The organism is Thiocapsa sp., from assembly GCF_011390875.1.
Classification (GTDB): domain Bacteria; phylum Pseudomonadota; class Gammaproteobacteria; order Chromatiales; family Chromatiaceae; genus Thiocapsa.
Window position 1 is genome coordinate 1 of record NZ_JAABRP010000019.1, and the last position, 46,611, is coordinate 46,611.

Genomic DNA, 46,611 nt, shown 5'->3' on the forward strand with positions numbered 1-46,611 from the left:
ACCTCGGCGGTCGGGATCAGATAGAGATCGCGCTCGCCCGGGACTTTGAAGAGATCCTGCTCGAACTTGGGGAGCTGGCCGGTCCCGTAGAGACTCTCGGCGTTCACCAGGTAGGGGACATAGACCTCGGTATAGCCGTGCTCGCCGGTGTGGGTGTCGAGCATGAACTGGATCAGCGCCCGATGCAGACGCGCCAGCGGACCGGACAGGACCACGAAGCGCGAACCCGTGAGCTTGGCGGCAAGATCGAAGTCCATCCAGCCGTTGAAGGCGCCGAGGTCGACATGATCGCGCGGCTGGAAGCCGAAGCTCGGCGGCTCGCCCCAACGACGCTCCTCGCGATTCTCGCGCTCGTCGCGCCCGTCCGGCACACTCGCATCCGGCAGGTTGGGCAGCCCCAGGGCGATCTCGTCCACCGCTGCCTGGATCTCCTCGAGCCTCACCTCGGATGCCTTGAGACGCTCGCCCAGGTCGGAGACCTCGGCCAGCAGGGGCGCGATGTCGGCGCCGGACGCCTTGGCCTTCCCGATCGCCTTCGAGCGGGTGTTGCGCTCGTTCTGCAACGACTGGACCTCGACCTGCAAACCCTTGCGCTCGGTCTCCAGCGACTCGATGCGCGCGGTATCCAGGACCAGACCGCGACGTGACAGGTGCGCGGCAACCTCATCCAACTGGGTCCGCAGCAGGCGTGGATCTAACATTCGGATTCCTCGAATTCAACAGTAACGGGCCAGGATACGATATGACCCGGCCGCACAAAGTGCTCGACGCGTGTGATGGCAGACGCGGCTTTCTCGGGCCGATCGAAAAACTCCACCACCAAGGGTAGATCGAGCGAGAGATCGATCAGGGATGCACCGTGCCGTTTCCCGGACACCCCGTACCCTTCGATCCCGCGCATGACGGTCACGCCTCGAACACCGAGATCGTCGTGCAGACAGGCAAGCAATGCCTTAAGGGCATGATCCGATTCGGACAGATAGATCCGAACCATGAGCGCCTCGACCCGACTCATAGCGACCTCCCGAGCATAATTCCCGCCCAACAGAGCAGAACACAGAGCCAAACACTGCCGACCATGTTGAGAAAGGCCGCCAGCACGGCCCCGTCCTCCAACAGATTCAGCGTCTCGATCGAGAAGGTGGAGAATGTGGTGAAAGCGCCGAGAAAGCCGATCAGGATCGCGCCGCGCCATTCCGGCGCCCAACTCAAGCGCTCGATCAAAAGCACGAACAGGAGCCCCATCAGAAAGGAGCCGAGCAGGTTGACCGCCAAGGTCCCCCAGGGAAAGCCCCGGCCGAGCCACGCATAAACGGCGCTCGACATCCCGTAGCGGGCCAACGAGCCGAGCGCGCCGCCGGCCGCGATCGCGATGAGATGAAGCATCCGACGCCTACTTCAGAAAGCCCATGGTGAAATCACCGCTCAGATAGCCTTCCTCCAAATGCGGCTCCGCGCCCAACTCCAGGGCCAACGCAATAAGGTCGCGCGGCTGCTGATAATTATAGTTTCCCGGACCGTCCGTTCCCTTCAACAAATTGAAGATGAATCCGTGTCGGGACGCCGCGAAGCAATGGCGTATAAACGCCCAGGTCTCCTCGCGGGTTAGGTTGTTCATTGCGCCGCTGCAGAGATAGTAGTCGGCATTCGGGAGCCGATCCTCCAGCACATTGCAGATTCGGATCTCGCACCCCGTGCGACGCCGCGCGACTTCGACCATAGGCTCCATCACGTCCAATCCGATGTAGCGCCCGGGCAGGCTGTTGCATCGATCGAGATAGCGATAGAGATCACCGAATCCGCAACCCGCGTCGACCAAGGTGATATCGGAAAGACGCTCGGGCAGGAGCTTGCGCAGCACCTTGAAGCGCAGCTCTTGGCTTTGAGTCGACTGCCACTGCACGCCTTTGGCGGTCTCGCCGTGCGAGGTGAGTGAGTCTAGATAGAAGCTGGTGTTGTCGAGTCTCGGCATTGGTGAAAGCGATTGGGGTGTCGATCGAGAGGGTGAACCGCGAAGGCATAAAGTACGCACGGATTCGAATCTACGCCGGCTGCGACCATGTACGAGCCGCATCGTTTGCTCGGATGCGCCCGCCCGACGCATGGCATTCTATGGGTGCGGCCCGGGATCGGCGCGGCGTCAAACCCTCGAAAGGTTGTGGATGGCGGCGACGGCCGCTTTCCCGGCGGCATCGATATCGGCCTCACGTCCGGCTAAGGTGAGACGCCCGAAAGCGCCGACCGCACGCACGTCGATGAGCGTCACGTTCGACGCCTTCTCCGCCTCGTTCGCGGCATACACGACATAGCCGGCAGGTTCGGTCTCCAAGAAGAACATGCTTTGTCCCGGCAAGATCATGGATCCGCGTCGATCCTGCCGATTGATCAGGACCGCGTGGTCCGGCGTGATCGAGCGGATCGTCTCCTTCCAGGCGATCCGACAGGCCTTGCGGGCGCCCTCGGTCGTGTCGAGTGCGTTCAGGACCGCACGACCGGCGTCCATGACGTCGCTCTGATCGCGGTGGTGGATGACCATGGACCCGAAGGCGCGCTCCACGACCTGCTGCCCCAGGTGGACCCGCGTCGCCTTCAGCGCGATGTCCGTCAGACGGTGCACCGCCATCCCGGGCGCGACCTCGATCCAGAGACAGGCATCGCCCGGCACCGGCAGGAAGCCTTGCGAGACGGTGCCTAAATACTCGGCGAGCTGCGGCTGAAGCGAATCGATGAAGACGTAGGTCCGAAGCTCGATCATTGGGTCTCTTCTGATGCTGTTGTCCCGCGCCGACGCCGCTGCGACGTGCGCGATGGAGTGGATGAATCCGAGGGACTCGCCGCTGCCGCGGCGCAGGTCCGGCGCAGCGTGCAACGATCACATGCTGGACGCGTCCGACAGACCTCTTTGCCCTGCGAAACGATGAGCGCATGGTACTCCTTGAGCATCGGCACGTCAGGGCCGAGTGCCTGCTCGAAGGCGCGACGAATGCCCTCGTAGGTCTCGCCGACGGCAAGCAGACCCAGCCGCTCGAAGATCCGGCGCGTATAGGCATCGACGACGAAGACGGGGCGGTCGAATGCGTAGAGGAGGATATCGTCCGCGGTCTCGGGGCCGATCCCTTTGATCGCCAGGAGCCGAGCGCGCAGCTCGGGTGTCGTCAGCGCTTCCAGCCCCTGATGCCCGCCGGCCTGCAGATACGCCTCGCAGAACACCCGGACCCGCTGCGACTTGACGTTGAAATACCCGGAGGGTCGCAGCGCATCGGCGAGCTCGAGCGGATCCAGGGCGAGGATCGACTCTGCATCGAGCGGAATGCGCGAGCACAGACGCTCCAGTGCGCGCTCGACATTCGTCCAGGCGGTATTCTGCGTCAGGATCGCCCCGATCATCACCTCGAAGGCGCTCTGCGCAGGCCACCAGTCCTGCGCGCCGAAGGCATCGAGCAGCCTCCCGTAGACACCTCGCAACGCCTCGGCGTCCACTCAGGGAATCTTGGTGACCACCACCACACCCTTCTCGGAGACGGTGAAACGCTCGCGGTCGGCCTTCAGGTCGTGGCCGATCTGCATTCGCGGCGGAATCTCTACGTCTTTCTCGACGATGCAGTTGCGCAGGTGCGCCCCCTCCCCGACCGTCACGCCGTTGAAGAGGATGGATGCCTCGACGATGGCACCGTCCTGGACTCGCACCTTCGGAAAAAGCACCGAATGGTTGACCCCGCCGCCGCTGATCACGGTGCCCGCAGCCAACATGGAGTTGACGAAGATTCCCTCGTTCCCGCTCGTCGCACCCGGGACCGTGCGGGCCGGCGGATACTGGCCTTGGTAGGTATGGATGTTCCAGTCGGCCTGATAGAGATCCAGCGGCGGCTCGGCCCGCAAAAGGGCCATATTGGCTTGGTAATAAGCGTCGATCGAGGCGAGGTCGCACCAGTAGCGATCCGGGGTCACGCGCCCGCGGTCCTGGCCGAAACGATAGGCGACGACGCTGTGATCGGCGACGATGGGGGCGACGATATCCAGGGCCAGATCCGTGTCGGCGACGGCGCCCTCATCACGGCGCGCCTGATCCAGACGCGCCATCTCTTCGAGGAGAAAACCACGGTCGAAGACATAGACACCCATGGTCTCCAGGCGCTCGATCTCGTCCGGAATCGGCGCGGCGAGCGAATTATCCACCGGAGCCGGCGCCGGTGGACTGAACCCGGCGATACGCTCGGCGTCGCCCAGCTCGACACGCGCCTGTGTACCGGAACCGCACCCGTTGACAGCGCGCACCGCGACCGTGATCTCGGCGTTCGACTCCGCGTGCGCGCGCACCAGCTCGGCATAATCCATGCGGTAGACGGCACCTCCGTCCAAGACGAGGATCTGCCGGGCACGGCTGCGCTCGATCAGATAGCGATTTTGACGGATGGCATCGAAAGGACCGGCGTACCACTCCTGACTCTCGCGCATCTGCGGCGGGACCGGGGTGATGAACTCGCGCAGCTCGGGATTGAAGATCGACCAACCGTCGCGCAGATGTTTGTGCAGCGAGTGACTCTTGTATTGGGTCAGCACCAGGACCTGTCGCAATCCCGAATGCAGACAGTTGGCCAAGGTGAAATCGATGACACGGAACTTACCCCCGAAGGGCACCGCCGCCTTCGTGCGGTGCTCCGTCAGCGGAGCGGGACCAGCACCGCGATCAATGGCAAGGACAAGAATAAGCGTCTCGGTAGGCATAGCGCAGCGGAATCACCGACGGGACCCCTCGTCCCGCCGCACAGTCTAAACCGCGCCGAGTGCGGTATGCGATGTTTTTGGATGGGATCGGCCCCGGTAGACTTGACGGCCGCTGGAGCTGGCGCGGTTTAAGAGATTAAAAATGATAAAATTTTAAACCACGCCACTGCTAATCGAGACGGTCGAGACACGCGTATCAGGGCCCTGCAGCCACCGCCGCATCGATCACGCCCTTCATGTCCCGAACCGCTTGATCAAGGCCCGAGAAGATGGCGCGGGCGATAATGGCATGTCCGATATTGAGCTCGCGTACGCCCGCTATGGCCGCGATCGCCTTGACGTTGTGGTAGTCGAGACCATGTCCGGCGTTGACCTGCAAGCCGAGCGAGATCCCGAGGTTCACCGCGCGTCGGATGCGAGCAAGCTCGTCGGCACGTGCCGCAGCGGTTTGGGCGTCGGCATAATGACCGGTGTGGATCTCGATCACGGGTGCGCCGACATCGTGCGCTGCCTCGATCTGGTCCGGATCAGCGTCGATGAACAGCGAGACACGGATCCCGGAGTCGGCCAGACGTGCGCAAAAATCCTGCAGGTGCGGCCGATTCCCGTGCACGTCCAAACCGCCTTCCGTGGTGAGCTCCTCGCGCCGTTCCGGTACCAGGCAACAATCGGCCGGTTTGAGACGACAGGCGATGTCTCCCATGTTGGCCGTCGCTGCCATCTCGAGATTCATGCGGGTTTGCAGGATCCCGCAGAGCAGCTCGACATCGCGCTCCTGGATGTGGCGACGATCCTCGCGCAGGTGGAGCGTGATTGAGTCGGCGCCCGCTTGCTCGGCCACCAAGGCGGCCTGAATCGGCTCCGGATAGCGCGTCCCGCGCGCACGGCGAATGGTCGCGACATGGTCGATGTTGACGCCGAGCAAGACGCCGGCAGCGGTGTGACTGGTCAAGATTCGTAACTCCGATTCGTGATTTCGACATGGGTCGAGTCGCGAGACGCGCACGGCGCCGATCCCGTTCCCGAGATTGGGGGGGACGCGACGGCAAAGCGCCGAAAGAGCTCGCGGCTTTTCAACGGACGCCCACCGAGATGGGGCTCCAGAAGGCGCCGCAGAAGTGCCCGCGCCTCGCGCAGCTGATGCGGGGCCAACCGATCGCCCTGCGCCAATGCGAGTAAGGTCGTGCCGGATATGCGCTCGGCGCGATCATCCGCCTGCGCCTGCAGCATGCCCTGTCCGGGGACGAGCACATAGGCCCCGTCGGGTACCACCGGCCGATCGCAGTCGGCCTCGACATCCAAAGCGATCGCGTAGCCCAGCTCGTCGAGCAGTCGAATCTCGAACTGCCGGAGCAGGCTTTCAAGGTCTTCGTCGCTCGCCAAGCCCGTCAGCGCGGCATGATAGAAGGCGAACAGCGGGTCATGAGGATCATCGCGACCAAGCAGCCGAACCAACAGCTCGTTGAGATAAAAGCCGCACAGCAGCGGGCGTCCGAGCAGACCGATTGCCGGCCCGGCAGCCTCGACCCGGGTCAGGGTCAAGATCTCGCCGCGTCCGATCGCATCCAACCACAGGGGTTGAAACGGCTGGAGCAAAGCACTGGTCGGATGGCGCGCTCGGCGGGCGCCTTTGGCAATCGCGGGGAATCGCCCTCGCCCGGCGGCGAAGACCTCGACCAGGAGACTGGTGTTGCCGTAATCGCGCCGATGCAGCACGAAGGCCTGAAACAAAGACCCGCGAGCGTTCACGGCACGGGCTCAACTGCCCCCGCGCCCGTCCAAGGGCCCGTCTCCGTAGCCGAGACGCCCCAAGGCGGCCTCGTCGCTCGACCAGCTCTTCTTCACCTTCACCCAGACCTCCAGGTGCACGGGGCAGCCAAACACCTTCTGCATCTCCAGGCGTGCCTGCGTGGCGGCGGCCTTCAGGGCCTCGCCCTGCCGACCGATGATGATGGCCTTCTGGCTCTGGCGCTCGACCCAGATCAGGGCATTGATCTTATAACGCCCGCCGGCCTCCTCGAAGCGCTCGATCTCCACCGTCGTGCGATACGGCAGCTCCTCGCCGTAACGCTGCACCAGTTGCTCGCGCACCAGCTCGGCGGCAAAGAAGCGCTCGGAACGATCGGTGATTTGATCCTCGGGAAAGACCGGCTCGCCCTCGGGCAGGCCGCGCAGCAGGGCAAGCTCGAGCACCTCGACCTGATCCCCGTTCGCCGCGGAGACCGGGATCAGGTCCAAGAAGGCGTGACGCTGCCCGAGATCCTGCAGATAGGGCAGCAGATCCTCTTTGTTCGAGATGCGGTCGACCTTGTTGACGGCGGCGACGACCGGCACGCCCGCGGTTGCGATGGCTTCGAGTGCGGCTGCGTCCTCTTCGGTCCAGCGCAGCGCCTCGACCACGAAGAGCGCCAAGTCGGTATCGCTGATCGCCGTGCGGGCCGCGCGATTGAGATAGCGGTTGAGTGCGTTCGCCCCGCGCTGATGGATGCCCGGTGTATCGACGAAGAGGATCTGGCCCTCGGGGCGTGTCTTGATGCCCAGGATGGAGTGGCGCGTGGTCTGCGCCTTGTGCGAGGTGATGGCGAGCTTTTGCCCCATCAGCCGATTGAGCAAGGTCGACTTGCCGACGTTCGGCCGCCCGATGATGGCCACGGTCCCGCAACGACCGGCGATGTTTTCAGACATTCTTGAGCTGCTCCAGCATGGCGTGTGCCGCCGCTTGTTCCGCACCGCGTCGGGTGCCGCCCTCGGCGCGGGTACTGAGATCCGCGTCGGCGAGCGCGCAACTGACGACAAAGGTTTGAGCATGTTGATCGCCGCCGGTAGCCACGACCGCATATTCGGGGAGCGGCCGGCGCTGGGCCTGGAGCCATTCCTGCAGTTGGGTTTTGGGGTCCTTCCCGGCATGGGTCGCGCTGGTCTGCGCCAAGCGAGTGGCGAACAGTTGCAGGACCAGCTCGCGGGCGGACGTGAATCCCGCGTCGAGATAAACGGCCCCCCAGAGGGCCTCGAATGCATCGGCGAGGATCGAGTCACGGGCATAGCCGCCGGTGCGAAGCTCCCCGGCACCGAGATGCAGGTAATCCCCGAGATCGAGCCCGCGGGCCAGCGCGGCCAAGGTCTCGCGCTTGACCAGAGACGCACGCATACGACTCAAGGTCCCCTCGTCCGCCTCGGGAAAGCGCTGCCAAAGCGCCTCGGCGATCACGAAACCGATCAAGGCATCGCCGAGAAACTCCAATCGCTCGTTGTTCGCGGATCCTGCGCTGCGGTGGGTCAACGCCTGGAGTAGGAGCTCCTCACGCGCGAACTTGTGTCCGATGAGCCGAGCAAGCCTGAGGGGATCCGCGTTCACGGACCGACCTTCGCAAGATCGTCCGTCATTGTCCCTTCACCTCCACCTGATAGGCGAAAGTCAAGACCGTGTCGATATTGAAAAAGACATGCTGACGCTGCTCGTAATCGAGGGTCACCTCGTAGCGGCTCTCGCCGATACGCTGAATCTTGAAATCCTTGGCATTGACCTGGTCCACATTGTTGATGTCGAGCCGCTTGCCGATCTGATTGGCGATCTCGCGCGCGCCGCCGGTGATCGGTGTCGATTGCTCGGCGACGTTGTCCATCACGGACTTGATTGTCCAAAATCCCAGGTATGCAGGACCGAGCTTGAACGCAAGGGTCACGAAGAAAATGATCAGCGAAAGGATGACGAGGATCGACAACATCCCCGCTCCGCTTTGACGGCCGTGCAGACGCGAGCTCACAAGCACCTCCTCGGGAATCGGATCCCATGATCCGGCCCATTGCGATCCGATCAATCGATCCCGTTGCCGAGGCGTCCCCAGGCGATCGGGGAACCGTCGCGACGCCCGTCCCAATGCATCCAGATACCGAATGCCTTGCCGACCAGGTTGTCCTCTGGCACGAACCCCCAGCAGCGACTGTCGTTGCTGTTGTCGCGGTTGTCGCCCATCACGAAATACTGGCCTTCCGGAACCTTGATCGGACCATAGGCCAACACCCGACATCCCGGAGGCAAGTCGGGTGCGTTCTGTCGGGTCAGGATCCGGTGCTCGACCTCGTCGAGCTGCTCGAGCGCCTCGCGCGCGCCGGACATCTCCGCCCCCGAGCCGACACCCGTATAGCGCCCGATCGGCAACTGCGCGATCGCCTCGCCGTTGCGATACAGGGTCTTGTTTCGGTAAGCGATCTCGTCGCCCGGAACACCGATCACACGCTTGATGTAGTCCACCGAGGCGTCCTGTGGAAACTTGAACACCACCACGTCGCCGACCTGCGGGTCGCCGATCGCGAGGAATCGGGAATTGAGCACCGGCCAGCGCAACCCGTAGGCGAACTTGTTGACCAGGATGAAATCCCCGGTCAGAAGCGTCGGCATCATCGAGTTCGACGGGATCCGAAACGGCTCGACTAAAAAGGAGCGCAACACCAAAACGGCGAAGATGACCGGAAAGAAGGAGCGCGCATACTCGACCAGTACGGGCTCCTTGTATGCCGGCTTCGTCCGATCGGAGACCGCGCCGCTGCCGACAGCAGCCGCAGCCAGCCGACGCCGACGCGGCGCGAACATCACCGCATCGACCAGCCAGATCCCGCCGGTCACGGCGGACGCCAACACCAAAAAGGCAGGGAAATCGAAATTCATGGGTAGGTTTACAAAGTCTCTCGGTGATCCATAGATGACGCTGCGATCGGTTCTCGGTTCTTCGTTCTCAGAGCCGTAGGGTGGACAAGCGCAGCGCAGTCCACCAGCGCCGGTACAGGGTTCGGTGGGCTTCGCTCTCGCTCGTCCACACTACCGGCTACAGGCCTCCCGGATTCGAGACTACCGACCGCCTCCGATCCGACGCCTAAAAAAACCATTATCACTTGAACCGCGTCGACTCAAACGTTCATTCGCCCCCGCAAGGCCGATCCAACGCGAAACAACGCCTATCGCTCCAGACGCGGTTCAATCTTTGCCGACCTGAAGCACCGCAAGAAACGCCTCCTGCGGGATCTCGACACGCCCGACCTGCTTCATGCGCTTCTTGCCGGCCTTTTGCTTTTCCAACAGTTTGCGCTTACGGCTCACGTCGCCGCCGTAGCACTTGGCCGTGACGTTCTTGCGCAGGGGCTTGACCGTGGTGCGCGCGATGACCTTGGTGCCGATCGCGGCCTGAATCGCCACCTCGAACATCTGGCGCGGGATCAGATCCTTCATCCGCACGGTGATATCGTGACCGCGGTTCTGCGAGAGTGCGCGATGCACGATCGAGGACAGCGAGTCCACCTTGTCGCCGTTGATCAAGACGTCGAGCTTGACGAGGTCGGCGGCCTGGAAGCGCTTGAACTCGTATTCGAACGAGGCGTAGCCGCGACTGACCGATTTCAGTCGATCGAAGAAATCCAGCACTACCTCGCTCAACGGCAGCTCATAGCTCACCTGCACCTGACCGCCGAGATACTGGAGCTGCTTTTGAACGCCGCGCTTTTCGATACAGAGGTTGATCACCGAGCCCAGATAATCTTGCGGCACCAGGATGTGCGCCTCGATGATGGGCTCGCGGACCTCGCGGATCTGACCGGGGTCCGGCAGGTTGGCCGGATTGTCGATCTTGATGAGCTCCCCGTCCGAGCGCAGCACCTCGTAGACCACCGTCGGCGCGGTCGTGATGAGGTCCAGGTTATATTCGCGCTCGAGCCGCTCCTGGATGATCTCCATGTGCAGCATGCCGAGGAAGCCGCAGCGAAAGCCGAAACCGAGTGCTTGCGACACCTCGGGCTCATAGTTCAGCGCGGCGTCGTTGAGCCGCAGCTTGCCCAACGCCTCGCGTAGGTCTTCGTAGTCGTCCGAGATGACGGTGTAGAGCCCGGCGAAGACCCGCGGGCGCACCTCCTTGAAGCCGGGCAGCTTGGGGGCCGGGGAATCGGGACGGGTGATGGTGTCGCCGACCGGAGCGCCGTCGATCTCCTTGATACCCGCGATCATGTACCCGACCTCGCCCGCGCCGAGGCGATCGCGCTCGGTCTTCTTCGGTGTGAAAACACCCACCGAATCAACCTGTTGCGTGCGTCCTGTCGACATGATCAGGATCTTGTCGCGACGGCGCATCTCGCCGTTGACCACGCGCACCAGCGAGACCACCCCGACATAGGGGTCGAACCAAGAATCGATGATCAGCGCCTGCAGGGGCGCGCTTACGTCGCCGCGCGGCGGCGGGATGCGCTGGACCAGGGCTTCGAGCAGCTCCGGAATCCCCTCGCCCGTCTTGGCACTGACCCGCAATGCATCTTCCGCATCGAGACCGATGATCTCCTCGATCTCCTTGATGACACGCTCGGGCTCGGCCGAGGGCAGATCGATCTTGTTGAGCACCGGCAGGACTTCGAGCCCCTGCTCGATGGCGGTATAGCAATTGGCGACGCTCTGCGCCTCCACACCTTGGGCGGCATCCACGACCAGCAGCGCGCCCTCGCAGGCAGCCAGCGAGCGGGAGACCTCGTAGGAAAAGTCGACATGCCCGGGCGTATCGATGAAGTTCAGCTGATAGATCTCGCCGTTGCGCGCCTTGAAGTCGAGCGTGACGCTCTGCGCCTTGATCGTGATCCCGCGCTCGCGCTCCAGATCCATCGAATCGAGCACCTGGCTCGACATCTCGCGATCGGTCAGGGCGCCGCTGAATTGGATGAAGCGGTCGGCGATGGTCGACTTGCCGTGATCGATATGGGCGATGATCGAAAAATTTCGGATATGACTGAGGTCTGTCATGAAGCTGAAGGTCGCCCGGGGATAGGGTGAAGAGCGCGCGGCAGGCGTACACGCAAGCCGTTTCGGTCGGCGGGGCGCGCGAGCGGGTGTCTGAAATGAGCGCGAATCATAGCAGACACGGGCGCGCTCGGCATGTGCTGCAAAGCACCGACCCGGGGATCGTCGACTTGCAGTCGACCTCTTTCGCTGGCCTCCGGACCACAGGATCGACTGCAATTCGACGATCCCGGGGACTGGCGAGCGAAGCTGAGCCGCGCCCGGGCCGGTCTGCAATGTCGTCGGATGAGGTCGGCCCCGGCAGACTTGACGGCCGCTGGAGCCGGCGCGGTTTAAGATGCTAAAAAATAGATCATTCTAAACCGCGTCCCCGCTAAGGGCCGTGGATGCACCAAACGTCGAGCTCACTCGCAAGTGAGCATCTCGCTCTGGACGCGGTTTAGAGCGCCAGCTCCAGCACCTGTCGCGAGCGTGCGAGATCGACATCCTGCCGCTCGCCGAGCGAGGTCATGCCGTGACGCTCGAGCTGATCGACCAGCGGCGCGATCGCATCGGCGCCGATCCCGTAGCCCGAAAGGCGTGTCGGGACCTGGAGCGACTCGAAGAAGTCGCGGGTGCGCTCGATGGCCGCATCGATGCGCGCGTCTTCATCGCCGTCACGCAGACCCCAGACCCGTTCGGCGTATTGCAGAAGCTTCCCGCGCTTGTCGAACCGTCTGACCTGCAACATCGCCGGCAGGACGACGGCAAGTGTCTGAGCGTGATCCAACCCATGCAGCGCGGTGATCTCGTGGCCGACCATGTGGGTCGCCCAGTCCTGCGGCACGCCGGCGCCGATGAGTCCGTTCAGCGCGAGGGTCGCGGTCCACATGAGGTTGGCGCGCACCGCATAGTTCTCGGGCTCGGACAGTGCTTTGGGGCCTTCCTCGATCAGGGTCAGCAGCAGCCCTTCGGCGAAGCGGTCCTGCACCTTGGCATCGGCCGGATAAGTCAGATACTGCTCGGCGATGTGCACGAAGGCATCGACGACGCCGTTGGCGACCTGACGCGGCGGCAGCGTATAGGTCTTGGTCGGGTCCAGCACCGAGAAGCGCGGGAAGACCAACGGATGGATAAAGGCGAGCTTGTCGTGCGTGGCACGCCGCGTGACGACCGAGCCCGCGTTCATCTCCGAGCCGGTCGCCGGCAACGTCAGTACGCTGCCGAAGGGAACCGCGGAGTTGATCGGCGCCTGCTTGGCGAGGATGTCCCACGGATCGCCCTCGAAGGGGATGGCCGCAGCGATGAACTTGGTCCCGTCGATCACGGAGCCGCCGCCGACGGCGAGCAGGAAGTCGACCTTCTCGCGGCGTGCGAGCTCGACCGCCTGCATCAGGGTCTCGTAGGTCGGGTTCGGCTCGATGCCGCCGAATTCCAGATAGTCCGTCTCGCCCAGCGCCGCCTTGACCTCGGCCAAGGTGCCCGTCTTCACGACGCTGCCACCGCCGTAGGTGATCAGCACCCGGGCGCCGCTCGGGATCTCCGGACCGATCGCCGCGATTTGACCTTCACCGAAAAGGATTCGGGTGGGATTGTGGAAGACAAAGTTCTGCATTCGTAGGCTCCGGTGTGGTGCGGACTCGTCCCTCAGGCAAGACGCCCGGCACTATAGTCACGCACCGCTTGTTGAATCTCTTGCATGGTGTTCATGACGAAAGGGCCATGCTGGGCAATCGGCTCGCGTAGAGGCTGCCCCGCGATCAGCAGGACCCGCGCCTCGTCGACTGCCTCGATGGCCACGCCGTCGGCGTCCGCAGCGTTGGCGAGGATCGCCATGCGCTGCGACGGGACCGACTGCCCGTCGATACCGACCAACCCTCGATAGACATAGATGAAGGCATTCTGCTCGATCGGAAGCAGCTGCTTGAATCGCGTCCCCGCCGGCAGATGCAGATCCAGAAACAGCGGCGCCGTCGCCTCCCGCGTTACCGCGCCGGTCACACCGTGGGTAACGCCCGCGATCACCGTCACCGCCACACCCGCCTCGGTCTGAAAGCGCGGCAACTCGCTCGCGGTGAAGTTGCGATACCAGGGCGGAATCATCTTCTCGCGCGCCGGCAGGTTGAGCCAAAGCTGAAAGCCTTCCATCCGCCCTTCCGCCTGTTGCGGAATCTCGGAATGGACCAGACCGCTGCCCGCCGTCATCCACTGAACGCCGCCGGTCTCGATCAATCCTTCGTGCCCCGCGCTGTCGCGATGCAGCATGCGCCCGGCAATCATGTAGGTCACGGTCTCGAAGCCGCGGTGCGGATGATCCGGAAAGCCGGCAATATAGTCGTCCGGATCATCGCTCCCGAAGGCATCGAGCATCAGGAAGGGGTCGAGCCGTTGCTGCAACGGATGGGTCAGCACTCGGATCAGGTTCACGCCGGCACCGTCGGTGGTCGCCTGACCGACGACCAACCGCTCGATGGTGCGGGACCGCCGCACGGACTCGGTTTGGAAAAGAGTTGTCGTCATCTGGATCACTCCCGGGTTGAAGCGTCGCGGCGCATCGTGTCGATTAGGCAAACGCGGCCTCGAGATCGGCATCGGCCTCGGCGAAACCCCGTTCGGCCGACTCGGGACCCATATTGAGTCCTTCCGCGTAGATGAACCGCACGTCGGTCATGCCGAGAAAGCCCAGCATCGTCTTTAGATAGGGCACTTGGCTGTCGGCCGGGGTATCGCGATAGCGACCGCCGCGCGCCAGCGCCACATACACACGCCGACCCGCGAGCAGACCGACCGGCCCCTGCTCCGTGTAGCGGAAGGTCACGCCGACCCGGGCGATGGCGTCGATCCAGTGCTTCAACTGCGCCGGTACCCCGAAGTTGTACATGGGCACGCCGAACACGATCACGTCGGCCGCCTGCACCTCGGCGATCAGGGCATCGTCGAGCGCCACGCGGGCGGACTGCTCGGGCGTGCGCTGCTCGGGCGGCGTCGAGAGTGCGACGAGTCCGGCCTCGTCCAGAACCGGATGGGGTTGGCTGGCCAGATCGCGGATCTGCACGCGCGCCGTCGGGTGCTCGGCGCGCAGGCGCTCGACGACGGCGTCGGCGATGCGCGTGGAGTTGGCGCCCTCGCGGCGCGCACTGGAATTGATCTGAAGGATGTTCATGGTGTCTGTCTCGGCGTCGGGTTTGATCTGATACCCGATATATTGATGCCGAGACGGTGAGAGTATGCGTCGAATCGGATAACATTGTTCCGTCTATGGAACAATTCGAGCCCAACGACCTCCTGATCTTCGCCCATGTCGCCGAGGCGGGCAGCTTCAGCCGTGCCGCCGAGCGGATCGGTCTGCCTAAATCGACGGTGTCACGCCGGATCTCCGTGTTGGAAGACCGGCTGGGCGAACGCCTGATGCTGCGCACCACGCGGCGCCTCACCTTGACCGAGCTCGGCGAGCATCTGCTCACACACGCCCGCCAGGTCGCCGACGAGGTCGAGGCGGTGCGAGTACTCGCCGAGCATCGCCAAACCCGACCCACCGGACGTCTGCGCGTCTCGATGCCGGGCGATTTCGCGACCCTGCTATTGAGCGAAATGCTGGCGGATTACATCGCACGCCACCCTGCGGTAACGCTGCAGTTGGATCTCTCGCCCCGCCGGGTCGATTTGCTGGGCGAGGGATTCGACATTGCGGTACGCACCGGCGCACTGCCGAACGATGCACTGCTGGCCGCGCGCCGTCTCGCGCTCTTCCCGATCGGTCTCTATGCGGCTCCGCGCTATCTGGCCGAGCAGGGCGATCCGGCGATCCCGGAGGATCTGCTCCGACATCGAGCCCTCGGCCTCGTCGGGCGCGACGGCGAAACCGCGCCTTGGACCCTGACCGCCGGGACGGCACACTGGGAGGGTCTGCCCGAGGGCCGCACCGCCGCGAACTCGCCCGACATCCTGACCCGCTTGGCCGGTGCGGGGGCCGGCATCGCCGCCGTCCCGGACTGTTACGCCGCGCACGACCTCGCGCAGGGACGCTTGCGCCGCGTGCTTCCGGCGTGGTCCCTCCCGGCGCAGACGGCATGGGCGGTGTTCCCCGGTCGCCGCCTGATGCCGGCGAAGACGCGCACCTTTATCGACATGCTCGAAGCTGCGCTGGGAGGTGCGCCCGGGAATCTTCCGCCTGGCAATCTTCGGCCCGAATGACCGGTGTCGCTTGATCGCTCGGGTTTGACCCGCCGAATCGGGGTCCGGATACTTCGGCGAAGTCTCTTCCAGGGATCGCTGCAGGGCGGTCCGATCACCCGCTCGCATGACCCGCAACCATGGCCGCTCGAAAAAAACGCTCTCGTAAACCGCTGTTGCGTCGGATCGCGCTCGTCCTGGCGGGCATGATGGTGTTGTCGGTGGTGCTGGTCATGATCTTGCGCTGGGTCGACCCGCCGACCTCCGCCTTCATGGTTCAACGTTGGATCGCCGCCCATTCCGAGCCCGGCGAGCCGCCCTATGTCTATCAGGAGTGGGTCGACTGGGACGCCATTCCGGGGGCCGTGAAGCTCGCCGTCATCGCCGCGGAGGACCAGCGCTTCCCGGGGCACCGCGGCTTCGACACCATCGAGATCGAACGCGCTTGGCAGCGCTATCGTGCCGGAGAGCGGTTGCGCGGGGCGAGCACCATCAGCCAGCAGACGGCGAAAAACCTCTTTCTCTGGTCCGGCCGGGACCCGATTCGCAAGGGACTGGAGGTCTGGTTCACCGTCCTGATCGAGTTGCTTTGGCCCAAGGAGCGAATCCTGGAGGTCTATCTCAACATCGCCCAGCTCAGCCCGAACACCTTCGGCGTCGGGGCCGCGAGCTGGCGCTATTTCGAACGCCCGGTGATGGCGCTGAGCACCTCGGATGCCGCCCTGATCGCCGCCGTCCTGCCGAATCCCAACATCTATCGACTCGAAACGCCCTCGGCGACCGTGCAACGACGCGCCAGCTGGATCCGGCGTCAGATGGCGCAGCTCGGCGGCGTCTCCTATCTCAACAAGCTCTGATGGCGCCCAGCGCGGAGGTTGTGCCGACGGTAGGAAGCACAACGCTCGACGGTTCGCTTGGAGGCAAACGTTGTGCCTCGCGCTCGCTCGGCACAACCGACGCGTGATCGCGCCGACCTACCGATTCAAATACCCCAATCGATCCACGCCGAAGGGTATCGGGGTCAACCCAAGCCGGGCGAAACTGTCGTTCTCGAAGCAGACGTTTCCCTCCATCAACATCCGGATCTGATCGCGCGAGATGGGAAACCAGGGATAGCGATCCAGCAGACTTGCGGTCGCCTTGATGGCCATGGCCGGGGCCGGCAGCATCAGCTTGGTCTTGCCGGATGCTGCGGCGATGGTGGTCAGGATCGCCTTCCAGCTCAGGCGTTGAGGTCCGCAGAGGCTGTAGGTCTGGGACTCCGTTCTCGCCTCGCTCAGGGCCAGCACAAAGGCGGCGGCAACGTCGTCGATGTGCACGGGCGCCAGCTCGAAACCACCTGCATTCTTGGGGATCAGCCCGCTGTAGAAGAGCGGCGCCGGCATCGGGCTGTCGATGATGTCCTTCTTGAGCTGGGAGCAAAACTCCATGCGGCCGTCCGGGTCACCGAAGATGACCGAGGGGCGGAAGATGGTCCAGCGCAGCCCGGATGCCTTGAGCGCCGCCTCGGCAAGCGCTTTGCTTCGCTGATAGGGCGTGCCGTCGACGTGAACCCCGTTGGCGCTCATCAGGACGAACCGATCGACTCCTTGCCGTTTCGCCGCCGCGATGGTGTCCTCGACACCGACACGCTGAAGCGCATCGAAGGTGATGCCTCGGCTCGGATACTCACGCAGGATGCCGATCAGATAGATCACCGCATCGGAACCCTCCAGACAGCGATCGAGCGCGACCGGATCGGCCACGTCGCCGAGGACGATGTCGCAATGCTCAGGTTGAGCGACCTTCCGCTCGCTGCCCGGACGGACCAGAAGCCGGGGACGATGACCGGCATCGATCAGGTGCCGGGAGATGTTGGTGCCGACAAAACCGGTACCGCCGATGATGGCAACCTTCATATGAGCCTCCTTTCGCGTTGATGGGGTGTGGCGGACGACGGACCGCCGACCGGCCTAAACTGCGCCGGGTGCGGTATGCGTCTTTTGTTGGATTGACTTGGCGGTACAAGCCCCGACAACCGTCGGAGCTTGCACAGCTTAAGGTATTCAAAAATATTAAATTTTTAAACCGCGTCTCCACAAAGGTCGGAACAATCCTCGAGCCCGACACACAACGAAGACTACGCATGTCACTCTGGACGCGGTTTAAGTCGAGAATATCGGGGCGATCCGAACCGAGACGAATCCCTTGCAAAGGTGCGTATCTTGTCCAGGATCGCAAGGCGATCTGTCCAGGTCTTGCAAAACTTTCACCCCGCCTGAACCTGCCCTGGTACACATCAACCCGTTTCATAGGGGCTCGAAATGTCAAAAACCTATTTGATCGTCGGCGCCACGTCCGGCATCGGCGCCGCGCTGCTCGGGAAGCTTCTCGAGCGCGGTCATCGTGTGATTCAACTGTCGCGTCACCCGGAAGCGGCGCCGGATCACCCGGCGGTCACCAGTCTGCATTGGGACGTCCGAACGAACGACTTCCCCGCGGATGCGCTGCCGACAACACTCGACGGCCTCGTCTATTGCCCCGGCACCATCCGGCTGCGCCCCTTCGAGCGGCTGGCCGAGAAGGAGTGGACGGAAGACCTGGAAATCAACCTGCTCGGTGCGGTGCGGGCACTTCAAGGTGCGATGAAGGCGCTGAAGGCGGCAGAGTCCGCCAGCATCGTGCTGTTCAGTACGGTCGCTGTCGGGACCGGGCTGCCGTTTCACGCCTCGATCGCGAGCGCCAAGGGTGCGGTGGAGGGCCTGACGCGATCGCTTGCCGCCGAACTCGCGCCGCGGATCCGGGTCAACGCCGTCGCGCCGACCCTGACGGACACACCGCTCGCCGAACGTCTGGTCGGCAACGAGGCAAAGCGCACCGCGGCGGCCGAACGCCACCCCTTGCGAACGATCGGGGAGCCCGAAGACGTCGCGGGTGCCGCGCTGTGGCTGCTGGAAGACGCCCGCATGACGACGGGCCAAGTGATTCGAGTCGATGCCGGGTTGGCCACCTTGCGATCGACCTGATGCAATCCGAAGCGGTTCGGCGAGGATCATGAACCGCTTCGAAACGTCACCTTCTCCAAGATACGTGGGCGATTTGATCAGGTATCGGGGGTCAACCTCCGACTGCCCGGGTTCCCGTGCTCAAAGCGCCGTGCGGAGGCGTGCGGGGGATACTGATTTGGCGGCGCATCCGCCGCAGGTTGCGGCGCGCGAGCCCGAAGACTTCGTCGATAGCTTCCTTCGCTGTCTTGCGTGCGTCCCGGACGACGATTTGGCGCCCGTGGGCGACCTTGGCGGAGAGCTCGCAGCGAACGCGGTGTCCGTGGAGCGGGTCGAATTCCTCTTGGATGGTGGCCTGAGCCTCCAGGTCTTCGCCGGGGAAGCGTGCCGCAAGCTTGGCCACTTCCGTCTCGATATGACGGCGGATATCCCCGTCCAAGGCGAGGGTATCCCCGCCGATTTTGATCAGCATACTCTTCGAATCTCCGAAGACCCTGTCCAAGCGGACAACCGAGGTTACCTCGTTCGGTCGGGGTCGGTCTGTGGGGGGCGAGCGGTGCGAATGAGCGTGTCCCGGATGAGACTCCGAACCGGAGGGGACACAACGAGGCGTCTTCGCTCGCAAGGAGATCATGGCGTTCGACGCACCGAAAAGCAAGGCGATGGAGCCGCGCGGATTGGCGTAGAACCCTACGCTGCCTCGTTGCGCCTTGCCGGACACTGCGCGGGACGCACTCCGGGGGCCGTTAACTGCCGGATATAGGATTACAGGCCGACCGGAAGCTCACCGGCGGCGGCTGGCGGCTGGCGGCTGGCGGCTGGCGGCTCATCAAACCATTACCACCATCTCTGCGGAATTTCCGACCAGCTTCTGTCGAACTTTTTTGCTCCGGATGCCTCGAAAACCGCGAGCCTCCTTGGAGGCTCTCTGACTCCTTGTCGTGTTCCCCGCCTCCGGCGGGGTTTTTTTGTGCGTCAGCGAGGGCGTGCGGATCGCCGCAACGCAGCGGCACCTATGGATGCACGCGCCGATTCGGGACCGGGCGTCGGATACGGGAACCCTTCGAGGCCCTTGGACTCGAAGGAAACGCAACGATGAGTTCTCCTTGTTCGCTCGCCCCGCACCGCGGGGCGTCTTTTTATCCGTCGGACCTCAGTTCACCTCATGCCCGAAGGCGACACGATCCACAAGCTCGCGACGTTTCTGTCCGGTGCTTTGGTCGGCCAGCGTCTCGACAGCGCCCGCCTGCGGGGGTGCGTCATCGCCGCGCTCGCGCAGGATCATATCCTGCGGGTGACGAGCAAGGGCAAGCATCTCTTCATCGACTTCGACGGCGGGGCCTCGCTACGGGTTCACCTCGGGATGTACGGCTCTTGGCACCGTTACCCGGTCGGCCAGGCATGGCAGAAGCCCGCGCATCGGGCAACACTCGTCTTAAGCGTCCCCGGACAGGATTACGTCTGTTTCAACGCAAAAGAGGTCGAGATCCTCGACACCCACGGGTTGCGTAGACGTGATCGAACAGACCGCCTCGGACCCGATCTGAGTCGCGATGCTCCGACCGCCGCGTCCCTGCTCCATCGTGCGCGCGATCTCGTGCACCCCGACACCGAGCTCGTCGATCTGCTGCTTGATCAGCGCATTGCCAGCGGCATCGGAAACGTCTACAAATCCGAGGTCCTCTTCCTGGAGCGTTGCGCACCGAGGACGCGATTCGGCGACATCTCCGAAGAGACCTTCGCCGCCCTCTACCGGAGCGCGGAACGCCTTCTCCTGAACAACCTCGGCGGCGGTCCCCGGATCACGCGCACCGCCGACGACGGTCGCGGCATTCTTTGGGTCTACGGCCGTGCCGAAGAGCCCTGCTTTCGCTGCGGGACGAGCCTGTTGAGGGAACGTCTCGGGCGACATGCAAGATCCACCTACTGGTGCCCGACCTGCCAGTCAGGACAAAGCGGTTCGCGGGAAAGAACCGAGCGATCCGTCAGGGCGACTTGAGTTGCCCCGACCGTCGCGCCGACGCTTGAAGGCGCAACTCACGGCTCGGTCGGCAGCGCAATCGTTAAGGTCGCGACATCACCCAGCACGGCTCGGATCTCGGCAAGCGTCGGGGCCCGTGTATAGGCTGGGTCGTCGAGCCGGCCCAGACAGGTCATGCGCATCAGATTCGGGTCATGGCTGTCGTCGAGCCAAAAGTGATAGCCCGGCCGGATCATCTGCGACCCGCCGCTGTCGCCGTGACCGGCCAGTTGGAAGCGAACGCCTTCGCCTGGACCCGGTGTCGGAATACGCCCGGACACCAAGGCGAGATAGTTTTGCACTCGGGTGATCGGGATCGCGCCGGCCGGGATGCTCTGGGTGCCCTCGTCATCGATTCGGCGGACCTCGAGGACACAGCTCGTCCCGCCGCCACCCGCACCTCGCGCCCCCCGATCCGACAGAAAGACCCGCGCCCGTCCGGGCGGAAACGTCACCGGCCGGTTCAGCGTCAGGGTGCTGCCCGCGGGGATCTCGACCCAGCCGGTCTCCACGGATTCCCGCACGAGTGTTTGGCAACCGCCGATCAGGAAGACCAGCCCGCCGAGGACGGCTGATCGGATCAGGGTGTTCGCGGTCATGGAAGTTGTCCCGGTTCATCGCCTTATCGTTCGCAATATAGTGGCACGCGACTCCGAGATCACGCCATGCCGCCCGATCAAAAGCGTTCGTCGGAACTGGTAATCGACAGGAAAAGCAGACATACTCTATCGTACACGTTTCGATACAGCAGCCAGCCCTGGCCCGATCGGCGCGGCCGATCGCGATACCCCGCTCGACAGTAAGGACACACGGATGGCAAGGACACTCGGAGGACATCGAGCCGGTTTCACGCTCATCGAGCTCCTTATCGTCATGGCGGTGATCGCCATCCTCGCCACGGTGGCCTTGCCTGCTTATCAGGACCAGATCCGCAAGGCGCGGCGCACGGATGGACAAACAGCCTTGGTCGGCATCGCAATGGCTCAGGAGCGCTTTCGCGCCAACTGCAGCCGCTATGCCGATACCCTGGATCCGGATTCATCCGGAATGGTGTGCGGCGCCGATGACGGTTACAGCCTGCCGCTTGCGGACACTACCCCCGACGGCTGGTATACGCTGAGCCTGAACAGGGCCGATGTCGCCGGCTTCTCCGCCATCGCCACGGCCCACAAGTCCCAGGTCGCCGACCGCGCGGGAGCTGTTGCCTGCGATGTCTTGAGGATCGACCAAGACGGCGCGAAGACGCCGCGCGAGTGCTGGCGCTGAGACGTAATGGTCGCTGTCGCACGCCCCCGGGGAACAGGCACGCAAGGAGATGCAAGTATCGCCCGCTCCCGACGATCTACTCCGCCGAATCGCTCGCCCGGCTTCACCCTCCTCGAGCTCATGATCACCTTGTCGGTGCTCGCCGTCCTGGCATCCTTGGGCGTTCCCGCGATGCAGGAGATGCTCGAACGCAACCGGCTGAAGGGTGCCGCCCAAGCCCTTGCAGAGGACCTGCAATGGGTTCGCGGCGAAGCCATTCGGCGAAATCGGGATCTGCATCTGATCCTCGATCCCGATTCGCCATGGTGTTGGGGCATCAGCGAGGCGAGCGCCTGCGACTGCCGTCTCACCGATCCGGATGCCGCGAATGCCTGCACCCTGCCGATCAACGACACGAAGGTGCTCAAGCACATCCACGATACGCATTATGCCGGGGTCATCGCGGCAACGAACTTCGATCAAGGGGTGACCGGATTCGAGAGACGACGCGGAACCACAATGCGCATGGGCTCGGGATCGGCAGGCTCGGCGCGTCACGGCAACGGGAGCGTCACCTTCAGCAACGCGCGCGGTGAACAGCTCCGGGTCATCTTAAGCGTGACCGGCCGCGTGCGGGTGTGCTCGCCGGACCAGTCCGTACCGGGATACCGCCGATGCAACTGACCCGTCCTTCGCCCTCGATCAAGATCCCCGAGAGGTCGCTCAGACGACAGGCCGGAGTGAGCCTGAACGATCTGCTCGTCGGCACGACCGTCGGTGCGCTGGTCCTCATCGGGATCTCGACAACCTATGTCCTCGGTGCTCGCTCCACCTCGCAGAATGTCGAGCAGGCCCGCCTGAACCAAGAGCTGCGCGCCGTGCTCGAGATCATGCAGCAGGATATTCGTCGCGCCGGTTACTGGGATAGGTCGGCGGCCCACGACCCGGACCCGGCGCAAAACCCGTTTCAGAGCACGGTCGACGGCATCGACCGCAGGCTTCGCACGGGACAGGTCGACGGGGAGTCGACCGGAAGCTGCGTGCTTTACAGCTATGACCTGGAGCACGGCAACCCGACCGCGATGACGATGTTCGGGTATCGCCTGCGGCATCACTCCGTTCAGATGCGTACCGGACCCTCGAACGTCGACGACAAGACCTTCGAATGCGCGATCGGCAGCGGCAGTTGGGAGCGGATCACCAGCGACGATGTACGCATCACGGCCTTGCGTTTCACCATCGCGGCCGCGCAGACGAACCTGACATCCGGAAAGGAGGACACCGCTTGTGCAACGGACGAGCTGTGCCGAGAAACACGGCGGGTCGCGATCCTCATAGCCGGCCACATTCGTGACGACCCGGCCGTACGGCAACGCCTGCAAGCGACCGTCGCCGTGCGGAATGACCGGTATTTTGTCGAGGATTGATCGGCATCCGCCGAGGAGGGAGACCAGTGACCTCGCGGAAAATCAAACAACAACGCGGCGCGCTGACGCTCATGTTGGGCCTATTGCTGCTCATGGGCTCGACCATTCTCACACTCGGCTCCGTTCGCGTCGGCATTATGGAGCAGCGCATCGCGAACAACGAATCGCGCGCAAAAGAGGCGCAGCAGGCGGCACAGGCGGGACTCGATTATGCCCTGGCTGTCTTGAGTGCCGGCGGCGAAATCACTGAAGACACCGCTGTCCCAGTGCTAAACGGCACTGCCGACTACACCTACGAGGTTCACTTCCGCCCACCCCCGGTTGTAGAACCGGAGCAAACCTGTGTTTCATCCCAGGCCCAAGCTCGCAGCGACCAGAGCATCCAAGCGACTGCAACCGAGTGCTTTCAGCAACAGCGGTTGCTCAAGGGCACGACCGGCTCCGACCAAGCGCCGCTCGTTCTCAACGGCTGCCTGCGCGGCGTGACCGGCAATCCGGACATCTACCCGCGTGACTGCACAGGCGTGGAGGAGGACGAGGACTGCACCTCTGTCGCCATCACCTCGTCGCAAGACATGGCATGTTTGGACACGGGCCACCTCAACCTGCATGGAGGTCAGATCGAGGACGAGGCCTTCACGGGCAGCGCCTGGGACCAGGTGTTCGACATCGGCAAGGACGAATTCAAAGCGATCGCCGACTCCGGAGACCCGCAATTTCGCTGGATCAACTCATCGAGCAATTGGCACCAGAGTCTCGGCTCACCCATGGAGCCTGTATATCTCGTCTTCAGCACGGCAGCCGACTGCCCGAAGCTAAATGGCAATCCTACGATCTACGGCATTGTCTACTTCGAGAACGCCGCCGGCTGCCGAAGCCAGGGCTGGGGCGGGGCCACTGTCTACGGGACGGTCGTTTTCGACGGAGATCTAAAAAAACTCACGGCAAACAGTCGGTTCTATCATTGGAGTCGAGCCGACAGCGAAGGAGAACAGGCAAACCTCGATCGGGTCCGTTCGGCCAGTCGAATCCCCGGCAGCTGGCGTGACTGGGATTGACGGGGAAGACTGGTGATACTACGGCAACAACAACGCCAACGTGGCTTCACCCTCATCGAGGCATTGATCTCACTTGTCGTGCTTTCGCTCGGGCTCTTCGGCCTGATGCAGATTCAAACGCGCGTCATGACAGAGACCGGCGACAGCAAGACGCAAACCGTCGCGGTCAACCTAGCTCAAGAGAAGCTCGAGGAGCTGCGTGCGAGCGACTATGCGGCCATCTCCGGCGGCGAGGATCTCATCCCGGCCGCCGCGGGCGGCACCACCGACTTCTCGCGCACCTGGACCGCCACCCCGAGCACCGACCCACCCTACAACGAGGTTTCGGTCACGACCCGCTGGACCCGTCCGGGCGAGGAGGGCAAAGATGCGGACTCGCCCTCCGTCACCCTCACGACCTTCATCGCCGAGTCGGCAGCTGTTGCATTGGACACGATAGGGGATGCGGGCGAGGACAGCGGCGATTCCGGCAACGGCGACGACGCCTCTGGCGAGAACAACTCGGAAGATGGCGACGAACCCGGAGGTCAGGATGATTCAGGCGGTGACGATGGAAACAGCAATGACGAGTCGAGCGAGGATGACGACGTCTCCGGCCCAGGTTCGTGCTCGTGCTTCTACGGACAAAACAAGAACGAGATCAAACTTGTCGAAAGCAACGGCAGCTGCTGCAGTGCAGCCTTCTGTGAAACCAAGGCGCCTGACGGAATCAAGAAGAACACGAGCTTCATCGCAATCTGCCCGCACTAAACCGCGCCCGGTGCGATATGCGTCATTTGTTGGAATGGCTTAGCCGCGCCAGCCCCGACGACTGTCGGAGCTGGCGCGGTTTAAAGTCTTAAAAAATATTAAATTCTAAACCGCGTCTCTCCAGGGTCGAGGACATCTCCGAAGCCAAACGCAAAATGAAAACGACGCATCTCGCTCCGGACGCGGTTTAGGTGACCTGTCGAGCGGCAAATACGACAAGCCATGTCGGGGCGACTCAAGCCGGATCTAGGGTAAATCGTCTGAGGTACAGACGAGACGTGCCTCTCCCGGCATCACCCCAGGGAGCGCTGCGCCTCCAGACCGCTCGCCAAATCGGCCTGGATGTCTTCGATCTCTTCCAACCCGACCGCCACCCGCACGAGCCCTTCGCCGATACCGACGGCGGCACGCTCTTCCGGCGTAAGCCGACCATGGGTGGTCGTCGCCGGATGGGTAATGGTGGTCTTCACATCGCCGAGATTGGCCGTGATGGACAGCAGCCGGGTCGAGTCGATCAGGTGCCAGGCACCGTCGCGACCGCCGCGCACGTCGAAGGCGACGATGCCGCCGCCGGTGCGCTGTTGGGAGCCGACCAGATGATGCTGGGGGTGATCGGGCAAGCCGGGATAATAGACGCGCTCGATACCCGGCTGCGCGAGCAGCCATTGCGCGAGTGCCGCCGCGGATTGGGCATGGGCGAGCATCCGCAGCTTCAGCGTCTCGAGCCCTTTGAGAAAGACCCAGGCATTGAAGGGGCTCATGGTCGGGCCAGCCGTTCTCAACACCCCGAAGACCCCCTCGCCCACCAGATTGCGATCGCCGACGACGGCACCGCCAACACAACGCCCTTGCCCGTCCAGATACTTGGTGGCGGAATGGATGACCAGATCCGCACCGAGCTCGAGCGGGCGTTGCAGGGCCGGGGTGCAAAAGCAATTATCCACCGCGAGAAGACAGCCGCGGCGATGTGCAACCTCCGCCAAACCCCGGATATCGACCATCTCGGTCAACGGATTGGACGGCGTCTCGCAGAACAAAAGCCGGGTCTCGGGGCGAATCGCCGCGTCCCATGCCTCCAGGTCGCCGAGAGCCACATAGCTGGTCGCGACACCGAACCGGGAGAGATACTTGTTGAAGAGGAGCGTGGTGCTGCCGAACAGGCTCCGGGAGGCGACGATGTGGTCCCCGACCTCGAGCAGACCCATGCAGACAGCCAGGATCGCGGACATGCCGGAAGCGGTCGCCACACAGCGCTCGCCGCCTTCGAGGCTGGCCAGACGCTCCTCGAAGGCCGAAACCGTCGGGTTCGTGAAACGCGAATAGATGTTGCCCGCTTGATCGCCGGAAAATCGCGCGGCGGCCTCCGCGGCGCTTTCGAAGACGAAGCTCGATGTGGTGAAGATCGGCTCGCCGTGCTCGCCTTCCGGGGTACGGTGGTGCCCGACCCTCACGGCGCGGGTCGCAAATCCGGGTACGGCCGAAGGCGGCGTTGACGTCGGCTCGTCGGCGACCGATCGCCCGTCAGGCGGAATTGTAGAGATCAATGACGTTCTCGCTGAAAGAGCCGTAGGCGGTCTTGGCGACGTCGTTGCGATTCGCCTCGAGCGCCTGAAGATATTCGGGGGTGACGTCGCCGGTCACGTAGACGCCGTCGAAGACCGAGGTATCGAAGCGGTCAACATGGCTCTTACCCTTCTTCTGAACCGCGTCGATCAGGTCACCGAGCTCTTGAAAAATGAGTCGGTCCGCACCCAGCTCACGTGCGACCTCTTCTTCCGTTCGACCATGTGCGATGAGCTCGCTGGCGGCGGGCATGTCGATTCCGTAGACATTGGGGAAGCGTACCGGCGGAGCCGCGGAGGCGAAATAGACGCGATGCGCGCCGGCATCGCGGGCCATCTGGATGATCTGTTGCGAGGTGGTACCGCGCACGATGGAGTCGTCGACCAGCAGGACGTTCTTCTTGCGGAACTCCAGGTCAATGGCATTGAGCTTCTGACGCACCGACTTCTTGCGGACCTGCTGCCCCGGCATGATGAAGGTCCGCCCGATGTAACGGTTCTTGATGAAACCTTCCGTGTAGGGCACGCCGAGCTGATTGGCCAGCTGGAGCGCGGCCGTGCGGCTCGTGTCCGGGATGGGGATCACAACGTCGATGTCGTGATTCGACCACTCGCGCTTGATCTTGGCGGCGAGTTTTTTGCCCATTCGCGAACGCGCCTTGTGCACCGAGATGTTGTCGATGATGGAATCCGGGCGGGCGAAGTAGACGAACTCGAAGATGCAGGGCGAGAGGATCGGCTGAGCGGCGCATTGACGCGTATGGATCTGGCCATCGACACTGATGAAGACAGCCTCGCCCGGCGCGACATCCGCGATCAACGTAAAACCGATGGTATCGAGCGCCACGCTCTCCGAGGCGATCATGTACTCGGTGCCCAGATCGGTCTCGCGCCGGCCGTAGACCAAGGGCCGGATGCCGTGCGGATCGCGAAAACCGAACACGCCGAAGCCTGGGATCATCGCGACGGCGGCGTAACCGCCGCGGCACCGTCGATGCACGCCCGAAACCGCCCGGAAGACATCCTGCTCGTCGATCCGGAGTTTGCCCTGGAGTTGAAGCTCATGGGCAAAGACGTTGAGCAGAATCTCGGAATCCGACTCGGTGTTGAGGTGGCGAAGATCCTCGACGAAGAGGTCGCGCTTGAGGTCTTCGGCATTGGTGAGATTGCCGTTGTGGGCAAGCACGATGCCGTAGGGCGAATTGACGTAGAAGGGTTGCGCCTCGGCCGAGCTCGCCGCACCGGCGGTGGGGTAGCGGACATGTCCGACACCCATGTTGCCGCCCAACTGGATCATGTGGCGCGTACGGAAGACGTCCCGCGCAAGACCGTTATCCTTGCGTAAATGGAGCTTGTCGCCCTGACAGGTCACAATACCCGCGGCATCCTGTCCCCGGTGTTGGAGCACGAGCAGCGAATCGTAGAGCGCTTGGTTGACTGGACTTTTACCGACGATGCCGACGATGCCGCACATGACTTCCTCGCCCGCGACCAGCCCCGGAGACCGAGGTGGATGCTGCTGAATGGGAACAGCGGACTATACCCCGCGAGGTTGACCCGGGACAACATCGAACCCGGACCCGGCATTAGCCGGCCGCCCTACGCCGAACGCGTCTCCCGATATCGCCTGCGAAGACAAGCTGACAACCGGGCTGGCAGCCAGCGGCAAGGCTGGAGGCTGGAAGCCAAGCACCGCAAGACCTAAAGACCTAAAGACTCTTGACCCGTACCTGCACATCTTCCGGCACCAGGCTGATCAGCCAATCGGCGACGGTTTGGAACTGGCCGACAAGTCGTGACTCCTGCCACCAGGAGTCCTCGGGCATGGGAGTGAAGGACGCCAGGAAGACGGCCATGGCGACAATCACCACGCCGCGGGCGGCACCGAAGAACAACCCGAGTACGCGATCGACCGCCCCGAGCCCCGTCGTCTCGATCAGGGCCGACAGGACGGCTCCCAGGATAGCGCCAAGCACGAGGGTTCCCAGGATCAAGCCGACGAAGGCGGCAGCCAAGCGTACCGACGGCTGCGAAAGATAAGGCACCAGTAGCTCCGCCACCTCGCGGTGAAACAGCCAGGCGATCAGAATCGCCGCAATCCAGACTCCCAGAGACACCACCTCGCGGATCAGTCCTCGCCCGATCCCGACCAAGGCGGACAACAGGATCACTCCGAGGATGGCATAGTCGACCCAATTCATCGTCACTCCGACGCACCGTCAATGAAGAAAACGCGGCTCGGACAAAGCCCGGCTCAGGGATAGCGCTGAACAAACGGATCTTTGTATTTCCGGCGGAGCTCGGCGGCCGTCTTATCGGCGCGCGCACGGTCTACCTCCGGCCCGACACGCACCCGGTAGTAGGTGCGCCCCCCGACCTCGGCGGACTCGACGAAGGCGGAATAACCCTCGTCTTGAAGCTTTGCGGCTAATTCCTGCGCGCTTGCCGCAGTCCCCAAGCTCGCGACCTGGGTAACATAGGACGGCATGCCATCGTCCCGCGCCATCGGGGCCGGTGCGACGGGGACACGCTCCGCCGGCGCAGACGCGGGCGGCGGCGCTTCGTCCGAATCGGCGACCGGCTCCCCGACGGGTGCTTCGTACACAGGCTCCGAGACTTCCTCGACAGGAACAGCCAAGGCACCGGGCTCGACCCATGTCTCTTGTGCAAATCCGCCGATGCCCGAATCGGTGGGCGTCAGGAATGATTCGGATCTGAATCGGTCGTCGACGACCGGCTCCTCCGGCACGACCGCGGGTAGCGGCGGCAATGCCGTCACGGGCTCATCCTCGAACAACATCGGGACGAAGATGATTGCCAGCGAGACGATCACGACCGCCCCGACCAACCGCTTCTTTGCACCTTCTTGCATAAGTCTCCACCCGCACGCCGGGCGCCGCGCGCATCGCCGACGCCGTCAGGCCCGATGAATAATCCCAGATCCGACCCCAAAGGCCGGCAGTATAACACGCCGCTGCCGTGGCACTACTGACACGGCGGAAAGATCGCTATTGATTTCAATTGGATAATCCCGGATCGATGAGCCTTGGCAGGACCTGTCAGAGGCACCGCGCGGTTGGCTCCAGGCACGCCATCGCCCCTAGGCGACCCCCCGTCCTGCGAGGCCCTCACCAAGACGTCGCAGCGCAGCGCCGACGCTCGTGAAGGAGCCGACGACCAAGATGGCATCCCCCGGCTCGGATGCGGACTCCGCGGCATCGAGCGCGGCATCGAGATCCGACGAAATCGCCGCCGCAGGCGCAGGCAAGACCGCAACGAGACGCTCGCTCAGCACCTCGACGGGCATGGCGCGCGGATCCCGGCTCTGCGCCAAATACCAATCGCTCACGTAGGGCAGGAGCGGCTCAACGATCGACGCCGGCGACTTGTCCCCCAGGACGGCGAGGACGGCGCGCAGCCGACCTCGGCAGGCGAAGGCGCGCAGATTCGCGGCCAACGCCTGTGCCGCTTCGCCGTTGTGCGCGACATCCAGGATATAGGTCAGCGCCCCCGGAAAGACCTGAAATCGGCCCGGCAACCGAGCACGCTGCAACCCTGCGCGGATCGCGTTGACGGAGATCGGCAAGCGCCCATGCAAGGCGCGGAGTGCTGCGATCGCCGCCGAGGCGTTATCGTACTGGAACGGGCCGCGCATCGCCGGCTCGGGCAAGGCCAGACGCTCGCCCGAGGGCGCGCTCCAGATCCAGCCTCCGCCATCGCCGATCGTCCAGTCGATCTCCCGACCGATCTGGATGGGCAGACTCCCGCGCTGCTGTGCCTCGGCCCGCAGCCGCGCCGGGGCATCACGTTGCCCGATGACGGCCGGACGGCCGGGTCGAAAGATCCCGGCCTTCTCATAGGCGATCTCATCCAAGGAGCCGCCCAACCAGGCCATATGATCCAGCCCGATCGAGGTGACCACCGAGACATCGGCGTCCCACAGATTCACGGCATCAAGTCGCCCGCCCAGCCCGACCTCGAGGATTACGACATCGGGCGCGCCGCGCACGAAGATATCGAGCGCCGCGAGGGTACCGAACTCGAAATAGGTGAGCGCCGTCTCGCCGCGGGCCCGCTCGATCCGCTCGAACGACTCGCAGAGGAGCGCATCGGAAACATCTTCCCCGTCGACGCGCACGCGCTCGTTGTAGTGCAGCAGATGCGGCGAGCTATAGACTCCGGTGCGATATCCGGCGGCACGACAGATCGCCTCCGCCATCGCAACACAGGAGCCCTTGCCGTTGGTCCCGCCCACCGTGACGAGCGGAAACGGCAAGGAAGCCGGCCCCAAGCGCTCCCAAACGGCCGCCACGCGTTCGAGCCCGAGTGCAATGGCCTTGGGATGCAGCTGCATCTGCCAGCTCAACCAGGCGTCGAGGTTGTCGAAACGACTCATGTCGGCGGTACCGATGCCGAATTACACATCCACGTCAAGCGGCATCCTGCACCGTGCAAGGCCCGACGCAACGGCGCACTCTGATCCGCATTCCACATCCTGAATTGCGTCCGCTCCAAGGCCCACGAAAATACGCACATCCGGCGCCGAACGTGATCCGTTCGAACCGTACGAGACGCGATTCAGACTGGCACGACAGTGCGCACATACCGGGGCCGATGCGTCAGAATCGCGAGCAGATCGGCGATGCGCTCGCGCAGGTCGCGTCGATCGATGATCATATCGAGCGCACCTTTTTCGATCAGGAACTCGCTGCGCTGGAAGCCCTCGGGCAGCTTTTCGTGAACCGTCTGCTCGATCACGCGCGGGCCGGCGAAGCCGATCAGTGCGTTGGGCTCGGCGATGTTGAGGTCGCCGAGCATCGCGAGACTCGCCGAGACGCCTCCCATGGTCGGATCCGTCATCACGGAGACGAAGGGGAGTGCGTGCTCGCGCATGCGCCCTAGGGCCGCGCTGGTCTTGGCCATCTGCATCAGCGAGAAGAGGCTCTCCTGCATGCGTGCGCCGCCGCTCGCCGAGAAACAGACATAGGGCGAGTTTTGCTCGAGCGCTGCCTCCACACCCCGCACGAACCGTTCGCCGACCACCGAGCCCATGGATCCGCCCATGAAGCTGAACTCGAAGGCCGAGGCAACGATCGGCTGACCCTTGAGTCGACCCCGCATGACAATCATGGCCTCCTTCTCGGAGGACTGCTTCTGGGCCTGAACGAGACGGTCTTTGTATTTTTTGAGATCCTTGAATTTCAGCGGGTCCAGAGACTCGAGCTCGACCCCGATCTCCTCGCGGCCCTCCGGATCGAGAAAGGTCTCGAGCCGGCGGCGCCCGCTCAAACGGCTGTGGTGACTGCACTTGGGGCAGACCTCGAGGTTCCGCTCCAGCTCGGCGCGGTAGAGAATGGCCTGACAGCCCGGACATTTGGCCCAAACGCCCTCGGGGACTGCCCGTTTGGTGCTCGCGTCGGTACGGATGCGGCTCGGGATCAGCTTCTCGAACCAGCTCATACTCTTGTCCATCGCCTGTTTGAGGGTCGCCGCACGATCGCCCTTGAGGTCCTCCGTGGGTCGACGCGACGGGCTCTGGGCCTGCCCGGTTTGACCGAGTGCATTCTGGCCTGGCGCGGTTTTCCCCGATCCATTCAGGGTGGGTGCGGCGGGTTTATCCAAACGCGTCAGCGCGTGGCGGACTCGGCTGGGGGGCTTAGGCGACATGGGCATCCACCTCGTCGATGGCCTGGCGTAGACCGGTGAGAAACTCTGCGACGGCCTCCGGTATAAGCTCCGGCGTTGCGGCAAGCGCCTCGATTCGACTCACGATGGCGCTGCCGACGATGACCGCGTCGGCGACCCGGGCGACCGAGGCCGCGGTTTCGGGGTTGTTGATGCCGAATCCGACCCCGACCGGAAGGCGGATCAGCGACTTGATGAGACCCACCTTCTCGGCCACCGCGGCGGTGTCTAGGTTCCCGGCCCCGGTCACGCCTTTGACCGAGACATAATAGACAAACCCGGAGGCGACCGCGCCGATCCGGGCGATGCGCGATTCGGTCGAGGTCGGCGCCAGGAGATAAACCAAGTCGAGCCCCTGCGTCTTCAGCATCTCGACCAGGGTGTGGCCCTCCTCCGGCGGCACGTCCACGATCAGGGCGCCATCCAGTCCGGCCCCGTGCGCTGCGACCGCGAAGGTCTCGTAACCCATCACTTCGATCGGATTGAGATAACCCATGAGGATGACGGGCGTCTCGGTGTCCTGCTCGCGGAACTGCCGGACCATGTCGAGCACGTCGTCCAGCGAGACGCCTTGCGCGAGGGCCCGCTCGGTCGCCCGCTGAATAACCGGACCGTCGGCGATCGGATCCGAGAATGGCACGCCCAGCTCGATCAGATCCACGCCCGCGGCGACCATCGCATGCATCAGCGGGACGGTCACGGCGGCGGACGGATCACCGGCGGTGACGAAGGGGATGAGCGCGGTGCGACCTCGATCGCGAAGCTGCTCGAAGCGTGCGGCGATTCGACTCATAACACCAACCCGTCGTGACTGGCGACCGTGTGCATGTCCTTGTCCCCGCGACCGGAGAGATTGACGATGATTGTCTGATCCTTACGCATGGTCGGGGCAAGCTTGTGCACATAGGCCAAGGCGTGACTGGACTCGAGCGCCGGGATGATGCCCTCGGTGCGGGTCAGGTGATGAAAGGCACGCAGGGCCTCGTCGTCGGTAACCGAATCGTAGCGGGCGCGCCCGCTGTCTTTGAGCCAGGCGTGCTCGGGGCCGACACCCGGATAGTCGAGCCCGGCCGAGATCGAGTGGGTCTCGACGATCTGGCCGTGGTTGTCTTCCATGAGATAGGTGCGGTTGCCGTGCAGAACGCCGGGCCGACCGGCGCAGAGGGGCGCGGCATGGCGACCGGTCTGCAGACCGTCGCCTGCAGCCTCGACTCCGTAGATGGCCACGCCTTCGTCCCCGATGAAGGGGTAAAAGAGGCCGATGGCGTTGGAGCCGCCGCCCACGCAGGCGACCAAAGCATCGGGAAGACGCCCGCTGCGCGCCAGCATCTGTGCACGGGCCTCGCGACCGATGACCGCCTGGAAATCCCGGACCATGGCCGGATAGGGATGCGGACCGGCAACGGTTCCGATGATATAGAAGGTATTGTCGATGTTCGTCACCCAGTCGCGCATCGCTTCGTTGAGCGCATCCTTGAGCGTGCGCGAGCCGGAGGTGACCGAGACCACGCGCGCCCCGAGCAGGCGCATGCGATAGACGTTGGCCTCTTGGCGGGCGATATCGACCTCGCCCATATAGACGACACATTCCAACCCGAGCCGCGCCGCCACGGTCGCGCTGGCCACGCCGTGCTGACCGGCTCCGGTCTCGGCGATGATGCGCGTCTTGCCCATGCGCCGCGCGAGCAGCGCCTGACCGATGGTGTTGTTGACCTTGTGCGCGCCGGTGTGATTAAGGTCCTCGCGCTTGAGAAAGATCTGCGCACCGCCGAGCTCGCGGCTCCAGCGCTCGGCGTGATAGAGGGGCGAGGGCCGGCCGACATAGTCTTGCAGGTCGGCATCGAGTTCCGCTTGGAACTGGGGATCGGCCATGTAGCGCTCGTAAGCCGTGCGCAGCTCTTCGAGCGGATGCATGAGGGTCTCGGGGACAAACATCCCGCCGTAGGGTCCGAAATGACCTCCGGCGTCCGGCCAATTGTAAGCACCGGACGATGCGTGCGGCGCGCCGGCCGAATCGAAGCCGGCCAAGCCGAGATGATCAGGAGAAGTCGACATCGTTCACCCTCTGCATGAAATCATGAATCTTGTCATGGTCCTTGACGCCCTTGGACGCCTCTACACCGCCGCTCACGTCGACACCGAACGGGCGGACCCGGCGGATCGCCTCTCCGACATTCTCGACATCCAGACCGCCCGCGAGGACGATCGACGTCGCAAGGGCCGTCGGGATCCGATCCCAATCGAAGCGTTGCCCGGTCCCACCCGGACGAGCCGGATCGAAGGCGTCGAGCAGAATCCCGGCGGCGCGGCCGTAACGTCTCTGCTCCTCGGCCAGATCCACGCCCGGACGCATCCGTATTGCCTTGATCCATCGCCGGCCGAAGGACGCGCAGAACTCCGGGGCCTCCTCTCCGTGGAATTGCAGCAGCTCGAGCGGAACCCGATCCAGGGTCGAGCGGATCTGCTCGGGGGAGGCATCGACAAAGAGCCCGACCGCCGTCACGAATGGCGGCAACCCGGCGCAGAGGTCGCGGGCGTCCTGCGGCGACACCGCACGCGGACTTGGCGGATGGAAGACAAAGCCGACCGCGTCGACCCCAGCGGCAACCGCCGCATCCACGTCGGCCCGACGCGTCAGGCCGCAAATCTTAACGCGGGTTCTCACGATTGGCGAATGCGTACTGAACCGCATCCCTGAGCGACGGCACAACGGGAGCCGGAGCATCGCGCGTCGGAGCGACATGCGAGCGTCGAGTCGACGCGGTTCAGGTGATTACAAACAAGAGCGTGGGACATGGTGCTGATCCGTCGATGGTGCCGGCGCCGGACCGGACGGCAGTTGAAACGCTTCCGGGTAGTCGGCGCGAATGAAATAGAGCCCTTGGGGTGGGGCGGTCACACCGCCGAGACGGCGGTCGCGCAGCTCCAGAAGCTCGCGCGTCCAGTCGACCGGCGCCTCGCCGCGGCCGATCGTCATCAGCACGCCGGCGATGTTGCGCACCATATGGTGCAAAAACCCGTTGGCACCAACCCGCAATTGAATGAGGCCATCCGTCTCGCTCAGCTCCAGATAGTGCAGATGACGGATCGGGCTCTTCGCCTGACAGGCGACCGCGCGAAAGCTGGAAAAGTCGTGAACGCCGACGAGTGCCTGTCCGGCCTCGCGCATGCGCTCGATATCCAAGGGCCGGTGGCTCCAGACGGCGCGATCGCGCTGCAGGGGCGAGCGCGTCGGACGCACCATGATCAGGTAGCGGTAGTGACGGGCCTGCGCGTCGAAACGGGCATGGAACCGCGGATCGACCGGACAGGCCCAGCGCACGGCGACATCGGGCGGAAGATTGACGTTGGTCCCGAGCACCCAGGCACGCTCGCTGCGGCGGGCCGTGGTGTCGAAATGCACCACCTGCTCTTCGGCATGCACGCCGGCATCGGTGCGCCCGGCACACTGGGCGCGGATCGGATGATCGGCGACCCGGCCGATCGCCTCTTCGAGCGTCGCCTGTACGCTGCGCACGCCGACCTGGATCTGCCAACCGCGAAAGGCCGATCCGTCGTACTCGATACCCATGGCGATCCGTTGCGGGTTCGCCGCAGCGACCGGCCCCGATCCGTCGGGCGCGGAGGTCGACTCGAGACTCGGATCGGCTGTCGGCGCCGGTATCTGTGGGGTCATCGAAACCGGGTCCACCTCGGCATTCAGGCGAGGGTCCTCAGCATGTCCTGCGCCTCGCGGCGTTGCTCCTCGCGACCATCCGCGATGACTTCCTGGAGGATGTCCCGCGCGGAGGCAAGGTCGTCCATATCGATGTAGGCCCGCGCGAGGTCGAGCTTGGTAGCATTCTCGTCCCAGATCCCGGAATCCATCGCCCATTGCTCGGAGAGCCCATCGTCCGGGTGCGCAAGCCCATCCGGCAACGGTGCGCTGCCGAGCGCATCGCCTGCGGAAGGACCGACCTCGTTCTTCGGGACCCCCGGGCTCGGCAGCGACGCTTCGGGCTGTGCCCCGGGCGTGTTCACCTGCGGCGTGTCCACCGGCGGCGGTCCGGCGTCCAGGAAGGCGTCGAGATCCAAATCGCGGGAGTCGCGAAGATCATCCAGCGTCAGGACCAAGTCGGACTCTTCGGAAGGCCCGCGCTGCCGATCCCGATCCTCGGTGCTCAGCGGTGCGGACAGGTCCTGCAGACCGGACAGCTCGGGCAAATCGTTCAGCGCGGAGTCGTCGAACAACAGGGGAAGATCCTCGTCCTGCGTCGGCGTCGGCGGGGACGGCGTCTTGGCCATCGGGGACGGTGTCGCCGTCCCGGAAGTCCGCGCGGGACGAGGTGCGGACTCGATCTCGCCGAGATCGAGCCGGAAGAAGTCGTTTTCGTCCTCGCGTGACTCGCCGGACAACGAATCGGCGGCACCCTCCAAAGCAGCGAGATCCGGACCCGTCTCCTGTGCCGGGATGCCGGTCGCCTCGGTAATGGGCATCGTGGCCCCGGGGTCCCAGGTCCCGCCTTGCTCGACCACCGCGGCGATGGCGCCTAGGCGCTGCCAGCGCGCCGGCTCCGCGGTGTCCGCGCCGGTGGCCTTGAGGTGGTGCATGAGCTTGCGCAACGCCTCGGGATTCTCGGACCCGGCATAGACCTCCGCCAGCTTGAATCGTACGTCGAGACGTTCGGGCGAGCGTTTGAGCTCACGCTTCAGCAGGTCCTCGGCCTCCTTGTAACGGCCGTAGGCGATGTAGATATCGGCCTCGGAGAGCGCATCGGCCTCGTCGGTCTCCGCCTCGAAATGCCCGAACGAGGTCAGGTGGGAGGACGGCATCAGCAACCCGGAGTCGCTCTGCAGATCTTGGTCCGTCGGCTCGGGCGCAGCGGGTCCCGGCTCGCTCGGTGGCGCGCGACCGGCGTCGGCCGGGGAGCTGGCCGCTACATCGGCGGGCCGCCGTTCGGGTGCAGCCGGCTCACGCCCGACAGGCCCCGGCGCTGCAGGCTCGGACGGCGATGGCTCTGGCGGCGGTTCTTGCTCCGGGAAATCGAGGACGCCGGAGTCGATACTCCATTCGTCTTCGTTCTCCTCCTGCTCGCGGCGACGACGGCGCGCCGACAACAACGAGATCATGAGGACGCCGATGGCGGTCACACCCGCGAAACCGGCCAGCGGGAGCAGATAGTCATGCCAAGCCGAGGTGGCCGCTGGGTCGGTTGCCGCCGAAATCTCGACCTCCTCGACGTCGACCGCCGCCGGTGGGGTGTCGTTGTCGCTGCCCGCGACGATGTCGGTTTCCACCTCGGCAACGCTCGGCTCGACGCCCGCATCGACGACCACCGAAGCGTCGTCGGGATCCGCCTCGATCTCCTCCGTGATCGATTCCGAAGCAGGCTCCGCGATCGGCCCCTCACTGCCGTTTGCGTCGGTATCCGCTTCGACGGCCAGCGGATCGGGCGTCTGCTCCGGACCTTCGGAATCGATCGCGATCCCCACTGATTCGCCCGACGCGTCCCCTTGAAGGCGCGCCAGCTCGGCATTTCTCAACTGGAGCAGGGTCTGGATGTCCGCGAGCTGGGTCTCCAGGTCACGGACGCGCTCTCGAAGTTCTTCGGTCTCCTGACGGGCGGACTCGCTCGCCTCGATCACCAGCAGGAGCTCCTGCTCCAGATCTGCCCTCGGTGACAGCGGAACACCCGCGTCCGGTGCGGCCTCATCCGCGGATGGCGTCGGCGGCACATCAAGGGGGCCGGGAACCGCAGCGGCGGCTGCGCCGGCAATGCGCAGCCGCGCGCTCTGCGCCGCTTCCGCGTCGTCGATCCGCGCAACCTCGGTGATGGGCGAGCGACGCACCGCACCGCCCTGCAGCGCGGCCTGAAGCTCCGTCGCGGCCGCAGCCTCGTCGAGCGCAAACAATTCGGAATGCGTCGGGATCACCAGCGTCTTGCCGGCGATCAAACGGTCGATGTCGCCTCCGATAAAGGCATCCTGATTGTTGCGATACAGCGCCAGGGCGGTCTGGGCCGTTGTCGCGCCAGTCGGTTGGCCGCCGCGCGCCAGTCGCAACAGACCCGCACCCGAAGGCACGGGACCGAAATAGGCGGGGAATCCATCCGGCCCGCTTGGAATCCGGCGGGCGGGCTGCGAGGGGGTACGATCGGAAGCATCGCTGCGCTGCGGCGCCGGCTCGGAGGGCGCGGCCGATCGAGGTCTCGACGCAGGCGCCGCTGCTCGCCGATCCGCGATGGCGGGCGGCCGCACCTCGGGCGCGCGCCGCTCGGACATCGACGGCGGATCCAAGAGGACTGTAAACTCCTTGACCATTTGACCGGCCGGCCAGACGACCTCGACGAGAAAATCCATGAAGGGCTCGCGGATCGGCTCGCGGCTCGTCACACGGATCACTGCACCGCCCTGCGCAGACTCCTCCGGCGTGAAGACGAGACCGGTCAGAAAGTGATAACGCTCGACCCCGGATTTCTCAAAGGCATCTGCGCCGGCGAGAGTCGCCTTGATGGTATCGAGCTCGTCGGATTTGACGTCGAAGAGATCGATTTCGCCGACGAAAGGCTGGTTAAGGGCGGACTCGGTGCGTAATCCTCCAAGGCCGAGTCCAAACGCATCAGCGCCGATAAAGGCAAGGATTACGATCGACGCCTGAATGACCTGACGAGACATCCGCCTCCCTCGTGCGCTGGCGGCATCGGACCGCCGGGATTGGGAGAGCCGGCGGCCGATGGCTCGTCCGGCCCGAATTTCCCTGAAGCAAGCGGACTATATCCGAACGCGTCGGTGCACACCAAGAACGGCTTCGGTCTTCGGGCGCCGAACGCGACCGGATCAGCGCGCGAGCAGGATGCGCAGCATCCGTCGCAGGGGCTCGGCAGCGCCCCAGAGCAACTGATCGCCGACCGTGAAGGCGGCGAGATAGCGCTCGCCCAGGTTCATCTTGCGGATCCGCCCGATCGGGACGGTCAGGGTACCGGTTACCGCCGCGGGCGACAGGTCGCGTACCGTCTCTTGCCGATCGTTGGGGATGAGCCGCACCCAGTCGTTGGACGCCGCGATGATCTGCTCGATCTGCGCGATCGAGCAATCACGCGTCAGCTTGATGGTCAGGCCCTGACTGTGGCAGCGCATGGCACCGACGCGCACGCACAGACCGTCGATCGGCACGGGATCACCCTCGCGACCGAGGATCTTGTTGGTCTCGGCCATGCCCTTCCATTCCTCGCGGCTCTGACCGTTCGGCAGGGCGGTGTCGATCCAGGGGATCAGACTGCCGGCCAGCGGAGCCCCGAAGTTCTCGGTCGGAAACGCTTTTCCGCGCATGGTCTCCGTGACGCGACGATCGATCTCCAGGATCGCGGAGGCGGGATCGTCCAGGAGCGGCATCACCGCGCCGTGCAGCGCGCCCATCTGGGACAGCAGCTCGCGCATGTTCTTGGCACCCGCTCCGGAGGCCGCCTGATAGGTCATGGCACTGACCCATTCGACCAGACCCTCGCGGAAGAGTCCGCCGATCGCCATCAGCATGAGGCTCACGGTGCAGTTGCCGCCGATGAAGTCGCGCTTGCCCTGCTCCAGTGCGGCATCGATCACGGGCTGGTTGACCGGATCCAGGATGATGGTCGCATTCGAGTCCATGCGCAGCGCCGAGGCGGCGTCGATCCAATAGCCGTCCCAGCCGGTGGCGCGCAGCTTGGGGTAGATCGCCTTGGTGTAGTCCCCGCCCTGACAGGTCAGGATGAGGTCCATCTCGCGCAGCGCATCGATGGACTCGGCGTCCTGCAGCGGACGCGCACCCTGCCCCACGTCCGGACCCGGCTGACCGACCTGCGAGGTGGTGAAGAAGACCGCCTCCGGGATCAGGTCGAAATCGCCCTCCGCCCGCATGCGGTCCATCAAGACCGAGCCGACCATGCCACGCCAGCCGATGAATCCGACACGCTTCATTGAGGTACTCCGTTATCGTGGATACTTGTGTCTGTCGTTCTGCCTCCTGCCGCCGGCCGCGTAGGTTGTGCCGAGCCCCGCGAGGCACAACGAACCCTCGGCGCGAGTTGCGCTTCCTATCGTCAGCACAACCGGGCCGGCGGCTCCTAAAGCGCAGCCACCACCGCGTCGCCCATCTCGGCGGTGCCGACCTGACGCATGCCGCTCGACATGATGTCGGCGGTGCGCAGGCCCTGGTCGAGGACGTTTGAGACTGCGGCCTCGATGCGCTCGGCTGCGGGTGCGGCGTCGAGCGAATAGCGCAGCATCATGGCGACCGAGAGGATGGTGGCAAGCGGATTGGCGACGCCCTTGCCGGCAATGTCGGGTGCGGAGCCGTGGATCGGCTCGTACATGCCCTGCCCTTTCTCGTTCAAGGACGCCGAGGGCAGCATGCCGATGGAGCCGGTCAGCATGGCCGCACAGTCCGAGAGGATGTCACCGAAGATGTTGCCTGTCACCATCACGTCGAATTGTTTGGGCGCGCGCACCAGCTGCATCGCCGCATTGTCCACGTACATGTGCGAGAGCTGGATCTCCGGATAGTCGGCGGCCGTCTTGGTCGCGACCTCGCGCCACATTTCGGTGCATTCCAGCACGTTCGCCTTGTCCACCGAGCAGACCTTCTTGCCGCGCTTCATGGCGATGTCGAAGGCGACCCGGCAGATGCGCTCCACCTCTGACTCGGTGTAGACCATGGTGTTGAAGCCGCGACGCTCGCCCGACGGCAGGGTCTCGACCCCGCGCGGCTGGCCGAAGTAGATGTCGCCGGTGAGCTCGCGCACGATCATCATGTCCAGCCCGGAGACCACCTCGGGCTTGAGCGTGGAGGCATCGGCCAGCTGCGGATAGAGAATCGCCGGGCGCAGGTTGGCAAAGAGACCGAGACCCGCTCGCAGGCCGAGCAGTCCCTTCTCGGGACGCTTGGAGATGTGCAGCGGCTCCCACTTGGGCCCGCCCACCGCACCGAGCAGCACGGCATCCGATGCACGCGCGGCCGCGAGCGTCTCCTCGGGCAGCGGATCGCCGGCGGCGTCGTAGGCCGCACCACCGACCAAGCCATCCTGCAGGGAGACATCGATGGCCCCTTCGGCTTGCAGGACATTCAGAACCTTCACGGCCTCGGCCACGATCTCCGTGCCGATCCCGTCACCCGCCAACACCAATATCTTTTTGCTCAATGGTTTCTCGCTTAATCCAGTCTCGTGGTATGCCGCTCTTAAACCGCGCCCGGTGCGGTATGCGTCGTTTGTTGGTGTGGCTTAACCGCGCCGGCTCCGACGACTGTCGGAGCCGGCGCGGTTTGACAACGATTCAAAAACAACCGAAAGACGTAGGATGGGTAGAGCGCAGCGAAACCCATCCTCCAAGCGCCAAGGTCTCACATATCCATCCCGAGAGCGCAGCGAAACCCATCCTCCAAGCACCAAGGTCTCACATAACCATCTCAAGATGGCAGCGAATCAAACGCTCAATCCGGGCTGCGGCGCGGAAAAGAGCCAGGGCGCCTCGCCCCGACGGCGCTCCTCGTAGGCACGGATGACATCGGCCTGCTCCAAGGTTACGCCGATGTCGTCCAGGCCCTTGAGCAGACGTTCTTTGTTGCCTGCCTCGACGTCGAACGCAATGCGGGTGCCGTCGTCCAGCACGAGCACCTGCTCGGGAAGATCGACGCTGATCCGCAGTGCTTGGACACCGTTCGCACGAGCGAAGAGGTCGTCGACGATCTTCGGCGCAAGCACGATCGGCAGAAGACCGTTCTTGAAGCAGTTGTTGTGGAAGATGTCGGCAAAGCTCGGTGCGATGATGACGCGCAGCCCGAAATCGGCGATCGCCCAGGGCGCATGCTCGCGCGAAGAGCCGCAGCCGAAGTTCTCGCGAGCGAGCAGGATCTGCGCGCCCGCGTATCTCGGGTCGTTCAACACGAAGGTCGGGTTGAGCGGCCGGTTCGTGCAGTCCATCCCCGGCTCGCCGCGATCCAGATAGCGAAGCTCGTCGAAGAGATAGGGCCCGAAGCCGGTGCGCGCGATGCTCTTCAGGAACTGCTTCGGGATAATGGCGTCGGTGTCGACGTTCGAGCGATCGAGCGGCGCGACGATGCCGGTGAAGTTTTGGAAGGGTTCCATCAGAGCTCCCTCACGTCGACGAAGTGACCGGTCACCGCGGCGGCGGCGGCCATCGCGGGGCTGACCAGATGGGTCCGACCCCCTTGACCCTGCCGGCCCTCGAAATTGCGGTTGGATGTGGAGGCGCAGCGTTCGCCCGGCTCGAGCCGATCGGCGTTCATCGCCAGACACATGGAGCATCCGGGCTCGCGCCACTCGAAACCGGCCTCGGTGAAGATGCGGTCCAGCCCCTCGGACTCGGCCTGCGCCTTGACCAGGCCGGACCCGGGCACGACCAGCGCCAGTTGGATGCTGTCGGCGACCTTGCGGCCCTTGACGACTTCGGCGGCGGCACGCAGATCTTCGATCCGCGAATTGGTGCAGGATCCGATAAAGATCTTATCCGGGCGGATATCGCGGATCGCGGTGCCGGGCTCGAGACCCATGTAATCGAGCGCACGGCGGATGCCCTCGGCCCGCACCGGGTCCTGCTCATGCTGCGGATCCGGGACCTGACCATCGATCGGGACCACCATCTCGGGCGAGGTCCCCCAGGTGACCTGCGGCTGAATGGCCGCCGCGTCCATCCGGACCACACGATCGAAATGGGCTCCGGGGTCACTGACCAGCGTGCGCCAATGGGCGGCTCCCTGCTCGAAGAGCTCGCCGGTCGGGGAATAGGGACGGCCGCGCAGATACTCGATCGTCTTCTCGTCGACGCCGATCAGTCCCGCCCGCGCGCCGGCCTCGATCGCCATGTTGCAGACGGTCATGCGCCCTTCCATCGAGAGTGCGCGGATGGCGTCGCCGGCAAATTCGATCACCGAGCCCGTCCCGCCGGCCGTGCCGATCTCGCCGATGATGGCAAGCACGATGTCCTTGGCGGTGACGCCCGGACCGACCTGCCCGTCGATGCTGATCAGGAGCGTCTTGGACTTGCGTTGGATCAGGCACTGGGTCGCGAGCACATGCTCGACCTCGGAGGTGCCGATGCCGAACGCGAGCGCACCGAAGGCACCGTGGGTCGAGGTGTGGGAGTCGCCGCAGACGACGGTCGTACCCGGCAGGGTAAAGCCCTGCTCCGGGCCGATCACGTGCACCACGCCTTGGCGCGGATCCGACATCCGAAACTCGGTGATCCCGAACTCGGCGCAGTTGCTGTCGAGCGTCTCGACCTGGATCTTGGAGACCGGATCGGTAATGCCGGCCGCAAGATCGCGCGTCGGCACGTTGTGATCCGGCACGGCCAGATTCGCCGCGACCCGCCATGGACGCCGACCGGCCAGACGCAGCCCCTCGAAGGCCTGCGGCGAGGTCACCTCATGCACGAGCTGGCGGTCGATGTAGAGCAGGGCCGTGCCGTTCTCGTCGAGATGGACGACATGCTCGTCCCAAAGTTTAGCGTAGAGGGTCTTGGCACCCATGGCTCCGGCCTCGAAACAAAAACGAATCGCGAAGCATAAACGCCGGGGCAGTCAAACTCAATTGCGGCGGCGCAGCATGTCAACGAGCGCGGGGTATCGGACGGCGGCCGGACGAGAGGTTGAGGACCGGGCTCGGCACCGCATTGGCAGATGATGCCAATTCCTGCTAGCCTCGACCTGCAAACGGTGAGGAGAAGAGAACCATGCCTACGCGAAACGTCGTTCTCACGGATCATCAAGAATCACTGATCGGCAGCCTTGTCGACAGCGGTCGGTACCAGAACGCCAGCGAAGTGCTGCGCGAAGGCCTGCGGTTACTCGAACAACGCGTGGCCGAGGATGCCGCGCGCTTGGAAGCACTCCGAGAGGCCGTGGATATCGGTCTGCGTGATCTCGACGAAGGTCGCTTTCAGCCTGTCGGTACGCGGGCGGAGATCGCCGACTATCTCGACAGCATCGAGCCGGCCGAGATTCCGCGGTCGAGATGACAAAGCTCGTCATCTCCGCATCTGCGCGCAGGGATATCGCGGGGGCGTTGCAGCACAGCGGAAAACGTTGGGGGGAGAAGCAGCGCCGGCACTATCGGCTCCTCATCGAGAACGCGCTCGGCGATTTGCTCGACAGTCCGGAACCTCCGGCAAGCCGTGCGCGCGATGAGATTCGGCCCGGGATTCGCACCTTCCACATCGCCCGGCGTGGCCAACCTGCCAGGCATCTCCTCGTCTATCGCGTCGCGCCGGACGGCGATATCCAGGTCATCCGCCTGCTGCACGATGCAATGGATGTGTCCGGCGCACTCAGGGACGCAGATTGATTCGATAACCATGGGCGTCCCGCGCGGCGGACACCCGAGGTTTACTCCTGCATCAACCGATCCAGCGAAATCGGATACATCTCGCTGACCCCGAACGGCTCCTCCGCCTGCGGGTCGACACTGATCCAGACCCCACCGACCACCGGCGAGCCCGGCACCTCGACTCGCACGAAGCGCTCGAAGGGTTCGCCCGTCGCGGGATCGATTAGGGGGCGATCGTGCTTGAAGCGATGCGTGTCGCCGTGGATTGCAAGCACCGGTCCGGGATAGGCGCCCATCAGCTCGACGAGCGCACGCCGCAGCTGAACGAAACCGCGCGCCGGCCGGGTCTTCTCGAATTGCGGATTCGCTTGAAAGACGATGACGATCGCGATCGCATCGCGCTCCCCTGCCAGCTCGGCCGCTTGGCGCAGGAGACGCACGTTCGCGGCATCGCGTGCCTCGAATTCAGCGACGGCGGCCGGGTTATCGGGCGCGTAGCCGTTGTTGCTGCCGACGACATGGACCGTGACGAAGAGGACCCCGTCGCGGATGAAGATGTAGTTCTCGGGATAGTCGGTCGCGTCGGCACCCGCGCCGCGCACGGTATCAAGACGATCGAGCCGGAGCACGGCCGGATCTGCGTAGAACACCTCGCGCACCCGCGCCAGACGCTCCCGCGGATCCTTGGCGCCGGCACGCTCGCGATGACAATCGGTCCACTCGTTGTCGCCGGGCGTGAAAACGACGGGCACGGCCCGCGCCCGAAAGAGATCCGCGACCTCCTTGAGGTTGGCGTCCGTGCAGGGGCTGCTGCCTGACTTGATGTCGCCGACATGGATCAGAAACGGCGCCCCATCGGCCTCGGCCGTGTCGAAGAGATCGCGAAGCTGTTCGGTCTCTGCGGCGAAATAGGGCAGATCGCCCGCAGCGAAGAAGCGCAGCGTCTCGGCCCGGGCGGACGACACGCTGAGTACAATAAGCAGAGCGGCCGGCCAAATGCCGAGCTGTTTCGAATGTCGATACATGACGTTGGTGCTCCCACGGTTCCTCGAACCCGGATCCGTTTTCCGACCCCGCGGATCGGGATCCGTTAGAATCCGATCATGATAACGCCCAATCCCACCCCCTACGCCGATCTCAGCCCGGATCTCGTGCTCACCGCGATCGAGAGCCTCGGGCTGCCGACAGACGGTCGCATGCTCGCACTCAACAGTTACGAGAATCGCGTCTATCAGATCGGGATCGAGGATGCGCAGCCGCTCATCGCCAAGTTCTACCGGCCGGAACGCTGGAGCGACGCGGCCATCTTGGAGGAGCACAGCTTCACCCGAACGCTGGCCGAGCACGAAATCCCGGCAGTGCCGCCGTCGATTATCGCCGGCCATACCCTGCACGCCTATGCCGGCCACCGCTTCTCGCTCACGCCCCGGCGGGGTGGTCGCACACCCGAACTCGACGACCCGAGCGTCCTCGAGTGGCTCGGGCGTCTGCTCGGACGCATCCATGCGATCGGCGCACTTGAGCCCTTCGCGCACCGCCCGACGCTCGACATCGACACGTTCGGCGAAGAGCCGCGGGCCTTTCTGTTGGCGCACGATTGGATCCCGAAGGACCTGCTTCCCGCCTACAGCAGCGTCGTCGAGCAGGCGCTCGGCGGCGTGCGCGCGTGCTACGCACGCGCCGGCGCGCCGGCCTTGATCCGGCTGCACGGGGACTGTCACCGCGGCAACATGCTCTGGACGGACGCCGGCCCGCACTTCGTCGACTTCGACGACGCGCGCATGGGCCCGGCCATCCAGGATCTCTGGATGCTGCTCTCGGGCGATCGCGAGGAGATGAGCGGGCAGCTCGCCGACGTCCTGGCCGGCTACGAAGATTTCTTCGAGCTCGATTATCGCGAGCTTCATCTGGTCGAGGCGTTGCGTACCCTGCGCATCA

47 protein-coding genes and 1 pseudogene are annotated in these 46,611 nt (G+C 64.3%); 12 read left to right on the forward strand and 36 right to left on the reverse strand.

From position 1 onward, the window contains the following. The 17 genes and pseudogenes from GPT33_RS02395 to GPT33_RS02475 form a co-directional block, all read right to left on the reverse strand. A pseudogene (locus tag GPT33_RS02395) lies at window positions 1-701 on the reverse strand (serine--tRNA ligase); the annotation flags it as partial. Further along, window positions 695-1,015, reverse strand: coding sequence for a DUF190 domain-containing protein (locus GPT33_RS02400; RefSeq protein WP_296805568.1), 321 nt, complete (start codon window positions 1,013-1,015; stop codon window positions 695-697). The pseudogene GPT33_RS02395 and the gene GPT33_RS02400, both read right to left, overlap by 7 nt. Continuing rightward, window positions 1,012-1,386 (reverse strand): fluoride efflux transporter CrcB, encoded by a 375-nt coding sequence (crcB, locus tag GPT33_RS02405; RefSeq protein WP_296805570.1) that lies wholly within the window; start codon window positions 1,384-1,386, stop codon window positions 1,012-1,014. Before crcB ends, GPT33_RS02400 begins: the two co-directional genes overlap by 4 nt. 7 nt (window positions 1,387-1,393) lie before the next feature. Further along, complete coding sequence (locus GPT33_RS02410) at window positions 1,394-1,972, reverse strand: class I SAM-dependent methyltransferase (RefSeq protein WP_296805572.1); 579 nt, start codon at window positions 1,970-1,972, stop codon at window positions 1,394-1,396. A gap of 168 nt (window positions 1,973-2,140) precedes the next feature. Beyond that, the gene (locus GPT33_RS02415) at window positions 2,141-2,755 is read right to left on the reverse strand and encodes a hypothetical protein (protein ID WP_232407547.1); all 615 of its coding nucleotides are present in this window, start codon (window positions 2,753-2,755) and stop codon (window positions 2,141-2,143) included. After that, the gene (locus tag GPT33_RS02420; RefSeq protein WP_296805577.1) at window positions 2,752-3,480 is read right to left on the reverse strand and encodes an endonuclease III domain-containing protein; all 729 of its coding nucleotides are present in this window, start codon (window positions 3,478-3,480) and stop codon (window positions 2,752-2,754) included. Before GPT33_RS02420 ends, GPT33_RS02415 begins: the two co-directional genes overlap by 4 nt. Then, window positions 3,481-4,725, reverse strand: coding sequence for a sugar phosphate nucleotidyltransferase (locus GPT33_RS02425; protein ID WP_296805579.1), 1,245 nt, complete (start codon window positions 4,723-4,725; stop codon window positions 3,481-3,483). It abuts the gene before it with no gap. Between the two features lie 196 nt (window positions 4,726-4,921). Next, a complete protein-coding gene (pdxJ, locus tag GPT33_RS02430) occupies window positions 4,922-5,677 on the reverse strand; it encodes a pyridoxine 5'-phosphate synthase (RefSeq protein ID WP_296805581.1) in 756 nt (251 codons plus the stop codon). After that, entirely contained in the window at window positions 5,674-6,474 is an 801-nt protein-coding gene (recO, locus tag GPT33_RS02435) for a DNA repair protein RecO (RefSeq protein WP_296805583.1), read from the reverse strand. The genes pdxJ and recO overlap by 4 nt, the downstream gene beginning before the upstream one ends. Before the next feature lie 9 nt (window positions 6,475-6,483). Beyond that, a complete protein-coding gene (gene era / locus GPT33_RS02440; protein ID WP_296805585.1) occupies window positions 6,484-7,410 on the reverse strand; it encodes a GTPase Era in 927 nt (308 codons plus the stop codon). Next, window positions 7,403-8,080 carry a ribonuclease III gene (gene rnc, locus GPT33_RS02445; protein ID WP_296805587.1) on the reverse strand — a complete coding sequence of 226 codons (678 nt, stop codon included), beginning with the start codon at window positions 8,078-8,080 and terminating at the stop codon, window positions 7,403-7,405. The genes era and rnc overlap by 8 nt, the downstream gene beginning before the upstream one ends. Before the next feature lie 25 nt (window positions 8,081-8,105). Then, a complete protein-coding gene (locus GPT33_RS02450) occupies window positions 8,106-8,489 on the reverse strand; it encodes a DUF4845 domain-containing protein (protein ID WP_296805589.1) in 384 nt (127 codons plus the stop codon). A gap of 50 nt (window positions 8,490-8,539) precedes the next feature. Beyond that, the gene (gene lepB / locus GPT33_RS02455; protein WP_296805591.1) at window positions 8,540-9,391 is read right to left on the reverse strand and encodes a signal peptidase I; all 852 of its coding nucleotides are present in this window, start codon (window positions 9,389-9,391) and stop codon (window positions 8,540-8,542) included. 306 nt (window positions 9,392-9,697) lie between these two features. Further along, entirely contained in the window at window positions 9,698-11,497 is a 1,800-nt protein-coding gene (gene lepA / locus GPT33_RS02460; RefSeq protein WP_296805593.1) for a translation elongation factor 4, read from the reverse strand. Window positions 11,498-11,933: 436 nt separating this feature from the next. Next, window positions 11,934-13,088, reverse strand: a complete 1,155-nt coding sequence (yqhD, locus tag GPT33_RS02465) for an alcohol dehydrogenase (protein WP_296805595.1) — start codon at window positions 13,086-13,088, stop codon at window positions 11,934-11,936. A 32-nt stretch (window positions 13,089-13,120) separates the two neighbouring features. Then, a complete protein-coding gene (locus GPT33_RS02470) occupies window positions 13,121-13,993 on the reverse strand; it encodes a pirin family protein (protein WP_296805597.1) in 873 nt (290 codons plus the stop codon). A gap of 43 nt (window positions 13,994-14,036) precedes the next feature. Further along, a complete protein-coding gene (locus GPT33_RS02475; protein WP_296805599.1) occupies window positions 14,037-14,636 on the reverse strand; it encodes an NAD(P)H-dependent oxidoreductase in 600 nt (199 codons plus the stop codon). A gap of 95 nt (window positions 14,637-14,731) precedes the next feature. On the opposite strand from GPT33_RS02475, the gene GPT33_RS02480 reads away from it, so the two are divergent. Then, window positions 14,732-15,667 (forward strand): LysR substrate-binding domain-containing protein, encoded by a 936-nt coding sequence (locus tag GPT33_RS02480; protein WP_296805601.1) that lies wholly within the window; start codon window positions 14,732-14,734, stop codon window positions 15,665-15,667. A 119-nt stretch (window positions 15,668-15,786) separates the two neighbouring features. Beyond that, a complete protein-coding gene (mtgA, locus tag GPT33_RS02485) occupies window positions 15,787-16,503 on the forward strand; it encodes a monofunctional biosynthetic peptidoglycan transglycosylase (RefSeq protein ID WP_296805603.1) in 717 nt (238 codons plus the stop codon). Between the two features lie 117 nt (window positions 16,504-16,620). On the opposite strand, the gene GPT33_RS02490 is transcribed toward mtgA, so the two are convergent. Next, on the reverse strand, window positions 16,621-17,544 hold the full coding sequence (locus tag GPT33_RS02490; RefSeq protein ID WP_296805605.1) for an NAD(P)H-binding protein: 924 nt from the start codon (window positions 17,542-17,544) through the stop codon (window positions 16,621-16,623). Window positions 17,545-17,949: 405 nt separating this feature from the next. Between GPT33_RS02490 and GPT33_RS02495 the strand changes: the two genes are divergently transcribed. Next, window positions 17,950-18,651, forward strand: a complete 702-nt coding sequence (locus GPT33_RS02495) for an SDR family oxidoreductase (RefSeq protein ID WP_296805607.1) — start codon at window positions 17,950-17,952, stop codon at window positions 18,649-18,651. Between the two features lie 91 nt (window positions 18,652-18,742). Here the strand turns inward: GPT33_RS02495 and GPT33_RS02500 are convergent, their stop codons facing one another. Beyond that, entirely contained in the window at window positions 18,743-19,102 is a 360-nt protein-coding gene (locus tag GPT33_RS02500) for an HPF/RaiA family ribosome-associated protein (RefSeq protein ID WP_296805609.1), read from the reverse strand. 693 nt (window positions 19,103-19,795) lie between these two features. Here GPT33_RS02500 and GPT33_RS02505 point away from each other — a divergent pair. Then, window positions 19,796-20,629, forward strand: a complete 834-nt coding sequence (locus GPT33_RS02505) for a DNA-formamidopyrimidine glycosylase family protein (RefSeq protein ID WP_296805612.1) — start codon at window positions 19,796-19,798, stop codon at window positions 20,627-20,629. A 38-nt stretch (window positions 20,630-20,667) separates the two neighbouring features. Here GPT33_RS02505 and GPT33_RS02510 read toward each other — a convergent pair whose 3' ends face one another. Further along, window positions 20,668-21,249, reverse strand: coding sequence for a hypothetical protein (locus GPT33_RS02510; RefSeq protein ID WP_296805615.1), 582 nt, complete (start codon window positions 21,247-21,249; stop codon window positions 20,668-20,670). Between the two features lie 214 nt (window positions 21,250-21,463). On the opposite strand from GPT33_RS02510, the gene GPT33_RS02515 reads away from it, so the two are divergent. From GPT33_RS02515 to pilV, 5 genes are read left to right on the forward strand one after another with little or no spacing between them, the layout of a single operon-like run. Further along, window positions 21,464-21,916 (forward strand): type IV pilin protein, encoded by a 453-nt coding sequence (locus GPT33_RS02515; RefSeq protein ID WP_296805617.1) that lies wholly within the window; start codon window positions 21,464-21,466, stop codon window positions 21,914-21,916. A gap of 6 nt (window positions 21,917-21,922) precedes the next feature. Continuing rightward, window positions 21,923-22,579: a GspH/FimT family pseudopilin gene (locus GPT33_RS02520; protein WP_296805619.1), complete on the forward strand. Its 657-nt coding sequence runs from the start codon at window positions 21,923-21,925 to the stop codon at window positions 22,577-22,579. After that, window positions 22,570-23,322, forward strand: coding sequence for a hypothetical protein (locus GPT33_RS02525; RefSeq protein ID WP_296805621.1), 753 nt, complete (start codon window positions 22,570-22,572; stop codon window positions 23,320-23,322). The genes GPT33_RS02520 and GPT33_RS02525 overlap by 10 nt, the downstream gene beginning before the upstream one ends. Next, window positions 23,319-24,380, forward strand: coding sequence for a PilX N-terminal domain-containing pilus assembly protein (locus tag GPT33_RS02530; protein ID WP_296805623.1), 1,062 nt, complete (start codon window positions 23,319-23,321; stop codon window positions 24,378-24,380). Before GPT33_RS02525 ends, GPT33_RS02530 begins: the two co-directional genes overlap by 4 nt. Before the next feature lie 12 nt (window positions 24,381-24,392). Continuing rightward, entirely contained in the window at window positions 24,393-25,130 is a 738-nt protein-coding gene (gene pilV / locus GPT33_RS02535; protein ID WP_296805625.1) for a type IV pilus modification protein PilV, read from the forward strand. Window positions 25,131-25,423: 293 nt separating this feature from the next. Here pilV and GPT33_RS02540 read toward each other — a convergent pair whose 3' ends face one another. The 15 genes from GPT33_RS02540 to leuC all read right to left on the reverse strand — a co-directional run bounded on the left by GPT33_RS02540 (window position 25,424) and on the right by leuC (window position 43,877). Then, window positions 25,424-26,674 (reverse strand): O-succinylhomoserine sulfhydrylase, encoded by a 1,251-nt coding sequence (locus tag GPT33_RS02540; RefSeq protein ID WP_296805627.1) that lies wholly within the window; start codon window positions 26,672-26,674, stop codon window positions 25,424-25,426. Beyond that, window positions 26,652-28,166, reverse strand: a complete 1,515-nt coding sequence (gene purF / locus GPT33_RS02545) for an amidophosphoribosyltransferase (RefSeq protein ID WP_296805629.1) — start codon at window positions 28,164-28,166, stop codon at window positions 26,652-26,654. Before purF ends, GPT33_RS02540 begins: the two co-directional genes overlap by 23 nt. A 235-nt stretch (window positions 28,167-28,401) precedes the next feature. After that, the gene (locus GPT33_RS02550) at window positions 28,402-28,893 is read right to left on the reverse strand and encodes a CvpA family protein (RefSeq protein WP_296805631.1); all 492 of its coding nucleotides are present in this window, start codon (window positions 28,891-28,893) and stop codon (window positions 28,402-28,404) included. A 53-nt stretch (window positions 28,894-28,946) separates the two neighbouring features. Beyond that, the gene (locus tag GPT33_RS02555) at window positions 28,947-29,564 is read right to left on the reverse strand and encodes an SPOR domain-containing protein (protein ID WP_296805633.1); all 618 of its coding nucleotides are present in this window, start codon (window positions 29,562-29,564) and stop codon (window positions 28,947-28,949) included. A gap of 228 nt (window positions 29,565-29,792) precedes the next feature. Then, a complete protein-coding gene (gene folC / locus GPT33_RS02560) occupies window positions 29,793-31,088 on the reverse strand; it encodes a bifunctional tetrahydrofolate synthase/dihydrofolate synthase (RefSeq protein WP_296805635.1) in 1,296 nt (431 codons plus the stop codon). Window positions 31,089-31,270: 182 nt separating this feature from the next. Then, the gene (gene accD, locus GPT33_RS02565) at window positions 31,271-32,152 is read right to left on the reverse strand and encodes an acetyl-CoA carboxylase, carboxyltransferase subunit beta (RefSeq protein WP_296805660.1); all 882 of its coding nucleotides are present in this window, start codon (window positions 32,150-32,152) and stop codon (window positions 31,271-31,273) included. A 196-nt stretch (window positions 32,153-32,348) separates the two neighbouring features. Beyond that, on the reverse strand, window positions 32,349-33,170 hold the full coding sequence (trpA, locus tag GPT33_RS02570; RefSeq protein ID WP_296805637.1) for a tryptophan synthase subunit alpha: 822 nt from the start codon (window positions 33,168-33,170) through the stop codon (window positions 32,349-32,351). Next, the gene (gene trpB / locus GPT33_RS02575) at window positions 33,167-34,432 is read right to left on the reverse strand and encodes a tryptophan synthase subunit beta (protein ID WP_296805639.1); all 1,266 of its coding nucleotides are present in this window, start codon (window positions 34,430-34,432) and stop codon (window positions 33,167-33,169) included. Before trpB ends, trpA begins: the two co-directional genes overlap by 4 nt. After that, the gene (locus tag GPT33_RS02580) at window positions 34,416-35,042 is read right to left on the reverse strand and encodes a phosphoribosylanthranilate isomerase (RefSeq protein ID WP_296805641.1); all 627 of its coding nucleotides are present in this window, start codon (window positions 35,040-35,042) and stop codon (window positions 34,416-34,418) included. The genes trpB and GPT33_RS02580 overlap by 17 nt, the downstream gene beginning before the upstream one ends. A gap of 108 nt (window positions 35,043-35,150) precedes the next feature. After that, the gene (gene truA / locus GPT33_RS02585; RefSeq protein WP_296805662.1) at window positions 35,151-35,948 is read right to left on the reverse strand and encodes a tRNA pseudouridine(38-40) synthase TruA; all 798 of its coding nucleotides are present in this window, start codon (window positions 35,946-35,948) and stop codon (window positions 35,151-35,153) included. A gap of 128 nt (window positions 35,949-36,076) precedes the next feature. Continuing rightward, a complete protein-coding gene (locus GPT33_RS02590) occupies window positions 36,077-39,031 on the reverse strand; it encodes a FimV/HubP family polar landmark protein (RefSeq protein ID WP_296805643.1) in 2,955 nt (984 codons plus the stop codon). Between the two features lie 162 nt (window positions 39,032-39,193). Continuing rightward, complete coding sequence (asd, locus tag GPT33_RS02595) at window positions 39,194-40,309, reverse strand: aspartate-semialdehyde dehydrogenase (protein ID WP_296805645.1); 1,116 nt, start codon at window positions 40,307-40,309, stop codon at window positions 39,194-39,196. A 146-nt stretch (window positions 40,310-40,455) separates the two neighbouring features. Continuing rightward, complete coding sequence (leuB, locus tag GPT33_RS02600) at window positions 40,456-41,529, reverse strand: 3-isopropylmalate dehydrogenase (protein WP_296805647.1); 1,074 nt, start codon at window positions 41,527-41,529, stop codon at window positions 40,456-40,458. Window positions 41,530-41,811: 282 nt separating this feature from the next. Beyond that, window positions 41,812-42,474 (reverse strand): 3-isopropylmalate dehydratase small subunit, encoded by a 663-nt coding sequence (gene leuD, locus GPT33_RS02605; protein ID WP_296805649.1) that lies wholly within the window; start codon window positions 42,472-42,474, stop codon window positions 41,812-41,814. Continuing rightward, window positions 42,474-43,877: a 3-isopropylmalate dehydratase large subunit gene (leuC, locus tag GPT33_RS02610; protein ID WP_296805651.1), complete on the reverse strand. Its 1,404-nt coding sequence runs from the start codon at window positions 43,875-43,877 to the stop codon at window positions 42,474-42,476. The genes leuD and leuC overlap by 1 nt, the downstream gene beginning before the upstream one ends. A 203-nt stretch (window positions 43,878-44,080) precedes the next feature. Between leuC and GPT33_RS02615 the strand changes: the two genes are divergently transcribed. Both GPT33_RS02615 and GPT33_RS02620 read left to right on the forward strand, forming a co-directional pair. Continuing rightward, entirely contained in the window at window positions 44,081-44,365 is a 285-nt protein-coding gene (locus GPT33_RS02615) for a type II toxin-antitoxin system ParD family antitoxin (protein ID WP_296805653.1), read from the forward strand. Continuing rightward, window positions 44,362-44,691 carry a type II toxin-antitoxin system RelE/ParE family toxin gene (locus GPT33_RS02620; protein ID WP_296805655.1) on the forward strand — a complete coding sequence of 110 codons (330 nt, stop codon included), beginning with the start codon at window positions 44,362-44,364 and terminating at the stop codon, window positions 44,689-44,691. The genes GPT33_RS02615 and GPT33_RS02620 overlap by 4 nt, the downstream gene beginning before the upstream one ends. A 41-nt stretch (window positions 44,692-44,732) precedes the next feature. Here the strand turns inward: GPT33_RS02620 and GPT33_RS02625 are convergent, their stop codons facing one another. After that, entirely contained in the window at window positions 44,733-45,698 is a 966-nt protein-coding gene (locus tag GPT33_RS02625) for a hypothetical protein (RefSeq protein ID WP_296805656.1), read from the reverse strand. A 78-nt stretch (window positions 45,699-45,776) separates the two neighbouring features. Here GPT33_RS02625 and GPT33_RS02630 point away from each other — a divergent pair. Further along, window positions 45,777-46,611, forward strand: an 835-nt coding sequence (locus GPT33_RS02630) for a serine/threonine protein kinase (RefSeq protein ID WP_296805658.1), incomplete at its 3' end; no start/stop codon positions are given.

Bases quoted from the DNA above. Each gene is read 5' to 3' on its own strand.
- GPT33_RS02400 (WP_296805568.1), bottom strand. From the start codon at position 1,015: ATGAGTCGGGTCGAGGCGCTCATGGTTCGGATCTATCTGTCCGAATCG.
- crcB (WP_296805570.1), bottom strand. From the start codon at position 1,386: ATGCTTCATCTCATCGCGATCGCGGCCGGCGGCGCGCTCGGCTCGTTG.
- GPT33_RS02410 (WP_296805572.1), bottom strand. From the start codon at position 1,972: ATGCCGAGACTCGACAACACCAGCTTCTATCTAGACTCACTCACCTCG.
- GPT33_RS02415 (WP_232407547.1), bottom strand. From the start codon at position 2,755: ATGATCGAGCTTCGGACCTACGTCTTCATCGATTCGCTTCAGCCGCAG.
- GPT33_RS02425 (WP_296805579.1), bottom strand. From the start codon at position 4,725: ATGCCTACCGAGACGCTTATTCTTGTCCTTGCCATTGATCGCGGTGCT.
- era (WP_296805585.1), bottom strand. From the start codon at position 7,410: ATGTCTGAAAACATCGCCGGTCGTTGCGGGACCGTGGCCATCATCGGG.
- lepB (WP_296805591.1), bottom strand. From the start codon at position 9,391: ATGAATTTCGATTTCCCTGCCTTTTTGGTGTTGGCGTCCGCCGTGACC.
- lepA (WP_296805593.1), bottom strand. From the start codon at position 11,497: ATGACAGACCTCAGTCATATCCGAAATTTTTCGATCATCGCCCATATC.
- yqhD (WP_296805595.1), bottom strand. From the start codon at position 13,088: ATGCAGAACTTTGTCTTCCACAATCCCACCCGAATCCTTTTCGGTGAA.
- GPT33_RS02470 (WP_296805597.1), bottom strand. From the start codon at position 13,993: ATGACGACAACTCTTTTCCAAACCGAGTCCGTGCGGCGGTCCCGCACC.
- GPT33_RS02475 (WP_296805599.1), bottom strand. From the start codon at position 14,636: ATGAACATCCTTCAGATCAATTCCAGTGCGCGCCGCGAGGGCGCCAAC.
- GPT33_RS02480 (WP_296805601.1), top strand. From the start codon at position 14,732: ATGGAACAATTCGAGCCCAACGACCTCCTGATCTTCGCCCATGTCGCC.
- mtgA (WP_296805603.1), top strand. From the start codon at position 15,787: ATGGCCGCTCGAAAAAAACGCTCTCGTAAACCGCTGTTGCGTCGGATC.
- GPT33_RS02490 (WP_296805605.1), bottom strand. From the start codon at position 17,544: ATGAAGGTTGCCATCATCGGCGGTACCGGTTTTGTCGGCACCAACATC.
- GPT33_RS02495 (WP_296805607.1), top strand. From the start codon at position 17,950: ATGTCAAAAACCTATTTGATCGTCGGCGCCACGTCCGGCATCGGCGCC.
- GPT33_RS02500 (WP_296805609.1), bottom strand. From the start codon at position 19,102: ATGCTGATCAAAATCGGCGGGGATACCCTCGCCTTGGACGGGGATATC.
- GPT33_RS02505 (WP_296805612.1), top strand. From the start codon at position 19,796: ATGCCCGAAGGCGACACGATCCACAAGCTCGCGACGTTTCTGTCCGGT.
- GPT33_RS02510 (WP_296805615.1), bottom strand. From the start codon at position 21,249: ATGACCGCGAACACCCTGATCCGATCAGCCGTCCTCGGCGGGCTGGTC.
- GPT33_RS02515 (WP_296805617.1), top strand. From the start codon at position 21,464: ATGGCAAGGACACTCGGAGGACATCGAGCCGGTTTCACGCTCATCGAG.
- GPT33_RS02520 (WP_296805619.1), top strand. From the start codon at position 21,923: ATGGTCGCTGTCGCACGCCCCCGGGGAACAGGCACGCAAGGAGATGCA.
- GPT33_RS02525 (WP_296805621.1), top strand. From the start codon at position 22,570: ATGCAACTGACCCGTCCTTCGCCCTCGATCAAGATCCCCGAGAGGTCG.
- purF (WP_296805629.1), bottom strand. From the start codon at position 28,166: ATGTGCGGCATCGTCGGCATCGTCGGTAAAAGTCCAGTCAACCAAGCG.
- GPT33_RS02550 (WP_296805631.1), bottom strand. From the start codon at position 28,893: ATGAATTGGGTCGACTATGCCATCCTCGGAGTGATCCTGTTGTCCGCC.
- GPT33_RS02555 (WP_296805633.1), bottom strand. From the start codon at position 29,564: ATGCAAGAAGGTGCAAAGAAGCGGTTGGTCGGGGCGGTCGTGATCGTC.
- folC (WP_296805635.1), bottom strand. From the start codon at position 31,088: ATGAGTCGTTTCGACAACCTCGACGCCTGGTTGAGCTGGCAGATGCAG.
- accD (WP_296805660.1), bottom strand. From the start codon at position 32,152: ATGAGCTGGTTCGAGAAGCTGATCCCGAGCCGCATCCGTACCGACGCG.
- trpA (WP_296805637.1), bottom strand. From the start codon at position 33,170: ATGAGTCGAATCGCCGCACGCTTCGAGCAGCTTCGCGATCGAGGTCGC.
- trpB (WP_296805639.1), bottom strand. From the start codon at position 34,432: ATGTCGACTTCTCCTGATCATCTCGGCTTGGCCGGCTTCGATTCGGCC.
- truA (WP_296805662.1), bottom strand. From the start codon at position 35,948: ATGGGTATCGAGTACGACGGATCGGCCTTTCGCGGTTGGCAGATCCAG.
- GPT33_RS02590 (WP_296805643.1), bottom strand. From the start codon at position 39,031: ATGTCTCGTCAGGTCATTCAGGCGTCGATCGTAATCCTTGCCTTTATC.
- asd (WP_296805645.1), bottom strand. From the start codon at position 40,309: ATGAAGCGTGTCGGATTCATCGGCTGGCGTGGCATGGTCGGCTCGGTC.
- leuD (WP_296805649.1), bottom strand. From the start codon at position 42,474: ATGGAACCCTTCCAAAACTTCACCGGCATCGTCGCGCCGCTCGATCGC.
- leuC (WP_296805651.1), bottom strand. From the start codon at position 43,877: ATGGGTGCCAAGACCCTCTACGCTAAACTTTGGGACGAGCATGTCGTC.
- GPT33_RS02615 (WP_296805653.1), top strand. From the start codon at position 44,081: ATGCCTACGCGAAACGTCGTTCTCACGGATCATCAAGAATCACTGATC.
- GPT33_RS02620 (WP_296805655.1), top strand. From the start codon at position 44,362: ATGACAAAGCTCGTCATCTCCGCATCTGCGCGCAGGGATATCGCGGGG.
- GPT33_RS02625 (WP_296805656.1), bottom strand. From the start codon at position 45,698: ATGTATCGACATTCGAAACAGCTCGGCATTTGGCCGGCCGCTCTGCTT.